Origin of the sequence: Janthinobacterium glycogeni (assembly GCF_051380725.1) — a bacterium.
Classification (GTDB): Bacteria; Pseudomonadota; Gammaproteobacteria; order Burkholderiales; family Burkholderiaceae_D; genus Janthinobacterium.
On the sequence record NZ_JBNYXP010000005.1, the window covers coordinates 1 to 57,671 of the forward strand.

44 protein-coding genes and 1 pseudogene (1 of these 45 running past the window's edge) are annotated in these 57,671 nt (G+C 62.1%); 27 read left to right on the forward strand and 18 right to left on the reverse strand.

What is annotated here, in order from left to right; genetic code table 11:
* Positions 1-182 precede the first annotated feature (182 nt).
* Entirely contained in the window at positions 183-536 is a 354-nt protein-coding gene (gene uraH, locus ACQ4W4_RS13040) for a hydroxyisourate hydrolase (RefSeq protein ID WP_436542360.1), read from the reverse strand.
* Positions 537-656: 120 nt separating this feature from the next.
* Between uraH and puuE the strand changes: the two genes are divergently transcribed.
* The 10 genes from puuE (at position 657) to ACQ4W4_RS13090 (ending at position 17,892) form a co-directional block, all read left to right on the forward strand.
* Entirely contained in the window at positions 657-1,610 is a 954-nt protein-coding gene (puuE, locus tag ACQ4W4_RS13045; protein WP_436542361.1) for an allantoinase PuuE, read from the forward strand.
* A 109-nt stretch (positions 1,611-1,719) separates the two neighbouring features.
* Entirely contained in the window at positions 1,720-3,186 is a 1,467-nt protein-coding gene (gene xdhA, locus ACQ4W4_RS13050) for a xanthine dehydrogenase small subunit (RefSeq protein ID WP_436542362.1), read from the forward strand.
* Between the two features lie 10 nt (positions 3,187-3,196).
* The gene (gene xdhB, locus ACQ4W4_RS13055) at positions 3,197-5,542 is read left to right on the forward strand and encodes a xanthine dehydrogenase molybdopterin binding subunit (protein ID WP_436542363.1); all 2,346 of its coding nucleotides are present in this window, start codon (positions 3,197-3,199) and stop codon (positions 5,540-5,542) included.
* 9 nt (positions 5,543-5,551) lie between these two features.
* Positions 5,552-6,619, forward strand: a complete 1,068-nt coding sequence (gene xdhC, locus ACQ4W4_RS13060; RefSeq protein WP_436542364.1) for a xanthine dehydrogenase accessory protein XdhC — start codon at positions 5,552-5,554, stop codon at positions 6,617-6,619.
* A 9-nt stretch (positions 6,620-6,628) separates the two neighbouring features.
* Entirely contained in the window at positions 6,629-7,945 is a 1,317-nt protein-coding gene (guaD, locus tag ACQ4W4_RS13065; RefSeq protein ID WP_436542365.1) for a guanine deaminase, read from the forward strand.
* A 43-nt stretch (positions 7,946-7,988) separates the two neighbouring features.
* Positions 7,989-9,491 (forward strand): adenosine deaminase family protein, encoded by a 1,503-nt coding sequence (locus tag ACQ4W4_RS13070; RefSeq protein WP_436542366.1) that lies wholly within the window; start codon positions 7,989-7,991, stop codon positions 9,489-9,491.
* Positions 9,492-10,282: 791 nt separating this feature from the next.
* Positions 10,283-13,717 (forward strand): TonB-dependent receptor, encoded by a 3,435-nt coding sequence (locus ACQ4W4_RS13075; RefSeq protein WP_436542367.1) that lies wholly within the window; start codon positions 10,283-10,285, stop codon positions 13,715-13,717.
* A 157-nt stretch (positions 13,718-13,874) separates the two neighbouring features.
* Entirely contained in the window at positions 13,875-15,587 is a 1,713-nt protein-coding gene (locus ACQ4W4_RS13080; RefSeq protein WP_436542368.1) for a bifunctional metallophosphatase/5'-nucleotidase, read from the forward strand.
* A 2-nt stretch (positions 15,588-15,589) separates the two neighbouring features.
* Positions 15,590-16,819 (forward strand): phospholipase D-like domain-containing protein, encoded by a 1,230-nt coding sequence (locus tag ACQ4W4_RS13085; protein ID WP_436542369.1) that lies wholly within the window; start codon positions 15,590-15,592, stop codon positions 16,817-16,819.
* A gap of 2 nt (positions 16,820-16,821) precedes the next feature.
* Positions 16,822-17,892: a S1/P1 nuclease gene (locus tag ACQ4W4_RS13090; protein ID WP_436542370.1), complete on the forward strand. Its 1,071-nt coding sequence runs from the start codon at positions 16,822-16,824 to the stop codon at positions 17,890-17,892.
* A gap of 36 nt (positions 17,893-17,928) precedes the next feature.
* Here ACQ4W4_RS13090 and ACQ4W4_RS13095 read toward each other — a convergent pair whose 3' ends face one another.
* Positions 17,929-18,693: a DeoR/GlpR family DNA-binding transcription regulator gene (locus ACQ4W4_RS13095; RefSeq protein WP_436542371.1), complete on the reverse strand. Its 765-nt coding sequence runs from the start codon at positions 18,691-18,693 to the stop codon at positions 17,929-17,931.
* A gap of 86 nt (positions 18,694-18,779) precedes the next feature.
* On the opposite strand from ACQ4W4_RS13095, the pseudogene ACQ4W4_RS13100 reads away from it, so the two are divergent.
* A pseudogene (locus ACQ4W4_RS13100) lies at positions 18,780-19,364 on the forward strand (NUDIX domain-containing protein); the annotation flags it as partial.
* A gap of 420 nt (positions 19,365-19,784) precedes the next feature.
* Here the strand turns inward: ACQ4W4_RS13100 and ACQ4W4_RS13105 are convergent.
* The 7 genes from ACQ4W4_RS13105 to ACQ4W4_RS13135 form a co-directional block, all read right to left on the reverse strand.
* On the reverse strand, positions 19,785-20,756 hold the full coding sequence (locus tag ACQ4W4_RS13105) for an ABC transporter permease (protein ID WP_034754516.1): 972 nt from the start codon (positions 20,754-20,756) through the stop codon (positions 19,785-19,787).
* Between the two features lie 4 nt (positions 20,757-20,760).
* A complete protein-coding gene (locus ACQ4W4_RS13110; RefSeq protein WP_034754518.1) occupies positions 20,761-21,840 on the reverse strand; it encodes an ABC transporter permease in 1,080 nt (359 codons plus the stop codon).
* Positions 21,837-23,366: an ABC transporter ATP-binding protein gene (locus ACQ4W4_RS13115; protein WP_436542372.1), complete on the reverse strand. Its 1,530-nt coding sequence runs from the start codon at positions 23,364-23,366 to the stop codon at positions 21,837-21,839. Before ACQ4W4_RS13115 ends, ACQ4W4_RS13110 begins: the two co-directional genes overlap by 4 nt.
* A gap of 81 nt (positions 23,367-23,447) precedes the next feature.
* Positions 23,448-24,443: a BMP family lipoprotein gene (locus ACQ4W4_RS13120; RefSeq protein ID WP_152253829.1), complete on the reverse strand. Its 996-nt coding sequence runs from the start codon at positions 24,441-24,443 to the stop codon at positions 23,448-23,450.
* A gap of 501 nt (positions 24,444-24,944) precedes the next feature.
* Complete coding sequence (locus tag ACQ4W4_RS13125) at positions 24,945-25,847, reverse strand: LysR family transcriptional regulator (protein WP_086140167.1); 903 nt, start codon at positions 25,845-25,847, stop codon at positions 24,945-24,947.
* A gap of 85 nt (positions 25,848-25,932) precedes the next feature.
* Complete coding sequence (locus ACQ4W4_RS13130; RefSeq protein ID WP_436542373.1) at positions 25,933-26,862, reverse strand: pseudouridine-5'-phosphate glycosidase; 930 nt, start codon at positions 26,860-26,862, stop codon at positions 25,933-25,935.
* A gap of 3 nt (positions 26,863-26,865) precedes the next feature.
* Positions 26,866-28,023: a carbohydrate kinase gene (locus ACQ4W4_RS13135; RefSeq protein ID WP_436542374.1), complete on the reverse strand. Its 1,158-nt coding sequence runs from the start codon at positions 28,021-28,023 to the stop codon at positions 26,866-26,868.
* A 365-nt stretch (positions 28,024-28,388) separates the two neighbouring features.
* Between ACQ4W4_RS13135 and xapA the strand changes: the two genes are divergently transcribed.
* From xapA to ACQ4W4_RS13170, 7 genes are all read left to right on the forward strand, one after another.
* Positions 28,389-29,228: a xanthosine phosphorylase gene (gene xapA / locus ACQ4W4_RS13140; protein ID WP_436542375.1), complete on the forward strand. Its 840-nt coding sequence runs from the start codon at positions 28,389-28,391 to the stop codon at positions 29,226-29,228.
* A gap of 116 nt (positions 29,229-29,344) precedes the next feature.
* Positions 29,345-30,538, forward strand: coding sequence for a phosphopentomutase (locus ACQ4W4_RS13145; protein WP_077400032.1), 1,194 nt, complete (start codon positions 29,345-29,347; stop codon positions 30,536-30,538).
* Entirely contained in the window at positions 30,535-31,494 is a 960-nt protein-coding gene (gene deoC / locus ACQ4W4_RS13150; RefSeq protein WP_071079274.1) for a deoxyribose-phosphate aldolase, read from the forward strand. Before ACQ4W4_RS13145 ends, deoC begins: the two co-directional genes overlap by 4 nt.
* 12 nt (positions 31,495-31,506) lie before the next feature.
* Positions 31,507-33,888, forward strand: a complete 2,382-nt coding sequence (locus ACQ4W4_RS13155) for an aldehyde dehydrogenase family protein (RefSeq protein WP_436542376.1) — start codon at positions 31,507-31,509, stop codon at positions 33,886-33,888.
* Between the two features lie 116 nt (positions 33,889-34,004).
* On the forward strand, positions 34,005-35,327 hold the full coding sequence (gene deoA, locus ACQ4W4_RS13160) for a thymidine phosphorylase (protein ID WP_436542377.1): 1,323 nt from the start codon (positions 34,005-34,007) through the stop codon (positions 35,325-35,327).
* A 106-nt stretch (positions 35,328-35,433) separates the two neighbouring features.
* Positions 35,434-35,844, forward strand: a complete 411-nt coding sequence (locus ACQ4W4_RS13165; RefSeq protein ID WP_436542378.1) for a cytidine deaminase — start codon at positions 35,434-35,436, stop codon at positions 35,842-35,844.
* 7 nt (positions 35,845-35,851) lie between these two features.
* Positions 35,852-37,063: a nucleoside deaminase gene (locus tag ACQ4W4_RS13170; RefSeq protein WP_436542379.1), complete on the forward strand. Its 1,212-nt coding sequence runs from the start codon at positions 35,852-35,854 to the stop codon at positions 37,061-37,063.
* Between the two features lies 1 nt (position 37,064).
* Here the strand turns inward: ACQ4W4_RS13170 and ACQ4W4_RS13175 are convergent, their stop codons facing one another.
* From ACQ4W4_RS13175 to ACQ4W4_RS13190, 4 genes are all read right to left on the reverse strand, one after another.
* Positions 37,065-38,228, reverse strand: a complete 1,164-nt coding sequence (locus tag ACQ4W4_RS13175) for a dipeptidase (RefSeq protein ID WP_436542380.1) — start codon at positions 38,226-38,228, stop codon at positions 37,065-37,067.
* Positions 38,229-38,239: 11 nt separating this feature from the next.
* Entirely contained in the window at positions 38,240-38,662 is a 423-nt protein-coding gene (locus tag ACQ4W4_RS13180) for a VOC family protein (RefSeq protein ID WP_436542381.1), read from the reverse strand.
* A gap of 160 nt (positions 38,663-38,822) precedes the next feature.
* The gene (locus ACQ4W4_RS13185) at positions 38,823-39,092 is read right to left on the reverse strand and encodes a hypothetical protein (protein WP_436542382.1); all 270 of its coding nucleotides are present in this window, start codon (positions 39,090-39,092) and stop codon (positions 38,823-38,825) included.
* A gap of 142 nt (positions 39,093-39,234) precedes the next feature.
* Positions 39,235-39,717, reverse strand: coding sequence for a hypothetical protein (locus ACQ4W4_RS13190; RefSeq protein ID WP_436542383.1), 483 nt, complete (start codon positions 39,715-39,717; stop codon positions 39,235-39,237).
* A 310-nt stretch (positions 39,718-40,027) separates the two neighbouring features.
* Here ACQ4W4_RS13190 and ACQ4W4_RS13195 point away from each other — a divergent pair, with 310 nt between their 5' ends.
* Positions 40,028-40,963: a choice-of-anchor A family protein gene (locus tag ACQ4W4_RS13195; protein WP_436542384.1), complete on the forward strand. Its 936-nt coding sequence runs from the start codon at positions 40,028-40,030 to the stop codon at positions 40,961-40,963.
* 46 nt (positions 40,964-41,009) lie between these two features.
* Here the strand turns inward: ACQ4W4_RS13195 and ACQ4W4_RS13200 are convergent, their stop codons facing one another.
* The 3 genes from ACQ4W4_RS13200 to ACQ4W4_RS13210 form a co-directional block, all read right to left on the reverse strand.
* Entirely contained in the window at positions 41,010-41,978 is a 969-nt protein-coding gene (locus ACQ4W4_RS13200; protein WP_436542385.1) for an IS1595 family transposase, read from the reverse strand.
* 69 nt (positions 41,979-42,047) lie between these two features.
* Positions 42,048-42,743 carry a TetR/AcrR family transcriptional regulator gene (locus ACQ4W4_RS13205; protein ID WP_436542386.1) on the reverse strand — a complete coding sequence of 232 codons (696 nt, stop codon included), beginning with the start codon at positions 42,741-42,743 and terminating at the stop codon, positions 42,048-42,050.
* A 10-nt stretch (positions 42,744-42,753) separates the two neighbouring features.
* Positions 42,754-44,223, reverse strand: coding sequence for an aminotransferase-like domain-containing protein (locus ACQ4W4_RS13210; protein ID WP_436542387.1), 1,470 nt, complete (start codon positions 44,221-44,223; stop codon positions 42,754-42,756).
* A 199-nt stretch (positions 44,224-44,422) separates the two neighbouring features.
* Between ACQ4W4_RS13210 and aptA the strand changes: the two genes are divergently transcribed.
* The 7 genes from aptA to ACQ4W4_RS13245 all read left to right on the forward strand — a co-directional run bounded on the left by aptA (position 44,423) and on the right by ACQ4W4_RS13245 (position 54,360).
* Positions 44,423-45,739, forward strand: coding sequence for an omega-aminotransferase AptA (gene aptA, locus ACQ4W4_RS13215; RefSeq protein WP_436542388.1), 1,317 nt, complete (start codon positions 44,423-44,425; stop codon positions 45,737-45,739).
* A gap of 8 nt (positions 45,740-45,747) precedes the next feature.
* On the forward strand, positions 45,748-47,250 hold the full coding sequence (locus tag ACQ4W4_RS13220) for a CoA-acylating methylmalonate-semialdehyde dehydrogenase (RefSeq protein WP_436542389.1): 1,503 nt from the start codon (positions 45,748-45,750) through the stop codon (positions 47,248-47,250).
* A gap of 47 nt (positions 47,251-47,297) precedes the next feature.
* Positions 47,298-48,665, forward strand: coding sequence for an NAD(P)-dependent oxidoreductase (locus ACQ4W4_RS13225; protein WP_436542390.1), 1,368 nt, complete (start codon positions 47,298-47,300; stop codon positions 48,663-48,665).
* The gene (preA, locus tag ACQ4W4_RS13230) at positions 48,665-49,942 is read left to right on the forward strand and encodes an NAD-dependent dihydropyrimidine dehydrogenase subunit PreA (protein ID WP_436542391.1); all 1,278 of its coding nucleotides are present in this window, start codon (positions 48,665-48,667) and stop codon (positions 49,940-49,942) included. Before ACQ4W4_RS13225 ends, preA begins: the two co-directional genes overlap by 1 nt.
* A gap of 274 nt (positions 49,943-50,216) precedes the next feature.
* On the forward strand, positions 50,217-51,701 hold the full coding sequence (locus tag ACQ4W4_RS13235; RefSeq protein WP_436542392.1) for an NCS1 family nucleobase:cation symporter-1: 1,485 nt from the start codon (positions 50,217-50,219) through the stop codon (positions 51,699-51,701).
* 21 nt (positions 51,702-51,722) lie between these two features.
* Positions 51,723-53,114, forward strand: a complete 1,392-nt coding sequence (gene hydA / locus ACQ4W4_RS13240) for a dihydropyrimidinase (protein ID WP_436542393.1) — start codon at positions 51,723-51,725, stop codon at positions 53,112-53,114.
* Positions 53,115-53,124: 10 nt separating this feature from the next.
* Positions 53,125-54,360, forward strand: coding sequence for a Zn-dependent hydrolase (locus tag ACQ4W4_RS13245; RefSeq protein ID WP_436542394.1), 1,236 nt, complete (start codon positions 53,125-53,127; stop codon positions 54,358-54,360).
* 2 nt (positions 54,361-54,362) lie between these two features.
* Here the strand turns inward: ACQ4W4_RS13245 and ACQ4W4_RS13250 are convergent, their stop codons facing one another.
* Together ACQ4W4_RS13250 and ACQ4W4_RS13255 are read right to left on the reverse strand one after the other, a co-directional pair.
* Positions 54,363-56,117 (reverse strand): allantoate amidohydrolase, encoded by a 1,755-nt coding sequence (locus tag ACQ4W4_RS13250; RefSeq protein WP_436542395.1) that lies wholly within the window; start codon positions 56,115-56,117, stop codon positions 54,363-54,365.
* A gap of 73 nt (positions 56,118-56,190) precedes the next feature.
* Complete coding sequence (locus ACQ4W4_RS13255) at positions 56,191-57,129, reverse strand: LysR family transcriptional regulator (RefSeq protein WP_034754583.1); 939 nt, start codon at positions 57,127-57,129, stop codon at positions 56,191-56,193.
* Positions 57,130-57,260: 131 nt separating this feature from the next.
* Here ACQ4W4_RS13255 and ACQ4W4_RS13260 point away from each other — a divergent pair, with 131 nt between their 5' ends.
* Positions 57,261-57,671 carry the 5' end (the start) of a urate hydroxylase PuuD gene (locus tag ACQ4W4_RS13260; protein ID WP_436542396.1) on the forward strand. Its footprint extends 822 nt past the window's final position, so 411 of the gene's 1,233 nt are visible here — the first part of the coding sequence; its start codon is at positions 57,261-57,263; the stop codon falls past the right edge of the window.

Genomic DNA, 57,671 nt, shown 5'->3' on the forward strand with positions numbered 1-57,671 from the left:
ACAACTTTGCGCCGATGATAGTGCTGCAACCAGTGTGAAAGTAGGTTATCGTCAGGCTTGTTATTCGCAGTAGAAGAAAACCCGATCAGCAATGATCGGGTTTTTTTTCGTCTGGCGGTTTGGTGCATGCTGCACCCCAACCGCAAAGGCTGGGGTCGGATCCGGCGGGTCTGCCCCCGATATCAGCTGCCGCGGTAAGTGGAATACGACCACGGCGACACCACCAGCGGTACGTGGTAGTTCTCATCCGTATGCGCAATGCCGAAGGACAGGGTCACCAGATCGATGAAGCGGGGTGAAGGCAATTCCACGCCCTGGGCGGCGAAATAGTCGCCGGCATTGAACACCAGCTCATACTGGCCCACCTTCATGCTGTCGCCTTCCAGCAAGGGCGAGTTGCAACGGCCGTCGCTGTTCGTCATATCCATCTTCAACAACACTTTTCCTTCCGGCGCGACCGAAAACAGGGCTACCTTGACGCCGGCTCCGGGCCTGCCGTGTGCGATATCGAGTACATGCGTGCTGAGTTTTCCCATTTGCTATCCTGTATATAGGGTGAGTGAATGTGCTTATCTTGCAAATCATATACCTGCATCAGCGGCTGGCTATATGATTGGGCGTATAACCAACATTCTCTCCTATAGGCGAGCCACCGCATGAGCACTTATGAAAATTATCCGCGCGACTTGATCGGCTATGGCCGTACGCCCCCCCATCCGCAATGGCCGGGAAAAGCTCGCATCGCCCTGCAATTCGTCCTCAACTACGAGGAAGGGGCGGAAAACAGCGTGCTGCATGGCGATAGTGCTTCGGAAACGTTTTTGTCGGAAATGATCGGAGCGGCGGCTTTTCCTGCGCGCCACCTGAGCATGGAGTCGATTTATGAGTACGGTTCGCGCGCAGGGCTATGGCGTCTGCTGCGCATGTTCGAGGAGCGGCGCCTGCCGCTGACGGTCTTTGGCGTCTCGATGGCTTTGAAGCGTAATCCCGAGGCGGTGGCGGCTTTCCAGGAGCTGGGCCATGAAATCGCTTGCCACGGCTTGCGCTGGATTTCTTATCAAAACATGGATGAAGCGACGGAGCGCGAACACATGCGTGAGGCCGTGCAGATCATTCGTGAATTGACGGGCTCGGCCCCGCAAGGCTGGTACACGGGGCGCGATTCGCCCAATACGCGCAAACTGGTGGTCGAGCATGGCGGTTTCCGCTATGACGCCGATTATTATGGCGATGACCTGCCATTCTGGGAGAAAGTGGCGTACACGGATGCCGCAGGCGTGTCGTCCGTGCAGCCGCAGCTGATCGTGCCCTATACGTTGGACACGAACGACATGCGCTTTGCCGCCATGCAGGGCTTTAATTCGGGCACGCAGTTTTTTGATTACTTGAAGGATGCCTTCGACGTACTGTACGCGGAAGGCGATCCCGACGGCTTGAACCAGCCGAAGATGCTGTCCGTGGGCTTGCATTGCCGCCTGGTAGGACGCCCGGGCCGCGCGGCCGCGCTGGCGCGCTTCCTCGACTATGTACAGCGCCATGAGCAGGTGTGGATCACGCGCCGCATCGATATCGCCGAACACTGGCATGCGACGCATCCCTATGCTGCTTGAGAGTCTCTGATGGGTATTGATATTGGATGATAAGTAAAATCAGTCTTTGCATATAGTTGTCCCATATGCCGGTGTTAATCTCCTATACTGGGACTATACCGAGGCCAGCATGTCAGAACCGATCCGCTTTTACTACCGTGGCGCCGTACAGGAAGTACGCAACGCCGCCCCTACGCAGACTGTGTTGCAGCACCTGCGCGAGGATTTGCATTGCACGGGCACCAAGGAAGGCTGCGCCGAGGGCGATTGCGGCGCCTGCACCGTCGTCATCGGCAGCCTGGTCGATGGCCTGGTCGAGATGAAGGCCGTCAACGCCTGCATCCAGCTCACGCCCACCCTCGATGGCAAGGCCCTGTTTTCCGTGGAAGACTTGCAGCAGCCCGACGGCGCCTTGCACCCGGTGCAGCAGGCGATGGTCGAGTGCCATGGGTCCCAGTGCGGTTTTTGCACGCCCGGCTTCGTCATGTCCCTGTGGGGCATGTATCTGGAGAAAAACGGCGCCACGCCCACGCGCTGCGAAATCGACGATGCTCTGTCGGGCAATCTGTGCCGCTGCACGGGCTACCGCCCCATCATCGACGCGGCCAGACGCATGGGCGAATTGCCCCATGTAACCTTCGACCGCGATGCCCTGGCGCAGCAATTGCAGGCGCTGCAGCGCGGCAGCCTGAGCACGTATGAACATGGCGGCCAGCACTTCCATGCGCCGCGCAGCATCGATGAATTGGTGGCGTTGCGCGCGAAAAAACCGCAAGCGTGCCTGCTGGCCGGTTCCACCGATGTGGGCCTGTGGGTGACCAAGCAATTGCGCGACCTGGGCGACATCATTTATCTGGGCAATGTGGCCGCGCTGAAAACCATCGGCATCGTTGACGGCAAGCTGCAGATCGGCGCTGGCGCCAGTCTCAACGATGCGTATGCGGCGCTGTGCCGGCATTATCCGGACGAGCTGTCGGAACTGTGGCAACGCTTTGCTTCCTTGCCGATCCGTAACGCGGGCACCCTGGGCGGCAATGTGGCCAATGGTTCGCCCATCGGCGACTCGATGCCGTGGCTGATCGCGCTGGGCAGCGAGATCGTGTTGCGCGGCCCAGCCGGACAGCGGATCATGCCGCTGGAAAATTTCTATCTGGCTTACCAGAAGAAAGATCTGCAGCCCTGCGAGTTCGTCGAAGCCGTGCGCGTGCCCTTGCCGCGCGCCGACGTGCAATTCCGCACGTATAAACTGGCCAAGCGTTTCGACCAGGATATTTCGGCCGTGTGCGCCGCGTTTGCCTTTGAACTCGACGGCGAGCGCATCGTCGATGCACGCATCGCCTTTGGCGGCATGGCGGCCACGCCGCAGCGCGCCGCGCAAACGGAAGCATTTTTGCTGGGGCAGGCATGGACGGAAGAAAACCTCGTCATCGCCATGCGCTTGCTGGCCGACGATTACGCGCCGCTGTCCGACATGCGCGCCTCGAATACTTACCGCATGATGACGGCGCAAAACCTGTTGCGCCGCTTTTGGCTGGAAACCCGTCCCGGTGCGCCATTGCCCCCGACGTCCCTCAACGCCTACGCTTGCCGCGCCTGAAAGGACCAGCATGAATCATCCTGTCACGCCCGAACTGCAAGCGGCTGCCTGGGCCGCCGTAGGCAAGCCCAGCCCCCATGAATCGGCGCAGCTGCATGTGCTGGGGCAAGCCACCTATACGGACGACATCGCCGAACTGCAGGGCACCTTGCACGCGGCGCTGGGTCTGTCGCAGAAACCGCATGCGCGCATCACGGCCATGGATTTGTCGGCCGTGCGCGCCGCCGCCGGTGTCGTCGCCGTCTATACGGCGCAGGACATTCCCGGCACCAATGATTGCGGCCCCATCATCCATGACGATCCCATCCTGGCGGCGGAACTGGTGCAATACGTGGGTCAGCCCATCTTCATCGTGGTGGCCGACACGCACGATCACGCGCGCCGCGCCGCCCGCCTGGCGCAAGTGAGCTATGACGAATTGCCCGCGATCATGACGCCGCAAGCGGCCAAGGCGGCGCAATCATACGTGCTGCCGCCGATGCAGCTGACGCGCGGCGATTATCAGGCGGCGTTCGAGAAGGCGCCGCACGTGGTCAAGGGGCAGCTGCATGTGGGCGGCCAGGAACAGTTTTATCTGGAAGGACAGATTTCCTACGCCATCCCGAAGGAAGCGCAGGGCATGCTGGTGCTGTGTTCGACCCAGCATCCGAGCGAGATGCAGCACGTGGTGGCGCATGCGCTGGGCGTGCATTCGCACAACATCACGGTCGAATGCCGGCGCATGGGCGGCGGTTTCGGCGGCAAGGAATCGCAATCGGCCCTGTGGGCGGCGGCCGCATCGATTGCGGCAGCCAAACTGAAGCGCCCCGTGAAACTGCGCGCCGACCGCGACGACGACATGCTGGTGACGGGCAAGCGCCACTGTTTTTACTATGAATACGAAGTGGGCTACGACGACGAGGGCCGCATCCTTGCCGCCAAGGTCGACATGACCACGCGCGCCGGCTATTCGGCCGACTTGTCCGGCCCCGTCGCCACGCGCGCCGTCTGCCACTTCGACAATACATATTACCTGTCCGACGTGGATATCCGCGCCGCCTGCGGCAAGACGAATACCCAGTCGAACACGGCTTTCCGCGGTTTCGGCGGGCCGCAGGGCGCCATTGCCATCGAGTATGTCATCGATGAAATCGCCCGCCATTTGCAGCGCGATGCACTCGATGTCCGCCTGCTCAATTTCTATGGCCGCAACGATGCGGAAGGGCGCAATGTCACGCCGTATGGGCAAAAAATCGTCGACAACGTGATCCATGAACTCGTCGCCGAACTGGAAGAGAGCAGCGACTACCGCGCGCGCCGCCGCGCCATCGATGCGTTCAACGAGGCTAGTCCCGTGCTGAAGAAGGGCCTGGCATTCACGCCGCTGAAATTCGGCATCGCCTTCAACGTCACGCATCTGAACCAGGCTGGTGCGCTGGTCCACGTGTATGTCGATGGCTCCGTGCTGGTCAACCATGGCGGCACGGAAATGGGACAGGGCATCAATACCAAGGTGATGCAGGTGGTGGCGCACGAGCTGGGACTGGACCTGGACAACGTTCGGGCCACAGCCACCGACACCAGCAAGGTGGCGAACACGTCGGCAACGGCCGCGTCCACCGGCGCCGACTTGAACGGCAAGGCGGCGCAGGATGCGGCGCGCCAGATTCGCGAACGCCTGGCCGATTACGCGGTCAAACTGTACGGCGGCGAGTTCGCTTGCGTGCGCTTCTTCGATAACCACATCCACGTCAATGGCCACGCCGTGCCGTTTGCCGAGCTGGTGCAGAAGGCATATCTGGCCCGCGTACAACTGTGGTCGGACGGTTTTTATGCCACGCCCGGCTTGTCGTGGGATGCGAAGACGATGACGGGCCATCCGTTTTCGTATTACGCGTATGGCGCGGCCGTGGCCGAAGTGGTAGTTGATACCTTGACGGGTGAATGGAAGTTGCTGCGCGCGGACGCCTTGTACGACGCGGGCCAGTCGCTCAATCCCGCGATTGATCTGGGTCAGGTGGAAGGGGCATTTATCCAGGGCATGGGTTGGCTGACGACGGAACAGCTGTGGTGGAATGGCGCGGGCAAGCTGATGACGCATGCGCCGTCGACGTACAAGATTCCCGGCATTTCCGATTGCCCGGAAGATTTTCGCGTCAAGCTGTTCCAGAACCGTAACGTGGAAGACAGCATCCACCGTTCCAAGGCCGTGGGCGAGCCGCCGCTGTTGTTGCCGTTTTCCGTGTTTTTTGCCATCCGCGACGCCATTTCCAGCGTGGGCCATCACGCCGTGCAGCCACCGCTGAACGCCCCCGCCACCAGCGAGGAAATCCTCAAGGCGGTCATGGCCGTGCAAGCGGCGCATGCCGGCGCCTAGGAGCAGACGATGAGCGACTGGCTGACAGCAATCGACAATGACACGCAGGCATCCGTGCTGGTGACGGTCGCCCTGGTGGAAGGTTCCGGACCGCGCGAGGCGGGCGCGAAGATGCGCGTCAGCCTCGATGGCCAGGTCGACACCATCGGTGGCGGCCACCTGGAATTGCGCGCCGTGGAAATCGCCAAGACCATGCTGGCCACGGGCGACACCCATGCGCGGCTCGATCGTTTTGCGCTGGGCCCGAGCCTGGGACAGTGCTGCGGCGGCGTCGTCCACTTGGCATTCGAATATGTCGATGCCAGCCTGAAAGAATTGCTGGCCGCCTTGCGCGAACGTCGCCAGCAGGACAGCTGGCGTTTGACGGCGCTCGACGGTGACGCCGCGTCGGCGCTATTCGATGCTGCCGGTCGCCTGATCGCCGGCACAGGCGCACAGGCGCCCGACACGTTTTCGCGCGAACGCAGTACCCATGTCGCCCAGGATGGCAAGGGCCGGCGTTGGCTGGTCGACCCCTGCCTGGCGCCGCGCGCGCACCTGACCCTGTTTGGCGCCGGTCACGTGGGCGCCGCCATCGTGCGCGCGCTGGCCCACTTGCCCTGCAATATCACCTGGGTCGATGAACGCGAAGACATGTTTCCCGTGCAACTACCGGATAATGTGCGCATCGCCGCTACCGATACGCCCGAGGAATTCGTTGCCATGGCGCCGCCGGGCGGCAGTTTTCTCGTCATGACGCATAGCCATGCGCTCGATCAACGCTTGACGCAAGCCATCATGGAGCGCGAGGACGCGGGCTGGTTCGGGCTGATCGGTTCGCACACGAAACGCAAGCAGTTCGAGCACCGCCTGCAGGCGCGCGGCGTGCCGGACGAGCGCATTGCCGCCATGGTCTGCCCGATCGGCATGCCCGGCATCCGCAACAAGGCGCCGGCCGTGATCGCCGCCTCCGTTGCCTGTCAATTACTCATGGTGTGGGAGGAAGCGGCCGCGGCCGCCCTGGCCGCACCGCTGCGGCTGGCTTCTGCCAGCGCGCCACCGCGACGCGAGAAACGCGCCGCCATTCACCCGTTATAGAAAGAAGTCATGCCGATTGTTCCTGCTACATTGCAAGCTTACCGTGCCAGCTTGCTGCACTTCCACGCCGATCCCGCTTTTAATGAGGAGGCGCACGCCTGGCATGCGGACGGCTTGCTGATCGTGGCCGATGGCAAGGTCGTGGCGGCCGGCGATTATGCACAGCTGCAAGCGACTTTGCCGCCCGGCACCGAGATTGTCGATTACCGCGGCAAGCTGATCGTGCCGGGTTTCATCGATACCCATCTGCACTTCCCGCAGACGGAAATGATCGCCTCGCCCGCGCCGGGCTTGCTGCCATGGCTGGAAACATACACCTTCCCCACTGAGCGCGCGTTTGAGCATCCCGAGCATGCGCGCGATGTCGCCGAGTTTTTCCTCGATGAACTGCTGCGCTGCGGCACCACGACGGCCATGGTGTATGGCAGCGTGCATCCGCAATCGGTCGATGCCTTCTTTGGCGCCAGCGAGGCGCGCGGCTTGCGCATGGTGGCGGGCAAGGTCATGATGGACCGCAACTGTCCCGAGTTCCTGCGCGATACGGCCGAGTCCGGCGCGCGCGAAAGCGAAGAGCTGATCCGGCGCTGGCACAAGCATGGCCGTTCGCTGTACGCGATCACGCCCCGCTTTGTGCCGACGTCCACCAATGAACAGATGCACTTGGCGGGCGAGCTGGCGCGCGCCTATCCGGATACGTATCTGCAGACGCACGTGTCGGAAAACGAGGATGAATGCCGCTGGGTGCGTGAACTGCATCCGCAGGCGCGCAGCTACCTCGATGTGTATGACCGGTACGGCATGCTGCGCCCGCGTGCCATGTTCGGCCACTGCATCTGGCTCGACGAGCGCGACCGCGCGCGCATGGCGGAGACGTCTTCGGCGGCCGCCATTTGTCCTACATCAAACCTGTTTTTGGGCAGCGGCCTGTTCGATTTCGAGCGGGCCGATGCGGCAAAAGTGCTGCTGTCGCTGGCGACCGATGTGGGCGGCGGCACCTCGTTCTCGATGTTGCAAACAATGAACGAAGCCTATAAAGTAGCACGCTTGAAAGGCAGCTATCTGCCTGCCTTGCGCATGTTTTATCTGGCGACCCTGGGCGCCGCGCGCGCCATGCAGCTGGAAGGCACCCTGGGCAATTTCACGCCAGGCACGGAAGCGGACTTCATCGTGCTCGACACGCAAGCGACGCCGCTGCTCGAGCGCCGCACGGCCGGCTGTCAAAGCCTGGAGGAATTGCTGTTTGCCTTCGCGCTGCTGGGCGACGACCGCGCCGTGGCCGCCACCTATTCGGGCGGCCAGTGCGTGCATGTGCGGGGGCAGGGCTGACCTACCCGTTGTTCAACACGAATTATCCTGAGCGAGAACGCGAATGCACAAAAAACTCACTGGCCTGGCGCTTGGCGCCGCGCTGGCTTTGACTGGAACGGCGCAGGCCGCCAAGGCCGTGGCCACTCCGTCTTCCAACGAAGCGGCCACGGCGCGCCATTTTGCCGCCCTCGTTGCCGGTGCGCAGCCGAAGACGGCCGAGTTGAGCCTGTTCTTTTCCATGATGCCCAAGGGCGGCGATTTGCATCACCATTACTCGGGCGCCATCTACGCCGAGCAATTTCTCGACTGGGTCGACAAGGAAAACTATTGCGTCAACAAGACGACCTACCGCATCGAAAGCAACAAGGATGTCGTGGCGGCCGAGCGCGCCAAACCGGCTGCGCAGCGTGTTTGCCTGTCGTCCACGGAAGTGTTTGCCGACGCGGGCCTGTATGCGGAATTGCTGCAGCGCTGGTCGACCAAGGATTTCTATAACCACGGCGCCATCCAGACGCCTCCGGACCGCACCTTTTTTGACACCTTCGGCTATTTTGGTCCCGTGGCATCGACGAATACGGCCGACGGCCTGAAAACCCTGAAGCAGCGCGCCATTGCGGAAAACCTCAGCTACATCGAGACGATTTTCGAGTTGTCGCCATTCGTGCAAAACGCGCAGTTCGACCAGCAAGTGCTGGCGCCGGGCTTGCCGCCGGCGGCGTTGCAAACGGTGCTGGCCAAGTGGACAGCCAGCCTGGAGCAGGACGCCAGCTTCCAGAAAAGCATCGCAGCCTACAACGACAATGTGAACGCCAGCAGCGCCGGCATCGACGATGCGAACTTCACCATGCGCTACCAGGCGTATGTGCTGCGTTTCCTGTCGCCATCGCAAGTGTTCTCATCCATGGTGGCCGCGTTCAAGGCAGCGAGCCTGAATCCGCTGCTGGTGGGCGTGAACATCGTGGGCCAGGAAAGCGTGAACGTGTCCATGCGCGATTACAGCTTGCACATGGAAATGTTCAAGTTCCTCAAGGCAAAATACCCGAACGTCAAAATCGCCCTGCATGCGGGCGAGCTGGCGTTGGGCATGGTGCCGCCGGAAGGCATGGCTTTCCATATCGCCGAAGCCGTCGATGTGGCGGGCGCCAACCGTATCGGCCACGGCATGGATATCGCCTACGAGCACAATGCGCTGGCGACCATGCAAAAGATGGGCGAGCGGGGCATCCCCGTGGAAGTGAACCTGACCAGCAACGATTACATCCTCGGTATCAAAGGCCAGGCCCATCCGGTCACCCTGTACCGCAAGTATGGCGTGCCCTTCGTCATCTCGACCGATGACGCGGGCGTGTCGCGCAATACCTTGTCGAATGAATATGTGCTGTTTGCCAGCCAGTACAAGACTGATTATGCGGAAATCAAAAAGCTGTCATACAACAGCCTGCGCTATTCCTTCCTGGCGGAAGCGGACAAGCAGCGTTTGCTGAAAGCGCTCGATGCCCGTTTCACCCGGTTTGAAGCGCAAATTGCAGCGGCCGACAAGGCAGGCAAGAGCGGCAAACCGTAAGTTGCGCGACGATCCCAACTGATACTCTCAGGGCGGCCGGATCTTCCGGCCGCTTTCCATTTCTCCCCTCCAGTCCAGGCAGTGTTTTTTTGTCAATATTGTGGCGGCCATGCGACACAATTAACGGCAGATACACGACTTTATCCAATTTCCTGGATGAATCAATTTCAAGTACATATTGCTCATTTATAATCTCGCGCCATAAGCCCGTACGCTGTCAGCACGATATCAATCCTGCTAGTTACCTCATGCTATTTATATTTTAAATATATAAATATGTAAAAAAAATCGTATTTGTCATCCATTTTTTGATGATGCATAGTGAGATGAAGATGATATTAAAAAGTCACAATTCATCTGGGCGATATCGTAAGAAGATGGGTATTTACAGTAAATAAAGGTGAGATGCAGAGTGAAACAAACAGTCTCGCAGCTAAATGACGACATTCTTCTGCATTTTGCCGCCGTGTCACAGTCTTGAAATATTTAACAATTACACTCGCGGCTTGCCATGTTCGCCGGGTAAGCCTGTCGGGTGAATGACACAGGTGCTAGCGCCCTGTGTCGTACGGATCGGTCGCAGTTTTTCCGCCGTTATTGTCTGAATATGAATGGTTGTGATGTGTGGAGCGGCGTTTTGTGATGGTCTTGTCAGGACCGCAGCCAGTCCCGCCGGCGTAACAGTTGCAGCATCGTAAAGAGGAGATCTTGTGTTTGTGTTGCTGTGCGGCGCAGTCGGGCGGCGGGCAATCCAGGATTTTCAAAAATAATAGTCTTTTCTGGGGTTAAAGATGATCAATCACAAGCGACTTCGGCTAACGCAAATCGCGTTCAGCCTGTCTATTGCACTGGCGGCGGCACCATCGTTCGCACAGAACACTACGTCTTCCATCGGCGGCCGTATCTCGGCCACCGACGGCAAGCCGGCAGCTGGTGCCACCGTTACCATCGTGCATACCGAATCGGGTTCCGTCAGCAATGTGACGACCGATGCGGAAGGCCGCTACGTCGCCCGCGGCTTGCGCGCCGGCGGTCCTTACACCATTACCATCACCAAGAATGGTGAAGTGGAAAAACGCGAAGGCGTGTACGTCCAGTTGGCGGAAACGGCCAATGTGGACGCCACCCTGGGCGCCCAGATGCAAACCGTGAACGTCACGGGCACGGGCGCACGCGCACAGATATTTAACCGCAGCAACATGGGTGCGGGCACCAACATTGGCGCGAACGAATTGGCCATGCAGGCGTCGATCCAGCGCAATCTGCAAGATTACGCCCGTTCCGACCCGCGTGTTTCGCAAACGGACAAAGAGCGCGGCGAGCTGTCCGTTGCCGGGCAAAACTCGCGCTATAACTCGATGACCATCGATGGCGTGGCCGTGAACGATACGTTCGGCCTGGAATCGAACGGCAGCCCGACAGCCAAGCAGCCGATCTCGATCGATGCCATCCAGTCCGTGCAAGTGAACGTCGCTAACTACGACGTGACGCAAAAAGGCTATACGGGCGCCAATATCAATGCCGTGACCAAGTCCGGTACCAATGATATCAAGGGCAGCGTCTATTATGTGTTCCGTAACGACCGGATGGCCGGCGACCGTTACGACAACGTCAAAGACAGCTATTACGCGCCAGCGCCGTTCCGCGAAACGACCAAGGGTGTTTCCGTCGGCGGCCCGCTGATCAAGGACAAACTGTTCTTCTTCGCCAACAAGGAAAAGCTGGAAAGCACTCGCACTGCCCCAAACTTTGGTCCAATTGGCAGCTCGATGACGAACGTCGGTATTACCGAGTCCGCTATTTCGGCTTTACAGACGATTGCCAAGGATAAGTACAACTTGCCAGTCGGTACCACGGCAGTTCCCGCCGGCACGAAGTTGACCGTAGATGATGTCTTGCTGAAACTGGACTGGAACATCAACGATAACCATCGCGCGATGGTCCGTTACTCCAAAACCGATCAGTCCGAGCCGATGTTTACCGGTGTATCGGATAGCGGCATCGCCCTGAACTCGGCCTGGCGCTCGCAAAACAAGTCGATCGAGACCATCGTCGGCCAGTGGTTTGCCGACTGGACGCCGAATTTCTCGACGGAATTCAAGGTATCGTCGCGCGACTATGAAAGTCTGCCGAAGAACAATTCCACCCTGCCAACCATGTCCCTCAAGTTTACGGGTGACGTGCCAGCGGGATCGCCTGCAGGTATCTCGACCAAAGACCGCTACCTGAACTTTGGTACCGACCAGTCGTACCAGTTCAACGTCTTGCGCACCAAGACCAAAGATGCCTACCTGGGCGCCAACTGGGCCTTGGGTGATCATGAAGTCAAGTTCGGTACCGACTTCAGCAAGAACGATGTCTACAATGCGTTCCTGCAGAACATCAACGGCAACTACACCTTCGGCTGTATCAATAATGTCGGATACTCGTTTGTCAAACCGAACCCGGATGGCAGCACTAGTTTCAACTGCAACAGTTCACCGACGCTTCAGCAACAAGCCATCCTGGAAAACTTCAGCCTTGGACGCCCGAGCTCTTACCAGGTTCAGGTACCGTTGGCAGGCGGCTCCCTGGAAAACGCCATTGCTGATTTCAGCCTGAAAAACTATGGCTTCTTCGCTCAGGACGTATGGACCGTCAACAAACAGTTGACCGTGCAATATGGCGTGCGTGTCGACAAGGCCGGCATCAGCGACCGTCCGCTGTATAACGCTGCTGCGGCTGCCCCTATGGTGGCTGGCAACGCTCAGACTGGCAAGGCGCAAAGCGGTGGTTTTGGCCTGAACAATACGCAGACCATCGATGGTCAGACACTGTGGCAGCCACGTGTGGGCTTCAACTACAAGTTTGACAGCGCCCGTCCTACCCAGTTGCGCGGCGGCTTCGGCCTGTTCCAGGGCGCGGCAGCCACGGTCTGGATGTCGAACCCGTTCGCCAATCCTGGCGTGGCGACCCGTATCGTCGGTTGCGGCACCAGCGGCTTCAAGGCTTGCCCATCGGTAGGTGGCTTGTTCAATCCTGATCCGAACAGCCAGCCGACGAACTTCCCTGATGCCGCGCCTGCAGCCAACGTCGACTTCCTGTCGCCTAATCTGCGCCAGCCATCGATCTGGAAGGGCAACCTGGCATTCGAACATGAGTTGCCATGGATGGGCCTGGTTTTCGGCGCGGAATACCTGCGCACGCAAAACAAGGATGCCATTTACTATGAGCATCTGAACCTGGGTGCGGCGACGCGTACCGGTACCGATGGCCGTGCGTTGTACTACTCGAACACTGCCTACAATACGAACTGCTGGACTTCCACCGGTGGCTTGTCGTCGACCAATGCGGGCTGCGCAGGTTCCGTCGCCAAGGCACTCAAGAACCCTGCGTTCAACAACGTCATGGTTGCCCAGAAAACGGACAAGGGCGCGGGCAACCTGGTGACGTTGTCGGTCAGCCAGCCGATGACCAAGGGCTTTGGCTGGTCGGTAGCCTACACCTATACGGATGCAACGGAAGTGTCGCCGCTGACCTCGTCGGTATCGACATCGAACTTCAACGCCCGTTCGATCTTCAATCCGAATGAAAACGTCGCCGCCAATTCCGGCTACCTGGTGAAAGACCGCTTCAATGCTGTGTTGAACTTCCAGAAACGCTTCTTCGACAACTACAAGACCAGCTTCGGCCTGTTCTATGAAGGCCGCAAGGGCAAGCCATACAGCTGGACCTACAGCAATGACTTGAACGGTGACGGCGTCAGCGGCAATGACTTGATGTACATCCCATCGAAACCAGGTTCGGGCGAAGTGGTATTCCGTGGTGATACGGCAAGCAACCATGCCAACGAAGATCGTTTCTGGTCATTTGTTAACGCAAACGGCGACCTGCGCAGTTCGAAAGGCGGCGTGGTGAAGCGTAACGACAGCTTCTCGCCTTGGACCAACAGCTTCGATATGCGTGTCAGCCAGGAAGTCCCAGGCTTCTTCAAAGGCAACAAAGGCGTGTTCACGATGGACTTCTTCAACGTGGGCAACATGATCAACCGCAAGTGGGGCCGCATCAATGAAATGGCTTTCCGTTCGGCGGGTGGTCAAACGCGTAACTTTGTTGATTTTGCCGGTCTCGATGCTCAAGGTCGCTACATCTACCAAGTGCGTGACAAGGTAGAAGACTACACCGTGCGTCAACAAAAGGGTGAGTCCCAATGGGCGATCCAGGCAACGGTCAAGTACGAGTTCTAATCTCGACGCTTGATTGAAGTTCCGAACGGCTGGTGGCGACACCGGCCGTTTTTTCGTTTATGTTGTGCTTTCTTGTCATACTCTGATGGGCTTGCGGCGCACGGCGTCCCCCCTGATGAGACAGCTTTTTTTGAATACTGATAACCATGTGGGGACCATGAAACATCATCCGATACCACTGGCCGCAGCGGCGGCCCTGACTGTGCTGCTGGCCGCCTGCGCCACGCCTACCGCGCCTATCGCGACACCCGTCGATATCAACCTGGTCGCCCTGAACGATTTCCACGGCAATCTCGACCGTAGCAAATTCACCTACACAAGCGCCGCCGATGCCGAGCGCAAGACGGTGCAGGCCGGTGGCATCGATACCTTGTCCGGCGCATTGAAGGCGTGGCGCCGCGAAGATGCGCAGCTGATTTTTGTCGGCAATGGCGACCTGGTCGGCGCCAGCCCCGCCATGTCGGCGCTGTGGGCGGACGAACCGAGCATTGTCGCCATGAACATGCTGGGCATGAAAGCCAGCTCCGTCGGCAACCATGAATTTGACCAGGGCAAGGCGGAATTGCTGCGCCAGCAGCGCGGCGGCTGCGACTCCTCGCGCGCCGACAAGGCGTGCAAGTTCACGCCCGACTTCAAGGGCGCCAGCTACACCTATATGGCGGCCAATGTCATCGATACGCAAACGGGCAAGTCCCTGCTGCCCGCCTACCGCATCGAAGAGGCGCATGGCGTCAAGGTGGGCCTGATCGGCGCCGTGCTGAAAGATACGCCGTCCGTGGTGACGGCGGCCGGCATTGCCGGCCTGCAGTTTGGCGATGAGGCCGACGCCATCAACGCCACCTTGCCGCAGTTGCGCGCGCAAGGCGTGGGCGTGTTCGTCGTGCTGCTGCACCAGGGCGGCGAGACGAAGGAAGCCGTCGACCAGGCCGATTGCAGCCACCTGAAGGGCGAAGTGGTCGACGTGGTGAAACGCCTCGATCCGGCCATCCAGCTGGTCATCAGCGGCCATTCGCACCAGGGCTATCTGTGCCGCGTCGATGGCCGCCTCGTGACGCAGGCACAGATGGGCGGACACATGTTGACGCGCATCAAGCTCAAGGTCGATCCCGTCAAGAATGCGCTGATCGATGCCAGCGCGCAAAACGTGGTCATGCTGCCAGGCATGTATGAGCCGGACCCGGCTGTGGCTTCTTATCTGGAATCGGTCAAGCAGCGCAGCGCGGCCGAGTTGTCGCGTCCCGTTGCCGCCATCGCCGTGCCGACTGTGGGCCGCAGCACCAAGGGCAGCGGCGCTTCCGCGCTGGGCGACCTGGTGGCCGACAGCACTCTGTTCGGCGCGCGCGCTGCTGGCGCGCAAATCGGCCTGATGAACAATGGCGGCATCCGCAAGGACCTGGAAGCGGGCGCCGACCTGATGACGAACGTGGGGCAGAACCAGGCAGTTGTCCCGTTCGGCAATACCCTGATCGTGGTGAGTCTTTCCGGCGCGCAAATCCGTACCTTGCTCGAGCAGCAATGGCCGGGTGCGGTAGCGGAAGACAACAATCTGCTGCAAGTGTCCGAAGGTTTTAGTTACCGCTGGGATAGCACGCGGCCCCAGGGCCGGCGCGTGGTGGAGGGCAGCATCATGCTCAATGGCACTCCTCTGGAAGACAATCAACAGTACCGTGTCGCCGCCAACAGTTTCCTCGCTGGCGGCGGCGACCGCTTCACCGTGCTGGCGGCCGGCACGCGCCGGCTCGACACGGGCGTGCGCGACATCGACGCCTTCAGCGACTACCTGATCGCCCGCGCGCGCGCCGGCAAGCCGGCTGGCAGTGCCACGGCGGCGGGCCGCATCGTGCGCGTCCAACAACATGACAAGGAATAACCATGCGTCGCTTATTTGTTTCCGTTCTTCTCTCCAGCCTGTTCGCGGGCACAGCCCACGCCGATTTCACCATTCCCGGCTTTGAACTCGTGCACACCTCGCCCGTGGAAACGAGCTTGACGAACCCCGACCTGCGCGAGCCCGTCGCCGTGTGGCGCGAGCTGTTCGATTCAGCAAAAAAAGAGATCGTCATTGCCCAGTTCTATGCCGTCAGCAAACCGGGCACGGCCTTTGAAAAAGTGCTGGCCAGTCTGACGGTCGCCGGCCAGCGCGGCGTGAAGATCCGCTTCCTGCTGGACCAGAAGGGCGTGGGCCTGTCGGAGGCGGCGACCATCGCCCAGCTCAAAGCGATTCCCAACCTGGACTTGCGCCTCATCGATTTCAACAAAATCACGGGCAACGGCATCGTGCACGCGAAATACCTGGCCGTCGATGGCCAGGTGGCCTACATCGGCAGCCAGAATTTCGACTGGCGCTCGTTCGAGCACATCCATGAGACGGGCTTGAAAATCACGGAGCCCGCCATGGTGAGCCAGGTGCAAGCGATCTTCGAACAGGATTGGCAAGCTCAGGCGCTGACGTCGCAAGGCAGCCGCGCCACGGTGCTCAACAGCAAGGTCGTGCCGGCCAACTACGCGCAAAACGCATTCCTGCTGGCCAGCCCGAATGCGTACAACCCGGCCGGCGTGGGCGACTCGGAAACGGGCTTGCCCGCCTTGCTGGCGCAAGCGCAAAGTGAAGTGCGCATCCAGTTGCTCGATTACGCGCCGCTGTCGTACGGCCCGAACCGCACGCGGCCTTATTACGCCGTGATCGACAACGCCGTGCGCGCGGCCGCCCAGCGTGGCGTGAAGATCAAGCTGATGGTATCCGCGTGGAACACGGAAGCGCCGGCCATCGCCTACCTGAAGAGTTTGGCCCTGGTGCCGAACGTGGAAATCCGCATCGTGACGATTCCCACGGCCTCGACCGGTTTCATTCCATTTGCGCGCGTGATCCACAGCAAGACCATGAGCATCGACGGCAAGCTGGCCTGGGTCGGCACGAGCAACTGGGCGGGCGGCTATTTCGATTTGTCGCGCAACCTGGAAGTGGTGCTGCGCAACGAACAGATGGCGCAACGCATCGCCGCGCTGCATGAGCAGACGTGGAGCTCGGTATACGCCCAGCCCATCGACATCAACAAGCAGTATCCAAAGCCGGCCAAGGCCACGCCGCAAGGCAAGGAGTGAACGTGAAAAAACTGCTGAGTGTGCTGGCGCTGGGCGCCGCTTTCGCTTCCGGCAATGTGCTGGCCTGGGGCAACGACGGCCACCGCGCCGTCGGCGCCATCGCCGATCAATTGCTCAAGGGCAGCGCGGCGCAGGCGCACATCGCCCAATTGTTGTTGCCCGGCGAAAGCCTGGAAAAGATCGCCAACTGGCCCGACTGCGTGAAGGGCACGTATTGCGGCCCGCAATCGCCGGAAATGCTGAGCTATGTGGCGGCCAATCCCAAGCACGGCGAATACCATTACACGAATGTGCCCTTCCAGAGCGAGCACTATCACGACCATGGTGTGGGCACGGCCGACGACGATATCGTGCAAACCTTGAAACAGGCGATCCTCGTGTTGCAAGGCAAGGCTGATGCGGCCAGCAATCCGCACAGTTTCAGCCAGCGCGAAGCACTGATTCTGATTACGCATCTGGTAGGCGATATCCACCAGCCGCTGCATGTGGGCAATGCGTTTCTCGGCAAGGATGGCCAGTTTTTCGTGCCCGCCACGCAAGCGCAGATCGATGACGTCGCCATTTTCAATGCACGCGGCGGCAACGACTTGCTGCTCGACGATGCGAAGATGACGGCCCTGTCCGATGCCGTGATTCCCGCGCCGCTGCCGGTAGACGAGGGCGAGCCCAAGCCTGCCAGCAGCTATCCGAAGTCGCCCACCAAGCCCTTGCATTCCTACTGGGATACGACTGTGGTCGATTACGCCATGCGCCGTTTGAGCACGCGCACGCCGCAGCAGTTCGCCCGCACGGTGATCGCCAGCGCGCCCGTGGTGAGCGCCAATAGCGGCGACCCCGCCACTTGGCCGTATCAATGGGCCGACGCCTCGCTGGCGGCCTCAAAGATTGCTTTCACGGACGTGGTGGCCGGCCCGGCCACGCAGCAGACCAGCCGCAAGGGCGAGGTCTACAACGTGTGGAACTTGAATGTGCCGGACCATTATCCTGTACCCAGCTCGGCGCTGGCGAAGCAGCAGCTGATCGAGGCGGGCTATCGCCTGGCTGCCGTGTTGCAGGCGATTTGGCCCCAATAAAAATGTCTCGCGAGAGCGGCCTGCGGGCCGCTTTTTTCATGCCAGGGTGATGGCGATTCCCATCTCGCGGTAGGGGGCGACCAGCGCGTCTTCCACGTCGCGGTGCACGATGATGTCGTTGACCTGGCTCAAGGGTGCGATTTGAAACGGCGAAGCCGTGTTGAACTTTTCCGGCGACGCCAGCACGACGGTGCGGCTTGACGCCTCGCTCAGCGCGCGCTTCACGCACGCTTCTTCATAGTCGCCGGTGGTGATGCCCGCTTGCGGATGCAGGCTGGATATACCCATGAAATACAGGTCGGCGCGGATGCGTCCGATCGCTTCCACGGTCGCCGCGCCGACGCCCACGATCGAGTGCTTGTACAGGCGCCCGCCCAGCATCAGCACGTCAATTGATGGGTGATGCACCAGTTCGACGGCAATCGAGGGGCTGTGGGTAACGACAGTGGCGCGCAAATCGCGCGGCAGCTGGCGCGCCAGCTGCACGGCCGTCGTGCCGCCATCGAGAAACACCACTTGCCCCGTTTGTATCATGGCCGCCGCCGCGCGGCCGATGGCGGGCTTGGCTTCGGGCGAAATCTGTTCGCGGGCCGCAAACGGCGCCAGCGCGGGCGAACTTGGCAGCAAGGGCAGGGCGCCGCCGTGCACGCGTTCCAATAACCCTTCTTTCGCCAGCTCGCGCAGGTCGCGGCGTATCGTGTCTTCCGACAAGCCCAGACTATCGCTGACGGCCTTGGCGACGATCTGCCCTTCGCGCTGGAGCAAGTCCAGCAGGTATTGTTTGCGTTGATGTGTCAGCATGGTTTTTCTTGTATTTTCTTGATATTGCACGAGTTTGCATGATAAAGTCGGAAAAGGCAAGCACAACGCAACCACAAGGAGACACTATGCGCGAAGAAAATAGCAAGCAGGAACGGGTCCGCATCCACGCAGTGCAAACCCTGTCGCACGACTGGTATCTGCTGCAAAAGACCACCTTCGATTATCTGCGCCACGATGGCCAGTGGCAGACGCAGACGCGGGAAACCTATGACCGTGGCGACGGGGCCACCATCCTGCTCTACAACAAGGTAAAGCGCACGGTGATCCTGATCCGCCAGTTCCGCTTCCCTACCTACCGCGAAGGCCATGATGGTTTTCTCATCGAGTCGGCCGCCGGCTTGCTGGAAGAGGCCAGTGCCGAGCAGCGCATCCGCGCCGAAGTGGAAGAGGAAACCGGTTACCGGGTGGGCGAAGTGCGCAAGATATTCCAGGCCTTCATGAGTCCCGGTTCCGTGACGGAGCGTTTGCATTTCTTCGTTGCCGAATACGATCCCGCCAGCCGCATCGGCGACGGCGGCGGCCTGGCGCACGAGGGAGAAGATATCGAGGTGCTGGAATTGCCCCTGGCGCAAGCCATGCAGATGGTGGCGGACGGGCGCATCTGCGATGGCAAGACCATCATGCTGTTGCAGCATGCGCAGCTGCACTTGATGCCAGGCAAACGGGGGCTGCAGATTCTCGTTGCCGGGCCCTACCGCTCCGGTACGGGGGATGATCCGGCCCTGATGGCGGCGAATGTGGCAGCCATGGAAGCCGTCTGCCTGCCCTTGTATGCCAAGGGACACATGCCCGTGCTCGGTGAATGGCTGGCCTTGCCCATGCTGGGGCTGGCCGGCTCACGCCAGGTGGGCGATGTCGTGTATGAGGAACTGTTCCACGCGCATGCGACGCGTTTATTGAGTCATTGCGATGCCGTGCTGCGGCTTGGCGGCGCCTCCCAAGGGGCCGACCAGATGGTGGCCGTGGCGCAAGAGCTTGGTTTGCCCGTGTATTGTTCGCTGGACGAAATTCCACAGGCATAAAAAAAGCGAAGCCCGCGGGCTTCGCTTTTCTGATGCTGTCACTGTCTCTTAACGAGATTTGACGAAGGGGATGCCGATGGCCTTCGGTGCGATGGATTTCGCCATCAAGCCCGCCAGCACGATCACGGTGACGACATACGGCACCATCTGGATCAAGGAGCCGGGGATGCGGCCCACGACGGGCAAGTCCACGCCTTCAATCTGGATCTGGATGGCGGCAAAGAAGCCGAACATCAGACAGCCGAGGAAGGTGTAGACGGGACGCCAGTTGCCGAACACCATGGCCGTCAAGGCCAGGTAGCCGGCGCCGGCCGACATGTCGCGCAGGAAGAAGCCGCTTTGCACGATGGCCAGATACGCGCCCGAGAACGAGCACAGGATGCCGGCCACCAGCATGGCCAGGTAGCGCGTCGCTTCCACGCTGACGCCGGCAGAGTCGGCCGCGTGCGGGTTTTCGCCGCAGGCGCGCAGGCGCAGGCCGAAGCGCGTGTGGTACAGCAGCCAGTGCACGAGCGGGATCAAGAGGAAGGCCACGTAGACGAGGATGGAATGGCCGCCGATCAGATGGGCATACACCCAGCCGATGAAGGGGATGTGTTCCACGTACTGCGTGCCCGGCAAGACCACGTCGAACAGCCGCGCTGAACCGAGGTCGGGCGTGCGGCCGCCTTGCTGGAAGAAAAACTGCGCCAGCACGAACGTCAGTCCGCTCATGGCGATGTTGATCGCCATGCCGGCCACCAGCTGATTGCCCTTTTGCGTGATGCTGACATACGCTTGCAGCAGGGCCAGGGCGACGCAGACCAGCATGCCGGCAGCCATGCCGTAGTACGGGTTTTGCGTCGTGTAGGCCACGGCGGCGGAAGCGAAGGCGCTGGCCAGGATCTTGCCTTCCAGGCCGATGTCGATCATGCCGCTGCGTTCGGCAAACAGGCCGGCCATGGCGGCAAAGATCAGGACGGGCGCATTGCGCACGGTCGATACCAGGATGCTGGCGAATTGAAAGTCGTCGAGTGTCATGGTGTTAGCCTTTGGTGCGCTTGAGCAGGGCGGAAATGGCCGGTGCGTAGAAGTTTTCCATGGCGCCGCAGAACAGGATGATCAAGCCCTGGATGAAAATAAAAGTTTCCGTCGGGATATTCGGTTTTTCCAGCGACAGGTCGAATCCACCCTGGATCAGCGCGCCGAACAGCACGGCCGACAGGAAGATGCCGACCGGATGCTGGCGGCCCATCAGGGCGATGGCGATGCCGATGAAACCGGCGCCGCCGACGAAATTGAGCGACAGATAATGGGTCGAGCCCATGATGGAATTGACGGAACCCAGGCCCGCCAGCGCGCCGGAGATCAGCATGACGATGATGATCATCTTGCTGATCGACACCCCCGCATAGTGAGCCGCGTGCTTGTTGAGGCCCGTGGCGCGCAGCTTGAAGCCCCACGACGAGCGCCAGACCATCACGCCATAGATCACCAGTGCGGCGATCGCCAGGATAAAGCTGATGTTCAGCGGCGTGTCGCCCAGCGACGGGAACCAGGTGGACAGGCGCGGCATTTCGCCGCTTTCCGCAAACACGCGGCTGGCCGTGTTCTGCTCGCCCGGCGGAATCAGGTACTTCACGATGATGAAGTTCATCAGGCTGGCGGCGATGAAGTTGAACATGATGGTGGTGACGACGATGTGGCTGCCGCGCTTCGCCTGCAGATAGCCGGGCAGGAAACCCCACAGGGCGCCGAACAGGGCCGCACCGATCATGGCGGCTGGAATCAAGAGCCAGGCGGGCAGGGTCTGGTCGAAGGCCAGCATGGCCACCGTCAAGCCCAGGCCGCCGATGTACATCTGGCCTTCGGAACCGATATTGAACAGGCCGGCCTGCATCGCCACGGACACGGACAGGCCCGTGAAGATGAAGGTGCTGGCGTAGAACAGGGTGTAGCTCAAGCCTTCCGGATTGAGGATGGCGCTGTGGACCAGGATCGACAGCGATTCGGCCGGGTCTTCGCCCAGCATATAAATCACCAGGGCCGCGACCAGCAAGGCCGACAGCAGGTTTAACATGGGCATGACAAAGGCTGTCGCCCAGCGTGGCAAGTCGTTATTCATGATTTATGCATTCCCCCCATCAACAGACCGATGCGGGTGGTATCGAATTCTTCAATTTTCAGTTCGCCGGTGATGCGTCCGCCGCACATGACGAGAATGCGGTCGGCCAGCGCCCGCACTTCTTCCAGTTCGACGGACACCAGCAGGATCGCCACGCCTGCGTCGCGCAGGGCCAGCAATTGCGTATGGATGCTTTCGATGGTGCCGATGTCGACGCCGCGCGTGGGTTGCCCCACCAGCATCAGTTTCGGCTTGGCCAGCACTTCGCGCGCGATCACCACCTTTTGCTGGTTACCGCCGGACAACAAGCCGATGCGCAGGTCCGGATTGGCCGGGCGCACGTCGAAGGTTTTCAGCAATTCCGCGCAGCGCGCGCCGATGGCCTTGAAGTTGAACAGGCCCCAGCGGTTTTTCAGGTGATCCTGATAGCCGAGGATAGTGTTCTGCATGACGGAGAAATTTTTCACCACGCCATCGCGCAAGCGGTCTTCCGGAATGTGGGCGATACCCAGCTCGCGGAAGGCCAGCGGCAAGCCGTCGGCATCGTGGCGCTTGGCAAACGGCAAGTCCTTGCCCAGGAAACGCAAGGTGCCAGACGTCGGCAAGCGCATGCCCGACAGGATTTCCAGCAGTTCGCTCTGGCCATTGCCGGAAACGCCTGCGATGGCGACGATTTCGCCGGCGCGCAAGTTGAAGCCGATATCGGCCAGCAGCTTGACTTGCTGCTCGTCGGCCAGTTGCAAACCGTCAACTTCCAGCACCGTGGCGCCCGGATTGTACGGGGCGCGGGGCAAGTGGCTCTGGATGGGGCGGCCCACCATCATGTTGGCCAGTTCCTCTTTCGAGGTGCCGGCCGTTGCCACGGCGCCCACCACCGTGCCGCCGCGCATGACGGTGACGTTGTCGGTGATTTCCAGGATCTCTTGCAGCTTGTGCGTGATCAGGATGATGGTCTTGCCTTGCTCCTTGAACAGGCGCAGGATTTCAAACAGCGAGGCCGTTTCCTGCGCCGTCAGCACGGCCGTCGGCTCGTCGAGGATCAGGATGTTGGCGCTGCGGTAAATCTGCTTGAGGATTTCCACGCGCTGCTGCGCGCCGACGGAGAGGTCTTCGATCTTCGCCAGCGGGTCGACGTCGAGGCGGTAGCGCGCGCAAATGTCGCGCAATTTCGCTTCCGCTTCCATGCGGTGGCTGGCCAGGCGAAAACCGCCTTCCGTGCCCAGCATGATATTGTCGAGGACGGTGAAATTCTCGACCAGCATGAAGTGCTGGTGCACCATGCCGATGCCGAGGTTGATCGCTTCCTGGCTGTTGCGGATAGGTTGTACTTTCCCGTCGAGCAAGATTTCTCCGCCGTCGGCACGGTAATATCCGTACAGGATGCTCATCAAGGTCGATTTGCCGGCGCCATTTTCGCCCACCAGGCCATGGATACTGCCCTTGGCGATGGAGAAGCTGACGTCGGCGTTCGCCTTCACATGTCCAAACTGCTTGGAAATGCTGCGAAATTCTACTGCTGGCTGCATAGGTTCATAACTGGATAGTTTCATGGAAACGCGCCGCGCGGAGACAGGCCCCGGCGGCGCGCTAAAAGATACGGAGAAAAATTAAACCGGGCAGCTGCTGCCGACGCGGTAATCGATCACTTTGATCTTGCCATCGATAATGTCCTTACGCGCACCCAACACGCGTTTTTCGATTTCCGGCGTAATCAGCTTGCGGTTGTTCGCATCGAGCGCCCAATCCACGCCGCCCTCTTTCAAGCCTTTATAGCTGACGCCACCCTTCCAGGTGCCGTTCTTGACTTGCATGAAGCTGTCGTAGACGGTGTTGTCGACGCGCTTGACCATCGAGGTCAGGATGCTGCCTGGATACAAATGGTTTTGGTTCGAATCGACGCCGATCGCCAGCTTGCCTTTTTCCTTGGCCATTTGCAGGGTACCCATGCCGCTGCCACCGGCAACGGCGAAGACGACATCGACGCCGCGCTCGAATTGCGAGCGGGCCAGTTCGCCGCCCTTGGCCGGGTCATTCCAGGCGCCGGACGTGGTGCCGACCATGTTTTGCGTGATTTCCGTCTTCGGATTGACGGCCTTGACGCCTTGCGCGTAGCCGCAGGCGAAGTTGCGGATCAGGGGAATATCGATGCCGCCGATGAAGCCGACTTTCTTGCTCTTGCTGGCCATGGCTGCAGCCACACCGACCAGGTAGGAGCCTTCTTCTTCCTTGAAAACGACGGAATTGACGTTGCTGCCGGCAGCCTGGCCGTCGATCAGCACGAATTTGACGTTCGGAAATTCCTTGGCGACCTTTTGCACGGCTTGCGTTTGCGCAAAGCCGATGGCGGCGATCATGTCGAGTTTCTTGCGGGCCAGGCCACGCATGACTTGTTCAGCCTGCGTATCGCTCGATGCCTGCACTTCGATGAAGGAAATGCCCGTGTCTTTTTTGAAGCGCGAGGCGCCTTCGAAAGCGGATTGGTTGAACGACTTGTCGAACTTGCCGCCCGCGTCATACACGACACCCAGTTTTGGGGTAGCCGCGGACGCTTGAGCAGTCAGAAATACGGCTGCGATCGTCAAACTAAATTGTGTAAGTTTCATGAATTGGCTCCTGGAAGATCGATATTGTATATTTTTTATAGGTGAAACATATAATTTGGGGCCGATTTAGCCTGTTTTTGATGCACGAGGTGATAATTCCTTATCAACATTGCACTGTATCGCACAAGATCATTGCTGAGCTCGTGTGCTTTCATGTTGACAGTGTGATGCTCATGCAACAGTCGCGCCCCGTCTCTTATAGGTACAACATCGAATGGGGCTGCCGGAGCGGGCTGGGATGCGCCGTCAGCGGACGGGCAGGGCAGGCACGGGACCGGCGCCGCGATGGGCGTCCGAATCACTATGCATCATGCCAGATATGTATGACAAATACGTTTTTGTTTATGTATTTATATGCAGCGCATATAAATAGGTTTTAAGAACGCATAACAAAACCGTAGCGAGCGGCAGTGAGTTGTGGTCGAGAAGCGGAGCTGTGCGAATGCACAGTGAGCATCGGAGGCCGCGACCCGCGACGCGCAGTAGGTTTTGTTCGCGTTCTCAGGCTGATGGGGGATTGATGATGTTCAGGAAAGCCCGCACGACGGGAGCGTCGTCCAGCGTGGTGTAGCTGATGTACAGATTGGCCGACGGCGGATTGGTCTTGATCGGTAGAAACACCACGCCGGGCCAGCCGATGCGGCTCGTCGTTTCCGGCACCAGGGTCACGCCCAGGCCCGCGCCCACCATGGCCAGCAGGGTTTGCGGTTCGCTTGCTTCCTGGAAAATCACGGGTTCGAAACCGGCATTGATGCAGCATTGCACCAGGTAGCGGGGGAAGGCAGACTTGTCCAGGTTGAGGGTGAGCATCGGCTCGTGGGCGATGTCGATCAGCTCGATGGCCGTGTTCTTGGCCAATGGATGGTGTTCGTTGACGGCCACGCAGACGTTTTCGCGGAAGCACAGTTCCTGCCGCAGATTGTCGTGACGCAAGTCGTCGTCGTTGAGCTTGGGTTCGCGCCAGAAGCCCACGTCGATCTGTTTGGCGCGCAAGGCTTCGTATTGCACCGTGGGACCGAATTCATGGATGGTCCAGGTGACGCGGGGAAATTTGGTCTGGAATTCTTCCAGCAGGCTGGGGATGGGACCCCACATGGCCGAGCCGACGATGCCCACGCGTAAGCGGCCCACTTCGCCGCGGTCGATCTGGCGGATGGTGTCGATGGTCATGCGCATCTTGGCCAGCAGCTCGGCCGCCTCGTTCATCAGCGCCTTGCCCGCCACGGTCAGCTCGAAGGTGCGCGTGGTGCGCGCAAACAGACGCACGCCCAGTTCGCTTTCCAGTTTCATGATCTGCTGGCTCAACGGCGGCTGCGAGATATGCAGGCGCTCGGCGGCGCGGCTGAAGCTTTTCTCCTCGGCGACGGCAAGAAAATACTTTAACTGTTTCAGATCGATGGACATGCTTTCCTTGGCGTTGCGTGGTGCCTGGCGATGGAACGGCGCGCGGACCGGTAACGGCGCGCGCGCTTTCATTACAGCAGTTCTATTATCGTGCCACGACCGCCTGCATGGCAATGGCCAGCGCGGTGCCGACCTGGGCATTGTGCTTGACCAGGGCGATATTCGTCGCCAGGCTGCGGCCATCCGTCAGTTGCTTGATGCGCGACAACAGGAAAGGCGTGACCTGCTTGCCCTTCACGCCACCCGCGTCCGCTTCCTGCAAGGCTTGCGTGGTGATGGCGTCGATCTCTTCCTTCGGCATCGCTTGCGCGGCGGGAACGGGGTTGCTGACGATCACGCCGCCTTTCAAGCCCAGCTGCCACTTGGTGCCGATGAAGGCGGCCTGCTCGGCGGCCGTATCGAGGCGGAAATCGGCCTTGAAGCCGCTTTCGCGCGTGAAGAAGGCGGGGAAACCTTCCTGGCCCACGCTGATGACGGGCACGCCATGGGTTTCCAGGTATTCCAGGGTCAGGCCGATGTCGAGGATGGATTTGACGCCCGCGCAGACGACGGCCACCGACGTGTGCGCCAATTCCTGCAAGTCGGCCGAAATGTCGAAGCTCGTTTCCGCGCCGCGGTGCACGCCGCCGATGCCGCCCGTGACGAACACGGCAATGCCGGCCAGTTCCGCGCAGATCATGGTGGCGGCCACGGTGGTGGCGCCCAGTTTACCCTGCGACAGCACGAACGGCAGGTCGCGGCGGCTGACCTTCATGGCGTCGGGCGAGGTGCCCAGCAGTTCGAGCTGCTCGGGCGAGAGGCCCACGCAGATCTTGCCGCCGATGATGGCGATGGTGGCCGGCACGGCGCCGCCGTCACGGATGATCTGTTCCATTTCGCGCGCCATTTCCACGTTTTGCGGATATGGCATGCCATGCGAAATGATGGTCGATTCCAGCGCCACGATGGCCTTGCCGGCGGCGCGCGCGGCGAGCACTTCTTGCGAGAACGAGAGGAAATTATTCAGTTGCGTCATGTGTCAATCCTGTTGAAAGAGGGTAGGGGGAGGCGGCGCCAGGTCGGCGTCGTCGATGTCGTCGAGGGCGTCGGCCGAAATATGGGGCGAGACGGTGGCGGCCGATTCCAGGGTCATGGCCGCCAGCTTCAGGCCGCGCCGGCACGCCAGTTTCAAGTCGCTGCTGTCGTGGTAGAGCGACCAGCAGACGGCGGCGGAAAACGCGTCGCCGGCGCCTGTCACGTCGACGGCGTCCACTTCGCGCGCGGCCAGGTGGACGATGGGCGCGTCCAGGCTGTCGCCGTCGGTGAAATACACGCCTTCGCCGCCGCAGGTGACGATCACCTGGCGCGCGCCCTGGCGCTGCACTTCGCGGCAGGCGGCGCGCACTTCAAACGCCGTGGGCAAGGCGCGCGCCACGCGCGTTTCCAGCTCGCCCCGGTTCAGGATCAGCAGATGCAAACCCGTCAGGTCTTGCGGCAGGTGCGCCATCTTCGGCTGCGAGACGGCGACGATCACCAGGGGCGTCGCGTGGGCCGCGTCCTGGCGCGCGTCGGCCAGCAGCGCCTGCACGCTGTCGTGGCCCAGGTTCAGGTCGCAGACGGTGAGGGCGGCGGCGGCGCGCTGCGGCTGGCGGCTGTGCAGAAAGGCCGGGGTCAGCTGTTCGTACAGTTGCATGTTGGCCATCGCCAGCAGCATTTCGCCATGTTCGTCGAGCACGGCCGTGTAAGTGCCGCTGCTGGTGTTGCTCAGGTGCAGGCTGCCGCGCATGTCGATGCCCGCGTCTTCCGCGTGCGTCTGCAGGGCGTGGCCGGCCGCGTCATCGCCCAGCGCCGTCAGCAGGGCGACGGGAATCGACAATCGGGCCAGGTTTTCCGCGATGTTGCGGCCCACGCCGCCAAATACTTCTTCCGAGCGCACGGGATTCGAGGTGCCCATCTGCAGGGTGGCGAGGGTGCGCATCTTGCGGTCGAGGTTGGCGGCGCCGATGCACAGCACCGGGCGGCTGTCGGGCAGCACGTAGGCGCGTCCCAGCAGGCGTCGCTCGCGGATCAAGCCGGCGATGTGGCCGGCGACGGCCGAGCGCGACAAGCCCAGCTCGCTCGCCAGGTCTTGCTGCGAGATGAAGGGGTTGTTGCGGATCAGCGCGTACAACTGGTCTTTTTTATTGGTATCGGTCACAAGGTTTCGCTGAAGGGTTAAACATTTGTCTTGGACTGTAAACATTTGTCCGATTGGTGTCAAGCGTGTGCCAAGTACGCAGAAAAAACCTTCGTATGGAGCTTGTATGCATGCATTTCCCGGGCATGGCGGGCCTGGGCTAGCCTCGACTATAATATCGGCCATTTATATTTGAATTGTATAAATGGGTAAGAAAAATGGTATTTGCCATACATATTCCGTTTGATGCATAGTGGCGGCAAATAGAGGCATACGCATTTCGATATACCAGTACCACCATACATACCCGCTACCTGGGCCGCAGTCCATACCGGCACGGCCATGCGGGCAGCAACCCATCATCATTAGTCAATCAGAGGATAACCATGTCGAACAACACCCCTTTCCACGCCGCCGAAATCATCCGTGCCCGCGCTCCTGAAAATTTCAAGCCGCGCGTGGCGATGATCCTCGGCTCCGGCCTGGGCGTGTTGGCCGAGCAGATGACGGACGCCGTCAGCATCAGCTTTGACGAATTGCCCGGTTTCCCGATCAGCACCGTGCACGGCCATGCGGGCGAGCTGGTGGTCGGCACCTTGTCGGGCGTCGCCGTCGTCTGCATGAAGGGCCGTGGCCACTTCTATGAAGGCTATGGCATGGGCGTGATGACGAGCGCCATCCGCACCCTGAAACTGCTGGGCTGCGAAATGCTGTTCGTTACCAACGCCGCCGGTTCCCTGCGCCCTGAAGTGGACGCCGGCAGCCTGGTGGCCATCAGCGACCATATCAACCTGCTGCCAGGCACGCCGATGGTCGGCCCGAACGACGACCGCTTCGGCCCGCGCTTCTTCAGCATGGCCAACGCCTACGATGCGGATCTGCGCAAGCTGGTCAAGGACACGGCAGCGGCCAGCGGCATCACCCTGCACGAAGGCGTGTTCGTCGCCTACCCGGGCCCGAACTTCGAGACGGCCGCCGAAATCCGCATGATGGCCCGCCTGGGCGCCGACACGGTCGGCATGTCGGTGGTGCCGGAAGTGGTCTCGGCGCGCCATTGCGACCTGAAAGTGGTGGGTGTGTCCGTCATCACCAACCTGGCCGAAGGCATGTCGCCATTCGCCCTGTCGCACGAACAAACCTTGAAATACGCGGCCATCGGCGCGAAAGACCTGGTCAAGCTGATCCTCGCTTTCCTGGCCAAAGTCGCTGAAAAACCGCAAGCCTAAGCACTTTTTTACGCAGTAGCGGCGCGCCGGCCACCGGCGCTGCCGCGCGGCAGACCGGCACAATCCGGCCTACACTGTCCGCATCACCCCGCATCATTCCTAAAGCGAGCCTTATCATGTCACGCGCATTTATCCTCCTGCTTGATTCCTTCGGCCTTGGCGCGACGCCAGACGCCGCCAAGTATGGCGACGCAGGTGCCAATACCTTTGGCCACATTGCCAGCACTGTCGCCAAAAGCGGCAAGACCTTGAAACTCCCGAACATGGAACGCCTGGGCCTGGGCGCCGCGGCGCACCTGGCCAGCGGCGAATGGGCCACGGGCTTCGACCAGCGCGACGGTTTCACCGGCGCCTACGGCGCGGCGCGCGAGCGCTCCACCGGCAAGGACACGCAGAGCGGCCATTGGGAAATCGCCGGCGTGCCCGTCGAATTCGACTGGGGATATTTTCCCCGCACCACGCCATCGTTCCCCGCCGACCTGACCGACAAACTGAAAGCCATGTCCGGCGTGCCCGGCTTCCTCGGCGACTGCCATGCCTCGGGCACGGACATCATCAACAAGCATGGCGATGAACACGTCGCCACCGGCAAGCTGATTATCTACACGTCGGGCGACTCGGTGATGCAGATCGCCGCGCACGAAGAATCGTTCGGCCTCGAACGCCTGTACGACGTGTGCGAAATGGCCTTCAAGCTGGTCGAGCCCTACAACATCGGCCGCGTCATCGCCCGCCCGTTCACCGGCAGCAACGGCAACTACACGCGCACGTCCAACCGCCACGATTATGCGGTGGCGCCGCCAAGCAAGACCCTGCTCGACCACGTCAAGGATGCGGGCGGCGAAGTCGTCGGCCTGGGCAAGATCAGCGACATTTTCGCCACCCAGGGCATTTCCAGAGTGGTGAAGGGCGTCGACAACATGGCGTTGTTCGAAGCGCTGTTGAAGACGGCCGATGAAGTGCAGGACAAGTCGCTCACTTTCGTGAACTTCGTCGATTTCGACCAGGCGTTCGGCCACCGCCGCAACGTCGAAGGCTATGCCGACGCGCTGCGCGAAATGGATGCGCGCCTGCCGGAATTCATGGCCAAGCTCAAGGAAGGCGACCTGGTCGTGATCACCGCCGACCATGGCTGCGACCCCACCTGGCACGGCTCCGACCACACCCGCGAACACATTCCGATGATCTTCTTCGGTCCCGGCGTCGCTCCGCGCGCACTGGGCATTTCCGAGACGTTCTCCGATATTGGCCAAACCCTCGCCAAGCACCTTGGCGTACCACCACTTGCTAATGGAACCAGCTTGTTATGACACTCATGCACCCCGAATTCAAGCGTAACGAGGCCGTTGGCCTCGACCTGGGCTGGATCAACCAGATCCGCGTCAACCGCGCCGCGACAGACCGCCGCGCGGCCAGCCTGGCGAACCGCCGCACGGTGAAAAAGGAATACCAGGCCGCCTGGCTGGTGAAAGCCATCCAGATGATCGACCTGACCACCCTGGGCGGCGACGATACGCCGGGCCGCGTGGAGCGCCTGTGCATGAAGGCCATGCGCCCGCTGCGCGCCGACCTGATGGACGCGCTGGGCCTGACGCAGTTGAGCACCGGCGCCGTGTGCGTGTACCACGAGATGATCGCCCCGGCCGTGAAAGTCATCCAGGGCCGCCTGCCCATCGCCGCCGTGTCGACGGGTTTCCCGGCCGGCCTGACGAGCATGGAAACGAAGCTGCGCGAGATCGAATTGTCGGTCGCCGCCGGCGCTTCCGAGATCGATATCGTCATCACGCGCCAGCACGTCCTGAACGGCAACTGGCAAGTGCTGTACGACGAAATGCTGGCCTATCGCAAGGCGTGCGGCGAAGCGCACGTGAAGGCGATTCTCGCCACGGGCGACCTGCTGACCATGGAAAACGTGGCCAAGGCCTCGTGGGTCTGCATGATGGCGGGCGCCGATTTCATCAAGACTTCCACCGGCAAAGAGGGCGTGAACGCCACCATCCCCGTGGCCCTGACGATGGTGCGCACGATTCGCGAATACCACGAGCAGACGGGCTTCCAGGTGGGCTTCAAGCCGGCCGGCGGCGTCAGCTCGGCCAAGAGTGCGCTGCAATACCTGACCCTGATGAAGGAAGAACTGGGCAACGAATGGCTGCAGCCGCACCTGTTCCGCATCGGCGCTTCCAGCCTGCTGACCGACATCGAGCGCCAGCTCGAGCACTACGTCACCGGCAGCTACTCGGCCAATCATCGTCACGCACAACCTTAAAGAACAATCGTCATGCCAACAATTAACGAGATTCTCACTACTATGGACTACGGCCCTGCTCCCGAAAGTCAAAAAGAAGCGCAGGCGTGGCTCGACGGCCACCAGCGCACATTCGGTCTGTTCATCGACAATACCTGGAGCGAGCCGGCCGAGCTGTTCGCCTCGACCAATCCTGCCGACGGCACGCAACTGGCCGAGCTCACGCAAGCGAGCGACGCGGACGTGGAACGCGCCGTGGCAGCGGCGCGCCGCGCGCTGCCCGTCTGGCAGGGCATGGGCGGCCACGGCCGCGCGAAAGTCATGTACGCGCTGGCCCGTTTGCTGCAAAAGCATTCGCGCCTGTTCGCCGTGCTTGAAACCCTGGACAACGGCAAGACCATCCGCGAAACGCGCGATATCGACCTGCCGCTGGCCGCGCGCCATTTCTACCATCACGCCGGCTGGGCGCAGCTGCAGTCGGAAGAATTCGCCGACTACCGCGCCGTGGGCGTGGTGGGCCAGATCGTGCCGTGGAATTTCCCCCTGCTGATGCTGTCGTGGAAAATCGCCCCGGCCCTGGCGGCCGGGAACACGGTCGTCTTCAAACCGGCCGAATTCACGTCGCTGACCGCCATGCTGTTCGCCGAACTGTGCGTGCAGGCGGGCGTGCCGGCCGGCGTGGTCAACATCGTCACAGGCGACGGCCGCGTGGGCTCGGCCATCGTCAACCATCCTGGCGTCGACAAGATCGCGTTTACGGGTTCGACGGAAGTGGGCCGTTTGATCCGCGTAGCGACGGCCGGCAGCGGCAAGAAGCTGTCGCTGGAATTGGGCGGCAAGTCGCCGTTCATCGTCTTCGAAGACGCGGACCTCGATGGCGCCGTGGAAGGCCTGGTCGATTCGATCTGGTTCAACCAGGGGCAAGTGTGCTGCGCCGGTTCGCGCCTGCTGGTGCAGGAATCGATCCAGGAACGCTTCCTGAACAAGGTACGCGCGCGCATGGAAAACCTGCGTCTCGGCTCGCCGCTGGACAAATCGATGGACGTGGGCGCGCTGGTTGACCCCGTGCAGCGCCAGCGCATCGCCGCGCTGGTCGATTCGGCCCGTGCCGAAGGCTGCGACGTGTGGCAACCGGCGTGCGAACTGCCGGCTGACGGCTCGTGGTTCCCGCCTACCCTGATCACGGGCGCGTCGACGTCGGCTGCCGTGGCACAGGCTGAAATCTTCGGCCCCGTGCTGGTGGCCATGAGCTTCCGCACACCGCCCGAAGCGGTGCAGCTGGCGAACAACACGGTGTACGGCCTGGCCGCCAGCGTGTGGACCGAGTCGATCAGCCTGGCCCTCGATATCGCGCCCGCCATCAAGGCTGGCGTGGTGTGGATCAACAGCGCCAACCAGTTCGACGCGGCCTGCGGCTTCGGCGGCTACCGTGAATCGGGCTTCGGCCGTGAAGGCGGCCGCGAAGGCATGCTGGAATACATGACGGCCCTGGCCGAAGATGCGCGTCCGGCCCTGCCTGTGGTGGAAGCGAAAGCCAAGGCCAATGCGAAGCCGGCGCCAGCCGATCCGTTCGCCATCGACCGCACGGCCAAGATGTACATCGGCGGCAAGCAGGCGCGCCCTGACAGCGCCTACAGCGCGCCGGTATTTGGCGCGAACGGCGCCCTGCTGGCCGAGGTGGGCGTGGGCAGCCGCAAGGACATCCGCAACGCCGTCGAAGCGGCGCACAAGGCGTCCGGCTGGACCAGCGCCACGGCGCACAACCGCGCGCAAGTGCTGTATTACATCGCTGAAAACCTGGCCGCGCGCGCCGACGAATTTGCCGCCCGCATCGCCGCCATGACGGGCAGTAAAAATCCCGAGAAGGAAGTGCAGGCATCGATCGAACGCCTGTTCTACTACGCCGCCTGGGCCGACAAGTACGACGGCCTGGCGCACCAGCCGCCCACCAAGGGCATCACCGTGGCGTTGAACGAAGCCGTTGGCGTGATCGGCATCGTCTGCCCGAACGAAGCGCCTTTGCTCGGCTTCATCTCGTTGGTGGCGCCGGCCATCGCGCTGGGCAACCGCGTGGTGGTGGTGCCGTCGGAAGCGCATCCGCTCTCCGCGCTGGACCTGTACCAGGTGTTCGACACGTCCGACTTGCCGGGCGGCGTCGTCAACATCATCAGCGGCAACGCCGATGAACTGGCGCGCACCCTGGCCACGCACGCCGACATCGACGCCGTCTGGCGCCATGACGGCTCCGCTGACGGTTGCGCGGAAGTCGAGCGTCTGTCGGCAGGCACCCTGAAGCGCACCTGGGTCGGCGGCGCCAAAGGCCGCGACTGGTACAGCGCTGCGCAAAGCGGTGGCCGTGCCGTGCTGGCGCATGCGTCGCAGGTGAAAAACGTGTGGATTCCTTACGGCGTTTAACTGACTGATCATTGGAATTGCAAAGCTGGGGTCAGACCCGTCGGGGGGATACGCCAATGGGCGTATCCCGATCCCGCAGGGACTGACCCCAAACCTATTCTTATTGGAGTTATTCCATGTTTTTAATCCAGGAAATCATCCGCAAGAAGCGCGACAAGGGCGTGCTGAGCGCCGAGGAAATCCAGTTTTTCGTGCGCGGCATCACTGACGGCAGCGTCAGCGAAGGGCAGATCGCGGCGCTGGGCATGGCCGTCTATTTCAACGACATGAACATGGACGAGCGCGTGGCGTTCACCCTGGCCATGCGCGATTCCGGCCAGGTGCTGGATTGGCGTTCGCTGAACTTGCCGGGCCCCATCGTCGACAAGCATTCGACGGGCGGCGTGGGCGACGTGGTCTCCCTGCTGCTGGGCCCCATGGTCGCCGCGTGCGGCGGCTACGTGCCGATGATCTCGGGCCGCGGCCTGGGCCATACGGGCGGCACCCTCGACAAGTTCGACGCCATCCCCGGTTACTGCACGGTGCCGGACAATGCATTGTTCCGCAAGGTGGTGCAGGACATCGGCGTGGCCATCATCGGCCAGACGGCGCAGCTGGCGCCGGCCGACAAGCGTTTCTACAGCATCCGCGACGTCACCGCCACGGTGGAATCGGTGGCCATGATCACCGGCTCCATCCTGTCGAAGAAACTGTCGGCCGGGCTGGACGCGCTGGTGATGGACGTGAAAGTGGGCACGGGCGCCTTCATGCCGACCTACGACAAGTCGGTGGAACTGGCCGAGAGCATCGTCGCCGTCGGCAATGGCGCGGGCATGCAGACGTCGGCGATTTTGACGGACATGAACGAATCGCTGGCGCCGTACGCCGGCAATGCGCTGGAAGTGCGCGGCGCCATGGATTACCTGACGGGCCGGTCGCGTCCCGCGCGCCTGCACGAAGTGACCCTGGCGCTGTGCGCCGAGATGCTGGTGCTGGGCGGCCTGGCTGCCACCGAAGAGGAAGCGCGCGTAAAGTTGATCGGGGCCCTCGATTCGGGGGCGGCGGCAGAGCGCTTTGCGCGCATGGTGTCGGCCCTGGGCGGCCCGGCGGATCTGGTCGAACATCCTGATAAACACCTGGAACAGGCGCCGTTCGTCGTGCCGGCGCCGGCGCTGTCGGCCGGCTTTGCCAACGTGCGCGATTGCCGCGCCATCGGCCTGGCCGTCGTCGCCTTGGGCGGTGGCCGCCGCCGTCCGAGCGACAGCATCGATTTCGCCGTCGGCCTGACGGACCTCGTGGGACTGGGCGAGCGAGTGGCCGTTGGCCAGCCGCTGGCCATGGTCCACGCGCGCACGGCAGCGGCGGCGCAGCAAGCCGTCAGGGAAATCCAGGAAGCGTTTGCCATCGGCGCGGTGGCGCTGGCGGCCAATCCGGTGATTTACCGTACCATTCGTCCGTAAAGTAACACTGGGGTCAGACCCCCGTTTGTGATGGCGCTGAACCATGTGTCGGCGGTGTTGAGGGGCTGACCCCGGCCTTAATGATTTCAAAGGTATTGCAGAAAAGATGAACAACCAAGAACTGATCGCCGAAGCCAACGCCGGCCGTGAACTGGCCTACGCGCCATACTCGCGTTTCAAGGTGGGCGCGGCGCTGCTGTGCAAGGATGGCCGCGTCTTCCGCGGCTGTAACGTGGAAAATGCCGCCTATGGCCTGTGCAATTGCGCCGAGCGCACGGCGTTTTTCAGCGCCATCGCGCATGGCTGCAAACCGGGCGACTTCGCCAGACTGGCCGTCACGGGCGACACGGCGGAACCGATTTCGCCATGCGGCGCCTGCCGCCAGGTGATCTTCGAGATGGGCGGCGCCGACCTGCCGGTGATCCTGACGAACCTGAAAAACGATGTCTTGGAAGTGACGGCGGGCTGGCTGCTGCCGCACGGTTTCGGCAGTTCCGACCTGGACATGAAACCATAGGGCTGGTTTGAACAAGACGATCGACATCCAGGCCGCCGTGGCGATTGCCGCGGCCGAAGCCATGGCCGCCAAGACGCAGGGCACCTTCGGCGTGGGCGGCGTGCTGCTCGACGGCGCCGGCAACGTGCTGCAATCGATGCACAACAACGTCGTGCGCCAGGGCCTGGTGTTCGACCCCACCGCGCATGGCGAGCGCCAGCTGGTGGACTGGTATTTCGCCGAGCGGGCCAAGGGCACGCCCCTGCCGCCGCCGGGCGAACTGACCATCGTCACTTCGCTCGACCCCTGCTGCATGTGCACGGGAGCGATTCTGGCCGCCGGTTTCAACGTGGTCGTGGCTGCGCCCGACGTCAAGGCGGGCATCAACTACGATGGCGGCGCCACGTTTACGGCCTTGCCGGCGCCGCTGCAGGCGCAGGCCGGCCGCAGTTTTTGCTATCCGGCCGTGCGCGGCGCCACCGAGTATGCGCGCCTGCCGTCCGGCGCCGCGCCCAAATCTTTTTTCATCGGCAAGAGCATCCATGAGGCGACGCAGGCACTGTGCTCGCTCGTGTTCGAGTCGACATCGGCGCAGGTGATGCAGCTGCTGAACGCCGGCGACGACGTGCAGCTGCGCGATCCCGCCACCTTGCCGTCCGAGCATGCCGTGGTGCGCGCCTTGCGCCGCCGCTATCCAGACGCCCTGACTTACCGCTGCGAACCGCATGCGCCCGATGCGGGCCTGGCGCCATTCCTGCAGGCGGCCATGGAGCAGGACGTGCGCGATGGCGGCCAGGGCGACGCGGCCGCCTTGCTCGATTCCTTCGGCAACCTGCTGCTGTGCATGCCGGGCAAGTTGAACCAGTCGGCCATCCGCACGCCGTTCATGGAGTGCACGCGCCAGTATGCTCAGCTGCGTTTTGAATTGATGGCGAATGCGGCGCCGGCGCTGCAGGAGGAAATCAAAAGCTACCTGGGTCATCCCAAGCATGGCACCTTCGTGCTGGCCGTCGGCCCGGACGACGGCGCCGCCAGTTTCATGACCCTGGGCGCCTACGGCTCCACCATGGAAGGGGCGCTGCCGGAGAATAATCCGGCACAGTTCCAGTACGTGCGTCCGGCCATGGCGCAAGACGCGCTGCTGGCGCTGTGCGAGTCGATGCCGCCGCTGTACCGCAAGCTGATACGCATCCGGCCGCGGCAGGTGGCGGACCAGGCCCTGGTCCGGGCGCTAGGCTAGTCTAGGCGTCGTCGTCGGGCAGGTTTTTCAGTAAGAAGTCACGCACGTTTTCGCCGGCCACGCGGCGGATCTGCGCCTCCGACAGGCCCGCGTCGAGCAGGGCCTGCGTCAGGCGCGGCAACCCGGTGGCGTCGATGGCCGTGGTGACGGCGCCGTCGAAGTCCGAACCATAGGCCACGTGTTCGGCGCCGATCATTTTTACCGCGTACTGGATGGCGCGCGCGATGGAGGCCACGTCCTTGCCGCAGACGGCGGTATTCCAGAAGCCGATACCCACTAGGCCGCCCTGGGCGGCGATGCGTTTCAGCTGGGCGTCACTGAGGTTGCGGCCGTTGGCGCAAGTGCCGCGCACGCCCGTGTGCGACACCATCACGGGGCGTTTCGCCATCGTCAACACGTCGTCGATGGTGGCCGGCGAGGCGTGCGCCAGGTCGACGATCATCTTGCGCTGCTCCATGGCGCGCAGCCATTGCCGGCCCAGCGGCGTCAATCCGCCTTTCTTCAAGCCGTGCTGGGAGCCGGACAGTTCCGTGTCGAAGAAATGCGTGGGCGCGGCCATGCGGTAGCCGGCCCGGTACAGGGTATCGAGATTGTCCAGCTTGCCTTCGAGCGCATGCGCGCCTTCCAGTGTCAGCCAGCCGGCCAGCAGGGCGGGGTCTTGTTCGCGCGCGGCGATGAAGCTGCGCAGCTGGGAGCGGCTGCCGATGACGCGCATCTTGCCGTGACTCTTGGCCGCTTGCTGGCGCAGTTCGTCGGCCTGGTAAGTAGCGCGCGCCAGCAGGCTGTTCCAGGTGGCGGGCGGCAAGCCTTGCGCCACCACCAGGGCCGTAATGTTGTCCGTATCGCTGCCATTGCGCTCGATATTCATCTTGCGCGGCGTCTTGGTGACGACGGAAAAGGCTTGCAGCGCCACGTTGGCCCGCTGCAGGCGGGGAAAGTCGACGTGGCCGCGCTGGCTGTCGCGGTTCAGGTCGCGTTGCCACAGCAGGCTGTCGGCGTGCAGGTCGGCGATCCACAGGCTCTGATGCAGGGCCACAGTGGCTGCCGACGGCGCCTTGCCGGACGGGGGATGGGTGCGGTTGAGATGTTCGTCGACGAGGACGGGAGCGGACAGGAAACCGCCGATCAGCACAAGGCTGGCGGCGGTGAGGGTGCTGATAATCATTGTTCTCCGTTTTACCATGGATCGTAGGTGCCCAGGCTCCAGATGTGGCCTTCCGGGTCGCGGCAGGTAAAGCCGCGTCCACCGTAATCTTCATCCTTGATGTCGAGCACGATCTCGGCGCCGGCTTCGCGCGCGCTGCGGTAGACGGCGTCGGCATCGTTGACGACCAGGTAGCAGTTTTGCGTGTTGGCGCCGCCGATGTCGCCGGGCAGTTTCATCAGGCGGCCATAGTCGCTGTCGAGGGCGGGCGCCACCATGACCATGCCATTGCCAAAGCTCAGTTGCGCATGGGCGACACCACCATTGCCGTCAGGCACGATCAATTGTTTTTCAAAACCGAGCGCCTTGCACAGCCATTCGATGGCGGCGGGCGCGTCGCGGTAACGCAGGCAGGGAATAGTGGTAGCTGCTGTAACTTTTGCTGTCGTGGTCATCAGAAAACTCCTATGGCTGAGGGGGAGTAGCTTCGATCATGGATACTGCGTAGCGTTCCGTATCAAATCCCTCCATTGGGATGGTTTTGATGCCCGTCAGTGCCGCGCCCATCCATAGTGCCATAGAACCATCATTGCACTCTTGCCACGACGCAAATTTTTATTGCGGCGAATGCTGCGAGCCCGACGCTTGCTGATCTGCGCCGGCATCGTCGTTGTTGCTTGCCCATCTCAGCAGCATGACGAGGGCAAACAGCATGATGGCCAACGGCAAGATGGTGATCAGGAACGCCAGGCCCAGGCAGCAGACCAGCAGCATGGGCCAGGACATGGTGCGCAAGGCAGCCATCCCCTGGCGCGCGTAAGCGCACAGTTCGTTCCAGAAAGCGCTGAAGGAAGTGCTGCCCGGTGCCGAATTGATGTCTTTCATGCCGTTCTCCTGTCGTGTGGGTGCCGCTGCCGTATGCATGCTGGCAATGAAACCACTATAGACAAATCCTTGCACCCGGGTATAGCGTATGCGACGAATGGCAGGAATGGCGGACCGAACGGCGAAAGGCAACGACAAACGGTTATTCGAATACCTTCAGTTTCAGCTGAAAACTGAGTGCGCCATACAGGCGGTCCTTGTAGGACGGCACGATGGCGATATTCACGCCCACGCGCTGGTATTCATAGCTGATGGTGGGGACCAGGGCCGGGAACCAGCCGCCATCGCGCATCTTCGGATAGCCGCTGAAGCCGCCGACGACGGCGCCGATGCGCAGCGGGCCCACCTTGATCGGCTGGTAGTACATGCCCAGGTAATTCGAGTAGGCGCGGTCGCTATTGTAGAAGCGGCCGGCCGTGACCGACGCGACCGTGGAGAAGCGGTATTCGGCGCCCAGGCCCGGATTGCTGTCGTTTAGGTTCTTGTCGCGCTGAAAGTGATACGAATAAAAGCCCGCGTTGAGCCAGGTTTCGCTGAGGGGCTGGTTGTCGATCATGTTAAACACGTCGGCGTGTGCGCCGCAGGCATATGCCAGCATCAGTGCGCCTAGGGACAATCGTTTCATGCGTGCTTCATCCTTATGATTTCATACTCTGTGGACTCGCCTGGTCTGGCGCTGCCGCGATCGTATCACCAAGTTGGCTGCGCTTCTAAGCAATATTGAAAGTACAGAACAGACGGCTGTTTGCCCGTCTGTTTCCAGCGTCATCCGGATGGCTGGGGCGTCCTCCGGGCTGCGTCAGGAGAATGATTCTCATTGTGCAACTATGTTTGCATAATTATTATAAAAGTTGTTGGTTTGCGACATCTCAAATCAGATAGATATGATATTCTGGCGTCAAGTTAATTTTCTTTTTGGAAATAAAATGTCAATCATGCCTAAATCATCATTCGTTCTCGTTTTGTCGACCGTGTTTGCCGCCGGCGCCGCGCAAGCCGGTGTTGTGGATTTGGGCATCGGTGGCGCCAATTTGTATTCCCTGAGTAACTTCAGCGCCTCCGGCAGCGATGTCGAAGGCGGCGTGCTGGTGGCCGGTAACATGACGGCATCGAACTATTCGGTCAATGACAAGAACAAGGATGCCTACGTCACGCATGGCAACACCGGCTATGCGCTGGTCGTTGGCGGCAACCTGAACTACAGCTCCGGCTCGATCAAGAACGGCAATTACTATGTGGGCGGCAGCACGACGACGAGCAGCGTGGGCCTGAACACTGCAAGCAAGACCACGGTGTCGCCCGTGTCGTTCGCCGCGACGTCGGCGCAGCTGAAAAACACCTCGACCTCGCTGGCGAAAGTGGCGTCCACGGGCAGCAGCTCGGTGGCCTATGGCGGCATGACCCTGACGGGCGGCACGGGCAAAGTGCAGGTGTTCGACCTGACTTCCGCGGCGCTGGGCTCGGTGAACAACTTCAAGTTCAGCAACCTGCACACGAACGACACCCTGATCCTCAATATCAGCGGCACGAATGTGAACCTGTCCGGCGGCTACGGCGATTTCAGCAAATACAATGTGCTGTATAACTTTTACGAAGCGAAGAACCTGACCTTGAACGGCGTGGGCCTGTACGGCAGCATCCTGGCGCCGCTGGCGACCCTGGCCGGTGGCAATGGCCAGATCAACGGCAGCGTGGCGGTGGGGAACTGGGCCTCGAACATCCAGGTCAATGCGAACCATTATTTCAACGCCACCAACGTGTCCGGTTATGTGTCGGCCGTGCCGGAACCGGAAACCTATGCGATGCTGCTGGCAGGCCTGGGCATGATCGGCTTCATGGCGCGCCGCCGCAAGAGCAAGACGGCAGCGTAAGCGTTCGCGCTGTCCAGAAAACCGCCTTCAAGGCGGTTTTTTTTGGCTATGTCACCGTCAGATGTGGGAATGCCCCCAGCGTTGCTTTCAATAACGTTTCTGGTGAGCGGATGCGCCTGGCGTCGAGTATCCAGCGCCAGCCCAGGTAGTTTGGCAAATAGCGCGTGGCCACGCCGTGAAACGGCCTTAACCATTCTCGCAAGCGGCTGTGATACGCATTGACGTTCTGCACGTGCGCGGCGCCCTGCACGCGGATGCCGGCGCGCACATTAACGGCCTGGTGGCTGAGGCCCGCTTCCCGCGCAAACGCCCGGTAGGCGGCATGGCCATCCGTGACCAGCAGGATATCCTGGTCGATGACAGGCAACAAACAGCGGTGCAGCTGCGCCTTCGTCAGTTGCCCTTTGCCCGCGACGAAATCGAGGGTCTGGCCCGTGCGGTCGCGCGCCACCAGGATGCAGACCTGTTCATTGGAAATGCCACGCTGGCGGGCATGACCGCCCCGGCGGCGGGCAGGACGCGTCATCTGCCTGGAGCCCTTTTCTGATTCCAGCACATATAGCTCGTCGGCCTCGGCGATGCCATGCAGGCCGTGCGGCCGGTCTGTTTTTGCCAACGATAAAAACCGGTGGCGCCAGCGAAACGTGGTGTTGCGGTGCACGCCCAATTGTAGCGCCGCCTTGCGCACGGAATCCGATGCAAGCAAGCAATCGGCGTAGTCGAGCCACAACGATTTATGGCGCAGGCGTGCCAGCGGCGTCCCCGTCAAGGCATTGAAGGTGCGTCCGCAAGGCACGCAGCGGTAGCGCTGCAGGCCGTGCGCATGGCCATGCCGGTGCAGGTGAGCCGAACGGCAGGCGGGACAGGCCAAACGCGGCTGCGCCACGCCCTCCAGCAGCGCGACGATCGCGTCGTGTGATGTGTTGCCACGCAGCAGGTCCATGCCTGCCTGCCGCTGGCGCCGGTTCAACTGCGCAAACTGGGCGATAAAATGGATCCATTCGGCTGGCTGCATGATCTGCTCCCTGTATGGTGAATATGCAGAGTCAGACAGCACAGCCAACGGAAGATTCCGGCATTTCCCCTATTTTACGAGGACAGAGCCTTTTTTTTCGCCTGTTGCCGGCATGGCCACGGCCGCCAGCACCATGTGCGCGATCAGGATTTCGGCGTCCTCATAGTCCTTGCGCGTGAGGTGCTTGCGTTCCAGCACCAGGGCCATCTGCGCCGAAAAATCCGCATACGATTGGGTCATCGCCCAGATGGCGAACATCAGGTGCGTGGCGTTGACGGGCGCGATCTTGCCGGCCGCGATCCACGCTTCGAAGACGGCGATATCCTTGCGCAGCAGGGGCACGACCCGGTCGCGTATCTGCGTGCCGTACAGGGGCGCGCCATTGATCACTTCCAGCGCATACACGCGCGAGGCCCACGGCTGTTCGCGCGAAAACCGCAGCTTGGCGCCGATGTAAGCGCGCAGCACGTCGCGCGGCTCGTCGTGTTCATTGGCCAGCATGTCCATGCGCGCCAGCCAGTCGTCGAGCACGTCGTCGAGCACGCGCTGGTACAGCAGCTGCTTGGACGGGAAGTAATACATCAGGTTTTGCTTCGACAGGCCGGCCCGTTCGGCGATGGTGGCGATCGAGGCGCCCTCATAGCCGCATTCCGCGAACGCGCGCACGGCCTGTTCCAGGATGTCCGCTTCCAGGCGGTCGCGGTTTTGCAAACGCCGGCCGCCGGCATTTTTCACGGAAATGACAGGGGATTTGTCGCTGGCCATGGCGGGGTCTTTAGCGTGGGCGGATCGATTGCAGGAATGCCTGCAGCACGGGGGTATCGGTGTAGGCCACGTTGAAGCGGAACCACACCGTCGCGGGCGCGCGCAGCATGAAAAATTCGTTCGGCGACAGCAGGATGCCCGCCTTCAAGGCCATGTCGGCGATGATCTTGCCATTCCATTCCGGCGTTTGCACGTCAGGCCAGCCGGCGCTGACGAACATGCCGCCGCGGGGCCGCGCCACGGGCGCCATGCCCGCCTGCGCCAGGCAGTCGATGCTGCGCTCGCGGGCCGCCTCGAGCTGCGCAACGAGCCGTTCGACCATGCGCTTGTAGGGCCGCGCGCAGACGGCGTGGTAGACGGCGCGCTCGTTGATTTCCGACGTCGTCAGTCCCGCCAGCATTTTTACGCGCACCAGTTCGGCCACCAGCGGCGGGGAGGCGCAAATCGATCCCACGCGCAGCACGGGCGAGAGGGTCTTGGAAAAACTGCCCACGCGGATCACGCGGCGCAAGCCGTCCATGGCCGCCAGCGACGCTTCGCCGCGCGCCGCCAGTTCGCGGTAGATATCGTCTTCCACCAGCCAGAAATCGAATTGCTCGGCCAGTGCCAGCAGGCGGTGCGCCTGCGCCTGGCTGAGCGAGGTGCCGAGCGGATTTTGCAGCACCGTGTTGACGAACATCAGCTTGGGCTGCGTGCGCGCCGCTTCGCTGGCCAGCGCATCGAGATCGAGGCCCGCCTCGCCACGTGCAATGCCCACGGGGATGCAGCCGTGGTGGCGGATGAGCGACTGCAGATTGCTGTAGCCGGGGTCTTCCACCAGCACCGTGTCGCCCGGCTTGGTCAGGCTGCGCAGGATCAAGTCAAAGGCATGCGTGGCGCCGTGCGTCAGCAGGACCTGGTCCGGTTCCACCTGGAACAGCTCTTCCGACAGGCTGCTTGCCAGGTGCTGGCGCAGCGAGGGAAAGCCCAGCGGATGGCCGTAGCCGCGCAGCCGGCTGGCGGGAATGCGCATGGCCTGGCGCACGGCATCGAGCACGGTCGCTTCGCCATACATCTCGGGCGGCAGCCAGCCGGCGCCCACGGGCAGGGCGTCGGACACGCCCGAATACAGGTCCGGCGTGAGGGCGTCGATGGCGGTGGGGCTGGCAAGGGTGTTGGCAATGAGGGCCGCCTGCGGCGAGGCGGCGACATCGTGGCGCGCGACGAAATAGCCGGAACCGCGCCGCGACGACAGCAAGCCAAGGTTGACCAGGCGGTCATACGATTCGACGACGGTAAACGTCGACACGCCATTGCAGCGGGCGAACTGGCGCACGGACGGCATGCGCGTGCCGATGCGCAGGGCGCGGCTGCCCACCATGACGCTGATGGCGAGGACGATCTGCTCGACGAGGCCGCCTTTCTTATGGCGGTCGATGTCCAGCACGGGCCAGCCACTGCCTTGCTCGGGGGCATCGTCTGTGCTGTCGCTGTGCTTCACGGTGGCTCCTTATGCTGCCTTGCACAAAACTGTAGTGGTTTTTCAACCTGTACGGTTGGAATACTTTGCCGTTTGTGTATCTGTGCCATTGGGGATGGCCTGTCTATTATTACATCAGCTTTTTGCCAACTGGTAAAATATTTTACGCTTCGTCAAAAACGATCCTGGCCCCGCGCCAGCCCATCCCAAGGAGAAGGTCATGAACGAAACAAGGCCGGAATCGATGTCGGCATTCTGGATGCCGTTTACGAATAACCGCGATTTCAAGGCCAACCCGCGCTTGCTGGTGTCGGCCGAAGGCATGTATTACAAGGACGTCGATGGCAACAGCATCCTCGATGGCACGGCCGGCCTGTGGTGCGTGCCATGCGGCCATGCGCAGCCGAAAATCGTCGGCGCCATCCGCGAGATGGTGGGCCAGCTCGATTTCGCCCCCACCTTCCAGATGGGCCATCCGGCCGCCTTCGACCTGGCGGAAAAACTGATGGACTACACGGGCCACAAGTTCGGCCACGTGTTCTATACGAACTCCGGTTCCGAGGCCGTCGACACGGCGTTGAAGATCGCGCTGGCCTACCACCGGGCGCGCGGCGAGGGTGCACGCACTCGCCTGATCGGCCGCGAACGCGGCTACCACGGCGTGGGTTTCGGCGGCATTTCCGTGGGCGGCATCGGCGGCAACCGCAAGACTTTCGGCCCCTTGCTGCCCGGTGTGGACCACTTGCCGCACACGCACAACCTGAACAAGAACGCCTACGCGGTGGGCGAGCCCGAATACGGCACCCACCTGGCCGACGAACTCGAACGCATCGTCGCGCTGCACGACGCCTCGACGATTGCCGCCGTCATCGTCGAACCGGTGGCCGGTTCCACGGGCGTGCTGATCCCGCCGAAAGGCTATCTGAAACGCTTGCGCGAGCTGTGCACCAAGCACGGCATCCTCTTGATCTTCGATGAAGTGATCACGGGTTTCGGCCGCATGACGACGCCGTTCGCAGCCGACTATTTCGACGTCGAGCCGGACCTGATGACGACGGCCAAGGGCCTGACCAACGGCATGGTGCCGATGGGCGCCGTCTTCAGCAAAAAGTATATCCACGATGCCTTCATGGACGCGCCGCCCGGCATCGAACTGTTCCACGGCTATACGTATTCCGGCCACCCGCTGGCCTGCGCCGCCTCGCTGGCCACCCTGCAAGTGTTTGAGGAACAGGACATCCTGGGCCACGCCAAAGCGATGCAGGCGTATTGGAGCGACGCCGTGCATTCCCTGAAAGGCTTGCCGCACGTGATCGACTTGCGCAGCATCGGCCTGATCGCCGGCATCGAACTCGATCCCATCGCCGGCAAGCCCGGTACGCGCGCCTTCAACGCCTTCAAGCAGGCCTTCGCCGACGGCGTGCTGATACGCACGACGGGCGACATCATCGCCCTGTCGCCGCCGCTGGTGCTGGAAAAACAGCATATCGACGAGCTGTTCGGCAAGCTGGCCAAGGTATTAAAGAATCTCGACTAAGGAACACCATGAACACGCTCGACATCATCACCCACTACATCAACGGCGCCAAGGTCGACACCACCAGCGGCCGCTATGGCGACGTCTACAATCCCGCCCTGGGCGTACCCGTGGCCCGGGTGGCGCTGGGCACCGTGGAAGACGTGGACGCGGCCGTGCAGGCGGCGGCTGCCGCCTTTCCCTCGTGGTCGGCCACGCCGCCGCTGACGCGCGCCCGTGTCCTGTTCCGCTACCTGCAGCTGTGCCAGCAGCACACGGACGACTTTGCCGCCATGCTCACGCGCGAGCATGGCAAGACTTTTGCCGATGCGCAGGGCGAAGTGGCGCGCGGCATCGAGATGGTGGAATTTGCCGTCGGCATACCGCAATTGCTGAAGGGCGAATTCACGGACCAGATTTCGCGCGGCATCGATGCCTGGTCCATGCGCCAGGCGCTGGGCGTGGTGGCGGGCATCACGCCGTTTAACTTTCCCGTGATGGTGCCGATGTGGATGTTCCCGGTGGCGATTGCCTGCGGCAATACCTTCGTCCTGAAACCGTCCGAGCGCGATCCTTCCGCCTCCCTGCTGCACGCGAAATTGCTCAAGGATGCCGGCTTGCCCGACGGCGTCTTCAACGTGGTGCAGGGCGACAAGGTGACGGTCGACGCCTTGCTCGACCACCCCGTGGTGCAGGCGATCAGCTTTGTCGGCTCTACGCCGATCGCCGAATACATCTATGCGCGCGGCAGCGCCAGCGGCAAGCGCGTGCAAGCGCTGGGCGGCGCGAAGAACCACATGGTGGTGATGCCCGACGCGGACATGGAGATGACGGTCGACGCGCTGATCGGCGCGGCCTACGGATCGGCGGGCGAGCGCTGCATGGCCATCTCCGTCGTCGTGGCCGTGGGTGACGCGGGCGACAAATTGATCGATGCACTGGCAACGCGCACGGCCGCACTGAAAGTGCGCGACGGCATGCAGCATGGTGCGGAAATGGGACCGGTCGTGTCGCTGGCCGCCAAGCAGCGCATCGAAAAACTCATCGCCTCGGGCGTGGAGCAGGGCGCGACCTTGGTGGTCGATGGCCGCAACCATGTGGTGCCGGGCCGCGAGAACGGCTTCTTTGTCGGCGGCACCCTGTTCGACTATGTGACGCGCGACATGAGCATCTACAAGGAAGAGATTTTCGGCCCCGTGCTGTGCGTGCTGCGCTGTCCTGACGTCGTGCAGGCGGTGGAGCTGATCAACGCCAACGAGTATGGCAACGGCGTGGCCATCTACACGCGCGACGGCGGCGTGGCGCGCGAATTCGTGCGCCAGATCCAGGTCGGCATGGTGGGCGTCAACATCCCTTTGCCCGTGCCGATGGCCTTCAACAGCTTTGGCGGCTGGAAGCGCAGCATGTTCGGCGACCACCACGCCTATGGCCCCGAAGGCGTGCGTTTCTACACGCGCCACAAGGCCGTGATGCAGCGCTGGCCGAACACGGCAAGCGCTGGTGTGGAATTTGCTTTTCCCCAGATGAAGTAACGGTTTCACACTAACAGTCCACCGCAGGCCAAAAGAAGGAAAACGCGATGATCGAGTCCCTCAACTATTTGCCGCATCCCGCCCTGCCCAACGCCGAATTGGCGGGCCACTTCACGGACCTGGCGCCGCCCCTGACGACGCGCCAGGCCGCCATCGAAAGCGCCCGCTGCCTGTACTGCTACGACGCGCCGTGCAGCCGCATCTGTCCGTCGGAAATCGACGTGGCCAGCTTCATCCGCAATATCCACGACAGGAACATCAACGGCGCCGCCGCCGGCATCCTGAAGCAGAACATCCTGGGCGGCAGCTGCGCGCGCGTCTGCCCCACGGAAATCCTGTGCGAAGACGTCTGCGTGCGCAACCACGACGCGGAAAGCCAGCCCGTCAAGATCGGCCTCTTGCAGCGCTATGCCGTCGACCACATGAGGTTTGCGGCGCACCCTTTCAAACGGGCGGCAAGCACGGGCAAGACGATCGCCATCGTCGGCGCGGGACCGGCCGGCCTGTCGTGCGCGCACCGCCTGGCCATGCTGGGCCACGACGTGGTGATCTTCGAGAAGGAAGACAAGGCGGGTGGCCTGAATGAATACGGCATCGCCAAGTACAAGCTGACGGACGATTTCGCGCAAAAGGAAATCGACTTTCTGCTGGGCATAGGCGGCATCGAGATCCGATGTCGGCAGGCGCTGGGCGGGAACTTGCAGCTGCGCGATCTGCATGCGCAGTACGACGCCGTCTTCCTCGGCCTGGGCCTGGGCGCCAGCCGCAAGCTGGGCTTGACGGGCGAGGAGGCGCCGGGCTTGCTGGCCGCCGTCGATTACATCGCCGCGCTGCGCCAGGCGGACGACCTGGCCGCGCTGCCCGTGCCGAAACGGGCGCTTGTGATCGGCGCCGGCAATACGGCCATCGACATGGCCGTGCAGATACAGCGCCTGGGCGCCGAGGAAGTCACCCTGGTCTACCGGCGCGGCTTCGACGCCATGACGGCCACGCATCACGAACAGGAGATCGCCAAGGCGAACCAGGTGCGCATGCTGACGTGGGCCCAGCCGCAGCAGGTGTTGCTCGACGGCGAAGGCAAGGTGGCCGGCATGCGCTTCGAGAAGACCCGCATGCAGGGCACGCGCCTGGCGGGCACGGGCGAAACGTTCGACGTGGCGGCCGATGCCATCTTCAAGGCCATCGGCCAGAGCCTCGACACGGACGTGCTGCATGACCCGATGGCCTCATTGCTGAAACGCGAAGGTGACAAGATCGCCGTCGACGCAGGTTTTCGGACGGTGCTGCCGGGGATCTACGCGGGCGGCGACTGCGTGGCGCCGGGCCAGGACTTGACGGTGCAAGCCGTCCAGCATGGCAAGCTGGCCGCACTGGCCATCCATTCCGATCTGTTGAATAAAGTGGAGGCTGCATAATGGCTGATCTCAGCATCGAGTTTTGCGGCATCAAGGCGCCGAACCCCTTCTGGCTGGCGTCCGCACCGCCGACCGACAAGGCCTACAACGTGGTGCGCGCCTTCGAGGCAGGGTGGGGCGGCGTCGTGTGGAAGACGCTCGGTGAAGATCCTGCCGCCGTCAACGTCTCGTCGCGCTATTCCGCCCTGTACGGCAAGAACCGCGAAGTGGTCGGCTTCAATAACATCGAACTGATCACCGACCGTTCTCTGGAAATCAACCTGCGCGAAATCACGCAGGTGAAAAAGGACTGGCCCGACCGCGCCATGATCGTCTCCCTGATGCTGCCCTGCGAAGAGCACTACTGGGCCGACATCCTGCCCAAGGTCGAGGCGACGGGGGCGGACGGCATCGAACTCAATTTCGGCTGCCCGCACGGCATGCCGGAGCGGGGCATGGGCGCGGCCGTGGGCCAGGTGCCCGAGTATGTGCAGATGGTGACTGCCTGGTGCAAGAAGCACAGCAAACTCCCCGTCATCGTCAAGCTCACGCCCAACATCACGGACGTGCGCATGCCGGCGCGCGCGGCCAAGGCGGGAGGCGCGGACGCCGTCTCGCTGATCAATACCATCAATTCGATCACCTCGCTGGACCTGGACCGCATGGTGGCCTTGCCGATCGTAGGCGACGCCAGCACGCACGGCGGCTATTGTGGCTCTGCCGTGAAACCCATCGCCTTGAACATGGTGGCGGAAATCGCCCGCGATCCGCTGACGCGCGGCTTGCCCATTTCCGGCATCGGCGGCATCGGCAACTGGCGCGACGCGGCCGAATTCATCGCCCTGGGCGCCGGCTGCGTGCAGGTGTGCACGGCCGCCATGCTGCATGGCTTCCGCATCGTCGACGAAATGAAGGATGGCTTGTCGCGCTGGATGGATGAAAAGGGCTATGCGCGTATCAGCGACTTTTCCGGCAAGGCCGTGGCCAACACGACGGACTGGAAATACCTGGACATGAATTACCAGGTCATCGCGCAGATCAACCAGGACGACTGCATCAAATGCGGCAAGTGCTATGTGGCTTGCGAAGATACGTCGCACCAGTCGATTGCGCAGCTGATCGACGCCGCCGGCACGCGCATCTATGAAGTGATCAAGGAGGAATGCGTGGGCTGCAACCTGTGCGAAATCACCTGTCCGGTGCAGGGCTGCATCACGATGGTGCCGCAAGCCACGGGCAAACCGTACATGAACTGGACGCAGGATCCTCGCAACCCTCGGGCGTTGGTGACGGCCTAACATAAGCTACTGCGCGTCGCGCCTTGCGGCCTGTGATGCTCACCGTGCTCCAGCACGGTTGCGCTTCTCGGCCACAATTCGCTGCCGCTCGCTACGCTTCTGTTAGTCGTTGCAAGGCTGACGTCTGGCCAGGGAAATCCAAGGCACAGTTTTTGCGTACATTTATTTTGTAAACAGTTGCCCATCTTTGCAGTAAGCTAGGCTGCAGCCGTTTCCACTTTGCCGTATCCCTGGCGCCTTCGCGTGCCAGCGGTCTAACCGATGGAGCAACCCTGTGAACCACGACTATTCAGGCAACACGCAACTCTGGAATGAAGACCTGGCGCCCACCACGGCGGCGCAGCGCACCTGGCGCTGGTATCACTTTGCCGCGCTGTGGGTGGGCATGGTGATGTGCATTCCCGCCTACACCCTGTCGGCCAGTCTGATCGACAGCGGCATGTCCGGTTACCAGGCCGTGCTCACGGTATTTCTCGCCAACGCCATCGTGCTCTTGCCCATGCTGCTGATCGGCCATGCGGGCACCAAATACGGCATCCCGTATGCCGTGCTGGCGCGCGCCTCGTTCGGCACCATGGGCGCGCGCCTGCCGGCATTGATGCGCGCCATCGTCGCTTGCGGCTGGTACGGCATCCAGACCTGGTTCGGTGGGCAGATGATTTACACGCTGATGGGCGTGCTGGTAGGCCATGAGCTGGGCGGCGAGAAGATCGCGGGCCTGGGCATCAACGGCAGCCAGCTGCTGTGCTTCCTGGCCTTCTGGGCCATCCAGTTCTATTACATCCTGCATGGCATGGAGTCGATCCGCAAGCTGGAAACCTATACGGCGCCGCTGAAAATCCTGATCTGCTTCGTGCTGCTGTACTGGGTGCACAGCAAGGCAGGCGGCGTGGCCAGCCTGCTGGACCAGCCATCGCAATTCATCCCCGGCGGTAAAAAGGCGGGCCAGTTCTGGAGCGTCTTCTGGCCATCGCTCACCGCCATGGTGGGTTTCTGGGCCACGCTGGCCTTGAACATTCCCGACTTCACGCGCTTCGCCAAGACGCAGCGCGAGCAGGTGATCGGCCAGTCGATCGGTTTGCCGGTACCGATGGGATTGCTGGCCATGCTGGCCGTGATCGTCACGGCAGGCTCCGTCGTCATGTACGGCAAGGCCATCTGGGACCCCGTCGACCTGGCCAGCCGCATGACGGGCGCCGCCGTGCTGATCGCCCTGATCATCCTCTTGATCGACACGGTCAGCGTCAACCTAGCGGCCAACCTGGTGGGGCCGGCCTATGACTTTTCCTCGCTGGCGCCAAAGCAGATTTCATACAAGATGGGCGGCTACATCACGGCCTTCATCGCCATCGTCATGATGCCGTGGAAGGTGCTCGAGTCGACGCAGGGCTATATCTTCACGTGGCTGATTGGCTACTCGGCCCTGCTGGGGCCCATCGCCGGCATCCTCATCGTTGACTATTATTTCGTGCGCAAGACGCAGCTCGACGTCAGGCAGCTGTACCGCGACGACGGCGTCTACTCGTATGGCAATGGCTGGAACATGGCGGCGCTGATCGCCTTCGTCATTGCCGTGCTGCCGAATATCCCGGGCTTTTTGAACGCGGCCTTTCCCACAGCGTTTCCGGGTGTGGGCGAAGGCTTCAAAACCATCTACACCTACGCGTGGTTCGTGGGCGTGGCCATCGCCGCAGTCGTCTACGGCGTCACGATGAAGGGCAAGGTAGCTGCACTCGTACAGCAGGCGCCCCAGTCCTGATCTTTTCGAGAAGGAGACAAGATGACTACACTGATACGTGGCGGTACCGTCGTCAACGCCGACCGCGCGTTTCGCGCCGATGTGCTGATCGAGGGCGACACCATCGCCGCCGTCGGCGAGAACCTGGCGCCGCCGGCCGGCGCCACCGTGATTGACGCGGGCGGCCTGTACGTGATGCCGGGCGGGATAGATACGCACACGCACATGAATTTGCCCTTCATGGGCACCGTGACGTCCGACGATTTTTTCACGGGCACGGCGGCGGGACTGGCCGGCGGCACCACCACCATCATGGACTTCGTCATTCCCGCGCCGAAGCAGTCGCTGATCGAAGCGTATCAGCAGTGGCGCGAGTGGTCGGCCAAGGCCGCCGGCGACTATACCTTTCACGTGGCGATCACCTGGTGGAGCGAGCAGGTACATGCAGAGATGGGCGTGCTGGTGCGCGAGCATGGCGTGAACAGCTTCAAGCACTTCATGGCCTATAAAAACGCCATCATGGCCGACGATGAAACCTTGGTGAAAAGCTTTACCCGCTCGCTGGAGCTGGGTGCGCTGCCCACCGTGCATGCGGAAAACGGCGAGCTGGTTTTCCAGTTGCAGCAAGCCTTGCTGAAGAAGGGGATTACCGGGCCGCAGGCGCACCCGCTGTCGCGCCCGCCGGCCGTGGAAGCGGAGGCGGCCAACCGCGCCATCGCCATCGCCAACGTCTTGAATACCCCCGTGTACATCGTGCACGTCTCGTGCGCCGAGTCGCTCGACGCCATCACGCGGGCGCGCGCGAATGGCCAGCGCGTGTATGGCGAAGCGCTGGCGGGCCATCTTGTGATCGACGACAGCGTCTACCAGAGCGATGATTTTGACTATGTGGCCGGCCACGTCATGAGTCCGCCGTTTCGCGGCAAGCACCATCAGGCGGCCCTGTGGCATGGCCTACAAAGCGGCAACCTGCACACGACGGCCACCGACCACTGTACCTTCTGCGCCGAGCAGAAGGCGGCTGGCAAGAACGATTTCACGCGCATCCCGAACGGCTGCGGCGGCGTGGAGGAACGCATGGCCGTCGTCTGGGACGCGGGCGTCAATTCCGGCCTGCTGACGCCGTCCGAATTCGTCAAGGTGTCATCGACGAATGCGGCGCAGATCTTCAATATGTATCCGCGCAAGGGCGTCATCGCCGCAGGCAGCGATGCCGACATCGTGCTGTGGGACCCGCAGGGCACGCGCACCATTTCCGCCGCCACGCAGTTCGCCAGGGGAGGCTTCAATGTCTTCGAAGGGCGCACCGTGCGCGGCATTCCCCGCACCACGATTGCCGCCGGCAAGGTAGTGTTCCACGAGGGCGAACTGATGGCCGTCGAAGGGGCCGGGCGCTATGTCGAACGGCCTGCCTTTTCCGCCACCACCGCATAAGGAGTTGACGATGGATGCATTGCGTATCAATGGCGAACGATTGTGGGCGGCCCTGATGGAACTGGCGCGTATCGGCGCGACAGCGAAGGGCGGCGTCAAGCGCCTGGCCCTGACGGACCTCGACAAGGAAGGCCGCGACCTGGTGGTAGGCTGGGGCCGCGAGGCGGGCATGAGCATCACCATCGACCAGATCGGCAATGTCTTCATGCGCCGCGACGGCACGGACAATAGCTTGCCGCCCGTGATGACGGGCAGCCATATCGACACGCAACCCACGGGCGGCAAGTTCGATGGCAATTACGGCGTGCTGGCGGGCCTGGAAGTGGTGCGCACCCTGAACGATTTACAGATCAAGACGCAGGCGCCCATCGAAGTGGCCTTCTGGACCAACGAGGAAGGCTCGCGCTTCGTGCCCGTGATGATGGGGTCCGGCGTGTTTTGCGGCGCCTTCTCGCTCGAAACCGCCTACGCGGCGAAAGACACGGAAGGAAAAACGGTGGGCGAGGAGCTGGCGCGCATCGGCTACAAGGGCGATCAGGTGCCGGGCGACCATCCCATCGGCGCCTATTTTGAAACGCATATCGAACAGGGCCCCGTGCTGGAAGACGCCGATAAAGTCATCGGCGTGGTGCCGGCCGTGATGGGCCTGTCGTGGTACGACTGCGTGGTGACGGGCATGGAAGCGCATGCGGGACCGACGCCCATGGGCCTGCGCAAGGATGCGCTGCAGGTGGCCACGACCATCATGCAGGAAGTGGTGGCGATTGCGAACCGCTACCCGCCGTATGGGCGCGGCACGGTGGGCATGGTGCAGGTCTTTCCGAACAGCCGTAACGTGATCCCCGGCGAAGTCAAATTCAGCATCGACCTGCGCAACGTGAACGATGAATTGCTCAACACCATGCATGGCGAGATCACGGCCTTCATCGACGCCACGCGCGACAGGACGGGACTGGAGATCTCTCTTGAACGGGTTTCCTATTACCCGCCATGCCCGTTCCACCCCGACTGCGTGGGCGCCGTGCGCAATGCCACGGCCAAACTCGGCTACTCCGTGATGGACGTGGTGTCCGGCGCCGGCCACGACGCCATCTACGCGGCCCGGCTGGCGCCGGCCGGCATGATCTTCGTGCCGTGCAAGGACGGCATCAGCCACAACGAAATCGAAGACGCCAAGCCCGAGCACCTGGAAGCGGGCTGCAACGTGCTGTTGCACGCGATGCTGGAGCGGGCCGTGGCCGTGTAAGCTCAGGGCTTGGGCTGGAAGCTGCGCAAAAACGCCAGCAGCGCGCGCGCCGCGATGTCGGCGTCGTCGGCCGTCATGGTTTCCAGCGGATTGTGGCTGATGCCGCCATTGCCGCAGCGGGTAAACAGCATGGCCACGTCGGTGATGGCGGCCATGGCCATGGCGTCGTGGCCGGCGCCCGACAGCAGCGCATACGGTGCGATGCCCACCGATTCCACGGCCTGCGCCAGCTGCGCCATCAGCCACGGCGCGCACGGTGCGGCACGCGCCGACAGCAGCAATTCCAGCTGATAGTCGATCTGGCGCCGCGCGCAGATGGCGGCGATGCCATCCAAAATGTCGTCGACGGCAGCCTGGCGCACGGCGTCAACGGCCGCGCGGATATCGAGCGACAGGGTGCAGGCGCCGGCGATCACGTTGACGGAGCCGTTGGGCACGTGCAGCTGGCCCACTGTGCCCACCAGCGCCTCGCCCTGGCTGCAGCGCTGCTCCACCAGCAGGATGATTTCGGCCGCCGCGCTGGCCGCGTCCTTGCGCATGGTCATGGGCGTGGTGCCCGCGTGGCTGGCCACCCCGCCAAGATTGACCAGGTAGCGCGAGCTGCCCGCAATCGCCGTGACGATGCCCAGCGGCAGGTCGCGCTCGAGCAGCACGGGACCCTGCTCGATATGCACTTCCACATAACCGAGCAAGTCTTCGGGATCGCGCGCGATGGCGCCGATGGCGCTCGCCTCGTGGCCGGCGGCGGCCAGCGCGTCGCGCATGCTCACGCCGTCCGCATCGACCTGTTCCAGCAGCGAGACGTCGAATTTTCCCGTCACGGCTGTGCTGCCCAAAAACGTGCTCTTGAAGCGCACGCCTTCCTCTTCCGCGAAACCGACGACCTCGAAATGAAATGGCAGCTTTTCGCCCCGTTCATGCAGGTGGCGCACGACGGCGATCGGCAGCACGATGCCCAGCCGGCCGTCGTACTTGCCGCCGTTGCGCACCGTGTCGTAGTGCGATCCCGTCATCAGCGTCTTCGCGCCCGGCGCGTCGGACAGATAGCGGCCGACGACATTGCCGACGGCGTCGATGTGCACCTGCATGCCGGCCTCCCGCATCCAGTCGGCCAGCTGCGCGGCCGTTTTCCGGTGCGCCGGCGTCAGGTAGGCGCAGGTCAGGTTGTAATCGCTGTCGCTCCAGCCGGCCAGGGTTTCCGCATGCTGCATGATGGCGGGGCCGAAGTCCAGGCGCACGTCGAACAGATCGTTCAGGCGCAGCTCGGCGATGCGCTTGATCTGCCGCAGCGATTCGGCCAGTTCATCGGCGCGCCGGTTCTTCAGGCGGCGGGCAAACGTGGCGATGATGTCCTGGCGCGTCAAGCCTTCGCCCGTCGGGCCCTTGACGGCGAGGATGAAGGGAAAGCCGAATTTGGCGTTGTATTCGCTGTTGAGGCGCTGCAGGGTGGCGAATTCTTCGGCGCTGCACAGGTTCAGGCCCGACTTGGCCTGCTCGCGCGTCGATTCCGCCGTCAGCTGCCCGGCGATGGCGGCCTTGCCGGCCAGTTCCGGGTGGGCGCGTATCAGTCCCAGTTGCTCTTCGGGCGAGGCTTGCGCCAGCACGTGCTGCAGTTCAGTCTTGAGCGCCGTCAGGCTGGCAAACGGCCGGGCGGCGGCCGCGCGCTGGGCGATCCAGGGCGAATGTTCGTAGATGCCATGCAGGTGGGCGATAAAATCGGCCTGGCTGCCGGCGTTCAGGTCTGAAAGGGTGGTCATGGTTTTCCGATCATGCAAGCGGTGATGATAGCGCCCCGGTCCTGTCTCCATTATATGCGCGTGCTGATAGCGGCTATCGCTGCACCAGCGCCTTGGCGGCCGCGCTGACCTGGTCGCGCAGCCATTTGTGTTCGGGCGCCTGGTGCACGCGCTGGTGCCACAACTGGTAAAAGCGCATGGGCGGGAATTTCAAGGGCACGGTATACGTTTTCAGCGGCAGGGTCTTTTCATAGAAGCGCATGAATTGCCGGCCCGTGGTGAGCACCAGGTCCGTCTGCGTCAGCATGTAGGGAATCAGGCCGAAATACGCCGACTCCACCACCACGTTGCGCTGCAGGTTTTGCCGTTCGAGGAAGGAATCGATCACGCCGTGGTAGCCGGGCATCATCTGCGACGGCGCCACGTGGGGCAGGCTCAGATAGTCGTCGAGCGTCATGGCGTCGCTGGCCGTGCGGCGCGCATAGGCGTTTTCCGCATGCATGGCGCAGATGATGGGGTCTTCGAACAGCTTCGAGATGTGCAGGTGGGCGGGCGGCTCGTCCCAGTTGGCGATGACGAGGTCCAGGCCCCCGTCGGAGAGCTGGCGGATATGGTCGATGCCCGGCCCCAGGCTATGCAGCACGACGCGGCTTTTCGGCGAGCCGCGGCGCAGCAGGGCCACCACGTTGGGCAGGAACTGGCTGTCCAGGTAGTCGGGCGCGGCGATATGGAAGGTGCGCGCCTCTTCCTGCGCCACGAACGGCGTCTTCTTGACGAACAGGCTTTCCGTCTGGTCGAGGATGCGCTTGGCCGGATTGAGCAGGCTTTCGCCATGCTGGGTCGGCACCATGCCGCGCGCGCCGCGCACGAGCAGCGGGTCGCCCGTCAGTTCGCGCAGCTTGCGCAGCGAGGCGGAAATCGACGGCTGCGGCTGATTGAGCTTCAGTGCCACGCGCGAGACGTTCTTTTCCACCAACAGCAGGTAGAGGATGCGGATCAGGTGCAGGTCGAGGTGTTGCGGCAGGCTGGACATGTGGCGGCGCCTCTGTTGTATATCGATTTGAATATGTCAAATATACGATATTTTTCATGTGATGGGCGGTAAATCCGTTTATCTTGTGTAGATTGGCACGAATATTGGTTCGGTCTGACTAGAGGAAATTTATGGAAGTATTTGCCTACCTGATCCCGTACGGCCTTGAGTGGCTGAACCTGATCGTCCGCTGGCTGCACGTCATCACGGGCATCGCCTGGATCGGTGCTTCCTTTTATTTCGTCTGGCTCGACAACTCGATCCGCCCGCCCGCGCCCGGCTCCGAGCTGGCGAAGAAGGGCGTGTCGGGAGAGCTGTGGGCCGTGCATGGCGGCGGCTTCTACAACCCGCAAAAATACCTGGTGGCGCCGGCCGAACTGCCGAAGGAACTGCACTGGTTCAAGTGGGAAGCGTATTCGACCTGGCTGTCCGGCTTTGCGCTCTTGACGATTGCCTACTACTTCAATGCACAGGCCATGATGATCGACAAGGCCGTGGCCGATCTCTCCAGCGCCCAGGCCGTCGGCATCGGCATCGCCACC

Coding starts and splice junctions, on each gene's coding strand:
- aptA (WP_436542388.1), top strand. CDS start 44,423: ATGAACGAAACAAGGCCGGAATCGATGTCGGCATTCTGGATGCCGTTT.
- deoA (WP_436542377.1), top strand. CDS start 34,005: ATGTTTTTAATCCAGGAAATCATCCGCAAGAAGCGCGACAAGGGCGTG.
- ACQ4W4_RS13225 (WP_436542390.1), top strand. CDS start 47,298: ATGATCGAGTCCCTCAACTATTTGCCGCATCCCGCCCTGCCCAACGCC.
- deoC (WP_071079274.1), top strand. CDS start 30,535: ATGACACTCATGCACCCCGAATTCAAGCGTAACGAGGCCGTTGGCCTC.
- puuE (WP_436542361.1), top strand. CDS start 657: ATGAGCACTTATGAAAATTATCCGCGCGACTTGATCGGCTATGGCCGT.
- ACQ4W4_RS13105 (WP_034754516.1), bottom strand. CDS start 20,756: ATGACACTCGACGACTTTCAATTCGCCAGCATCCTGGTATCGACCGTG.
- ACQ4W4_RS13085 (WP_436542369.1), top strand. CDS start 15,590: ATGCGTCGCTTATTTGTTTCCGTTCTTCTCTCCAGCCTGTTCGCGGGC.
- xdhB (WP_436542363.1), top strand. CDS start 3,197: ATGAATCATCCTGTCACGCCCGAACTGCAAGCGGCTGCCTGGGCCGCC.
- ACQ4W4_RS13110 (WP_034754518.1), bottom strand. CDS start 21,840: ATGAATAACGACTTGCCACGCTGGGCGACAGCCTTTGTCATGCCCATG.
- xdhC (WP_436542364.1), top strand. CDS start 5,552: ATGAGCGACTGGCTGACAGCAATCGACAATGACACGCAGGCATCCGTG.
- ACQ4W4_RS13205 (WP_436542386.1), bottom strand. CDS start 42,743: ATGGCCAGCGACAAATCCCCTGTCATTTCCGTGAAAAATGCCGGCGGC.
- guaD (WP_436542365.1), top strand. CDS start 6,629: ATGCCGATTGTTCCTGCTACATTGCAAGCTTACCGTGCCAGCTTGCTG.
- ACQ4W4_RS13075 (WP_436542367.1), top strand. CDS start 10,283: ATGATCAATCACAAGCGACTTCGGCTAACGCAAATCGCGTTCAGCCTG.
- ACQ4W4_RS13195 (WP_436542384.1), top strand. CDS start 40,028: ATGCCTAAATCATCATTCGTTCTCGTTTTGTCGACCGTGTTTGCCGCC.
- ACQ4W4_RS13245 (WP_436542394.1), top strand. CDS start 53,125: ATGGATGCATTGCGTATCAATGGCGAACGATTGTGGGCGGCCCTGATG.
- ACQ4W4_RS13095 (WP_436542371.1), bottom strand. CDS start 18,693: ATGCTGACACATCAACGCAAACAATACCTGCTGGACTTGCTCCAGCGC.
- ACQ4W4_RS13120 (WP_152253829.1), bottom strand. CDS start 24,443: ATGAAACTTACACAATTTAGTTTGACGATCGCAGCCGTATTTCTGACT.
- ACQ4W4_RS13190 (WP_436542383.1), bottom strand. CDS start 39,717: ATGAAACGATTGTCCCTAGGCGCACTGATGCTGGCATATGCCTGCGGC.
- ACQ4W4_RS13125 (WP_086140167.1), bottom strand. CDS start 25,847: ATGTCCATCGATCTGAAACAGTTAAAGTATTTTCTTGCCGTCGCCGAG.
- ACQ4W4_RS13220 (WP_436542389.1), top strand. CDS start 45,748: ATGAACACGCTCGACATCATCACCCACTACATCAACGGCGCCAAGGTC.
- xapA (WP_436542375.1), top strand. CDS start 28,389: ATGTCGAACAACACCCCTTTCCACGCCGCCGAAATCATCCGTGCCCGC.
- ACQ4W4_RS13165 (WP_436542378.1), top strand. CDS start 35,434: ATGAACAACCAAGAACTGATCGCCGAAGCCAACGCCGGCCGTGAACTG.
- hydA (WP_436542393.1), top strand. CDS start 51,723: ATGACTACACTGATACGTGGCGGTACCGTCGTCAACGCCGACCGCGCG.
- ACQ4W4_RS13185 (WP_436542382.1), bottom strand. CDS start 39,092: ATGAAAGACATCAATTCGGCACCGGGCAGCACTTCCTTCAGCGCTTTC.
- ACQ4W4_RS13250 (WP_436542395.1), bottom strand. CDS start 56,117: ATGACCACCCTTTCAGACCTGAACGCCGGCAGCCAGGCCGATTTTATC.
- ACQ4W4_RS13175 (WP_436542380.1), bottom strand. CDS start 38,228: ATGATTATCAGCACCCTCACCGCCGCCAGCCTTGTGCTGATCGGCGGT.
- ACQ4W4_RS13155 (WP_436542376.1), top strand. CDS start 31,507: ATGCCAACAATTAACGAGATTCTCACTACTATGGACTACGGCCCTGCT.
- uraH (WP_436542360.1), bottom strand. CDS start 536: ATGGGAAAACTCAGCACGCATGTACTCGATATCGCACACGGCAGGCCC.
- ACQ4W4_RS13145 (WP_077400032.1), top strand. CDS start 29,345: ATGTCACGCGCATTTATCCTCCTGCTTGATTCCTTCGGCCTTGGCGCG.
- ACQ4W4_RS13200 (WP_436542385.1), bottom strand. CDS start 41,978: ATGCAGCCAGCCGAATGGATCCATTTTATCGCCCAGTTTGCGCAGTTG.
- ACQ4W4_RS13070 (WP_436542366.1), top strand. CDS start 7,989: ATGCACAAAAAACTCACTGGCCTGGCGCTTGGCGCCGCGCTGGCTTTG.
- xdhA (WP_436542362.1), top strand. CDS start 1,720: ATGTCAGAACCGATCCGCTTTTACTACCGTGGCGCCGTACAGGAAGTA.
- ACQ4W4_RS13080 (WP_436542368.1), top strand. CDS start 13,875: ATGAAACATCATCCGATACCACTGGCCGCAGCGGCGGCCCTGACTGTG.
- preA (WP_436542391.1), top strand. CDS start 48,665: ATGGCTGATCTCAGCATCGAGTTTTGCGGCATCAAGGCGCCGAACCCC.
- ACQ4W4_RS13130 (WP_436542373.1), bottom strand. CDS start 26,862: ATGACGCAACTGAATAATTTCCTCTCGTTCTCGCAAGAAGTGCTCGCC.
- ACQ4W4_RS13180 (WP_436542381.1), bottom strand. CDS start 38,662: ATGACCACGACAGCAAAAGTTACAGCAGCTACCACTATTCCCTGCCTG.
- ACQ4W4_RS13255 (WP_034754583.1), bottom strand. CDS start 57,129: ATGTCCAGCCTGCCGCAACACCTCGACCTGCACCTGATCCGCATCCTC.
- ACQ4W4_RS13115 (WP_436542372.1), bottom strand. CDS start 23,366: ATGCAGCCAGCAGTAGAATTTCGCAGCATTTCCAAGCAGTTTGGACAT.